Origin of the sequence: Streptosporangium saharense, assembly GCF_014203715.1 — a bacterium.
Lineage (GTDB): Bacteria > Actinomycetota > Actinomycetes > Streptosporangiales > Streptosporangiaceae > Streptosporangium > Streptosporangium saharense.
In genome coordinates this window covers 700,590-757,621 of the sequence record NZ_JACHJP010000003.1, presented here as the reverse complement: position 1 = coordinate 757,621, position 57,032 = coordinate 700,590, and the positions used below count along the sequence as shown (strand labels likewise).

Annotated in this window: 53 protein-coding genes and 1 pseudogene (2 of these 54 cut by a window edge); 12 read left to right on the top strand and 42 right to left on the bottom strand. The window is 70.5% G+C overall.

Annotation, left to right across the window (positions count from 1 at the left end; translation table 11 throughout):
• Positions 1-786 carry the 3' portion of a class I adenylate-forming enzyme family protein gene (locus FHS44_RS19475; RefSeq protein ID WP_184716527.1) on the top strand. Its footprint begins 876 nt before the window's first position, so 786 of the gene's 1,662 nt are visible here — the last part of the coding sequence; its start codon lies off the left edge, out of view; its stop codon occupies positions 784-786.
• A gap of 63 nt (positions 787-849) precedes the next feature.
• Positions 850-2,154, top strand: coding sequence for an MFS transporter (locus FHS44_RS19470; RefSeq protein WP_312863726.1), 1,305 nt, complete (start codon positions 850-852; stop codon positions 2,152-2,154).
• On the opposite strand, the gene FHS44_RS19465 is transcribed toward FHS44_RS19470, so the two are convergent.
• The 8 genes from FHS44_RS19465 to infC all read right to left on the bottom strand — a co-directional run bounded on the left by FHS44_RS19465 (position 2,155) and on the right by infC (position 9,714).
• Positions 2,155-2,400 carry a hypothetical protein gene (locus FHS44_RS19465; protein ID WP_184716525.1) on the bottom strand — a complete coding sequence of 82 codons (246 nt, stop codon included), beginning with the start codon at positions 2,398-2,400 and terminating at the stop codon, positions 2,155-2,157.
• Between the two features lie 66 nt (positions 2,401-2,466).
• A complete protein-coding gene (pheT, locus tag FHS44_RS19460) occupies positions 2,467-4,983 on the bottom strand; it encodes a phenylalanine--tRNA ligase subunit beta (protein WP_184716523.1) in 2,517 nt (838 codons plus the stop codon).
• On the bottom strand, positions 4,983-6,023 hold the full coding sequence (gene pheS / locus FHS44_RS19455) for a phenylalanine--tRNA ligase subunit alpha (RefSeq protein WP_246435735.1): 1,041 nt from the start codon (positions 6,021-6,023) through the stop codon (positions 4,983-4,985). The genes pheT and pheS overlap by 1 nt, the downstream gene beginning before the upstream one ends.
• Before the next feature lie 130 nt (positions 6,024-6,153).
• Positions 6,154-7,236, bottom strand: coding sequence for a sensor histidine kinase (locus FHS44_RS19450; RefSeq protein ID WP_184716520.1), 1,083 nt, complete (start codon positions 7,234-7,236; stop codon positions 6,154-6,156).
• Between the two features lie 77 nt (positions 7,237-7,313).
• Positions 7,314-8,129 carry a TrmH family RNA methyltransferase gene (locus tag FHS44_RS19445; RefSeq protein ID WP_184716518.1) on the bottom strand — a complete coding sequence of 272 codons (816 nt, stop codon included), beginning with the start codon at positions 8,127-8,129 and terminating at the stop codon, positions 7,314-7,316.
• Positions 8,130-8,225: 96 nt separating this feature from the next.
• Entirely contained in the window at positions 8,226-8,609 is a 384-nt protein-coding gene (gene rplT, locus FHS44_RS19440; protein WP_184716516.1) for a 50S ribosomal protein L20, read from the bottom strand.
• Between the two features lie 24 nt (positions 8,610-8,633).
• The gene (gene rpmI, locus FHS44_RS19435) at positions 8,634-8,828 is read right to left on the bottom strand and encodes a 50S ribosomal protein L35 (protein WP_184716514.1); all 195 of its coding nucleotides are present in this window, start codon (positions 8,826-8,828) and stop codon (positions 8,634-8,636) included.
• A 130-nt stretch (positions 8,829-8,958) separates the two neighbouring features.
• Positions 8,959-9,714, bottom strand: coding sequence for a translation initiation factor IF-3 (gene infC, locus FHS44_RS19430; protein WP_312863725.1), 756 nt, complete (start codon positions 9,712-9,714; stop codon positions 8,959-8,961).
• A 223-nt stretch (positions 9,715-9,937) separates the two neighbouring features.
• Here infC and FHS44_RS19425 point away from each other — a divergent pair, with 223 nt between their 5' ends.
• Both FHS44_RS19425 and FHS44_RS19420 read left to right on the top strand, forming a co-directional pair.
• Complete coding sequence (locus FHS44_RS19425) at positions 9,938-10,285, top strand: PadR family transcriptional regulator (RefSeq protein WP_246435625.1); 348 nt, start codon at positions 9,938-9,940, stop codon at positions 10,283-10,285.
• A complete protein-coding gene (locus FHS44_RS19420; RefSeq protein ID WP_184716512.1) occupies positions 10,282-11,217 on the top strand; it encodes a hypothetical protein in 936 nt (311 codons plus the stop codon). The genes FHS44_RS19425 and FHS44_RS19420 overlap by 4 nt, the downstream gene beginning before the upstream one ends.
• Here the strand turns inward: FHS44_RS19420 and FHS44_RS19415 are convergent.
• The 9 genes and pseudogenes from FHS44_RS19415 to FHS44_RS19375 all read right to left on the bottom strand — a co-directional run bounded on the left by FHS44_RS19415 (position 11,192) and on the right by FHS44_RS19375 (position 20,583).
• A complete protein-coding gene (locus tag FHS44_RS19415; protein WP_184716511.1) occupies positions 11,192-12,019 on the bottom strand; it encodes a shikimate dehydrogenase in 828 nt (275 codons plus the stop codon). The two genes, FHS44_RS19420 and FHS44_RS19415, sit on opposite strands and share 26 nt — an antisense overlap.
• Positions 12,016-13,152 (bottom strand): endolytic transglycosylase MltG, encoded by a 1,137-nt coding sequence (mltG, locus tag FHS44_RS19410; RefSeq protein ID WP_246435624.1) that lies wholly within the window; start codon positions 13,150-13,152, stop codon positions 12,016-12,018. The genes FHS44_RS19415 and mltG (FHS44_RS19410) overlap by 4 nt, the downstream gene beginning before the upstream one ends.
• Before the next feature lie 166 nt (positions 13,153-13,318).
• Positions 13,319-14,347 carry an endolytic transglycosylase MltG gene (gene mltG, locus FHS44_RS19405; protein WP_312863724.1) on the bottom strand — a complete coding sequence of 343 codons (1,029 nt, stop codon included), beginning with the start codon at positions 14,345-14,347 and terminating at the stop codon, positions 13,319-13,321.
• Positions 14,348-14,481: 134 nt separating this feature from the next.
• Positions 14,482-14,916: pseudogene (gene ruvX, locus FHS44_RS19400) on the bottom strand (Holliday junction resolvase RuvX); the annotation flags it as partial.
• A 53-nt stretch (positions 14,917-14,969) separates the two neighbouring features.
• Positions 14,970-17,642 carry an alanine--tRNA ligase gene (gene alaS, locus FHS44_RS19395; protein WP_184716506.1) on the bottom strand — a complete coding sequence of 891 codons (2,673 nt, stop codon included), beginning with the start codon at positions 17,640-17,642 and terminating at the stop codon, positions 14,970-14,972.
• A complete protein-coding gene (locus FHS44_RS19390) occupies positions 17,642-17,896 on the bottom strand; it encodes a hypothetical protein (protein WP_184716504.1) in 255 nt (84 codons plus the stop codon). The genes alaS and FHS44_RS19390 overlap by 1 nt, the downstream gene beginning before the upstream one ends.
• Positions 17,893-18,285 carry a DUF948 domain-containing protein gene (locus FHS44_RS19385; RefSeq protein WP_184716502.1) on the bottom strand — a complete coding sequence of 131 codons (393 nt, stop codon included), beginning with the start codon at positions 18,283-18,285 and terminating at the stop codon, positions 17,893-17,895. Before FHS44_RS19385 ends, FHS44_RS19390 begins: the two co-directional genes overlap by 4 nt.
• A 100-nt stretch (positions 18,286-18,385) precedes the next feature.
• Positions 18,386-19,672 carry a methyltransferase gene (locus FHS44_RS19380; protein WP_184716500.1) on the bottom strand — a complete coding sequence of 429 codons (1,287 nt, stop codon included), beginning with the start codon at positions 19,670-19,672 and terminating at the stop codon, positions 18,386-18,388.
• Positions 19,669-20,583: a hypothetical protein gene (locus FHS44_RS19375; RefSeq protein ID WP_246435623.1), complete on the bottom strand. Its 915-nt coding sequence runs from the start codon at positions 20,581-20,583 to the stop codon at positions 19,669-19,671. Before FHS44_RS19375 ends, FHS44_RS19380 begins: the two co-directional genes overlap by 4 nt.
• Positions 20,584-20,668: 85 nt before the next feature.
• Here FHS44_RS19375 and FHS44_RS19370 point away from each other — a divergent pair, with 85 nt between their 5' ends.
• Positions 20,669-21,307, top strand: coding sequence for a TetR/AcrR family transcriptional regulator (locus tag FHS44_RS19370; protein WP_184716498.1), 639 nt, complete (start codon positions 20,669-20,671; stop codon positions 21,305-21,307).
• A gap of 19 nt (positions 21,308-21,326) precedes the next feature.
• Here the strand turns inward: FHS44_RS19370 and FHS44_RS19365 are convergent, their stop codons facing one another.
• Together FHS44_RS19365 and FHS44_RS19360 are read right to left on the bottom strand one after the other, a co-directional pair.
• Complete coding sequence (locus FHS44_RS19365; protein WP_184716496.1) at positions 21,327-22,637, bottom strand: replication-associated recombination protein A; 1,311 nt, start codon at positions 22,635-22,637, stop codon at positions 21,327-21,329.
• 40 nt (positions 22,638-22,677) lie between these two features.
• Complete coding sequence (locus tag FHS44_RS19360; protein WP_184716494.1) at positions 22,678-23,139, bottom strand: DUF2231 domain-containing protein; 462 nt, start codon at positions 23,137-23,139, stop codon at positions 22,678-22,680.
• 209 nt (positions 23,140-23,348) lie between these two features.
• On the opposite strand from FHS44_RS19360, the gene FHS44_RS19355 reads away from it, so the two are divergent.
• Both FHS44_RS19355 and FHS44_RS19350 read left to right on the top strand, forming a co-directional pair.
• Entirely contained in the window at positions 23,349-24,254 is a 906-nt protein-coding gene (locus FHS44_RS19355) for a peptidylprolyl isomerase (protein WP_184716492.1), read from the top strand.
• Between the two features lie 143 nt (positions 24,255-24,397).
• Positions 24,398-25,594 carry a cytochrome P450 family protein gene (locus FHS44_RS19350; protein ID WP_184716490.1) on the top strand — a complete coding sequence of 399 codons (1,197 nt, stop codon included), beginning with the start codon at positions 24,398-24,400 and terminating at the stop codon, positions 25,592-25,594.
• Between the two features lie 125 nt (positions 25,595-25,719).
• On the opposite strand, the gene aspS is transcribed toward FHS44_RS19350, so the two are convergent.
• From aspS to FHS44_RS19335, 3 genes are read right to left on the bottom strand one after another with little or no spacing between them, the layout of a single operon-like run.
• Entirely contained in the window at positions 25,720-27,456 is a 1,737-nt protein-coding gene (gene aspS / locus FHS44_RS19345; RefSeq protein WP_184716488.1) for an aspartate--tRNA ligase, read from the bottom strand.
• Complete coding sequence (gene hisS / locus FHS44_RS19340) at positions 27,453-28,718, bottom strand: histidine--tRNA ligase (protein ID WP_184716486.1); 1,266 nt, start codon at positions 28,716-28,718, stop codon at positions 27,453-27,455. The genes aspS and hisS overlap by 4 nt, the downstream gene beginning before the upstream one ends.
• A gap of 3 nt (positions 28,719-28,721) precedes the next feature.
• Positions 28,722-29,417, bottom strand: coding sequence for an MBL fold metallo-hydrolase (locus FHS44_RS19335; RefSeq protein ID WP_184716484.1), 696 nt, complete (start codon positions 29,415-29,417; stop codon positions 28,722-28,724).
• Between the two features lie 148 nt (positions 29,418-29,565).
• Between FHS44_RS19335 and FHS44_RS19330 the strand changes: the two genes are divergently transcribed.
• Both FHS44_RS19330 and FHS44_RS19325 read left to right on the top strand, forming a co-directional pair.
• Positions 29,566-30,429, top strand: coding sequence for a peptidylprolyl isomerase (locus tag FHS44_RS19330; protein WP_184716482.1), 864 nt, complete (start codon positions 29,566-29,568; stop codon positions 30,427-30,429).
• 60 nt (positions 30,430-30,489) lie between these two features.
• On the top strand, positions 30,490-31,719 hold the full coding sequence (locus tag FHS44_RS19325) for a DUF349 domain-containing protein (protein ID WP_184716480.1): 1,230 nt from the start codon (positions 30,490-30,492) through the stop codon (positions 31,717-31,719).
• Between the two features lie 76 nt (positions 31,720-31,795).
• Here the strand turns inward: FHS44_RS19325 and FHS44_RS19320 are convergent, their stop codons facing one another.
• The 20 genes from FHS44_RS19320 to pgsA all read right to left on the bottom strand — a co-directional run bounded on the left by FHS44_RS19320 (position 31,796) and on the right by pgsA (position 52,311).
• On the bottom strand, positions 31,796-33,988 hold the full coding sequence (locus FHS44_RS19320) for a RelA/SpoT family protein (RefSeq protein WP_184716691.1): 2,193 nt from the start codon (positions 33,986-33,988) through the stop codon (positions 31,796-31,798).
• A gap of 239 nt (positions 33,989-34,227) precedes the next feature.
• Positions 34,228-34,746, bottom strand: a complete 519-nt coding sequence (locus FHS44_RS19315; protein ID WP_184716478.1) for an adenine phosphoribosyltransferase — start codon at positions 34,744-34,746, stop codon at positions 34,228-34,230.
• Positions 34,747-34,811: 65 nt separating this feature from the next.
• On the bottom strand, positions 34,812-35,867 hold the full coding sequence (gene secF, locus FHS44_RS19310) for a protein translocase subunit SecF (protein WP_246435622.1): 1,056 nt from the start codon (positions 35,865-35,867) through the stop codon (positions 34,812-34,814).
• Complete coding sequence (secD, locus tag FHS44_RS19305; RefSeq protein WP_246435621.1) at positions 35,864-37,618, bottom strand: protein translocase subunit SecD; 1,755 nt, start codon at positions 37,616-37,618, stop codon at positions 35,864-35,866. The genes secF and secD overlap by 4 nt, the downstream gene beginning before the upstream one ends.
• Positions 37,619-37,737: 119 nt before the next feature.
• Positions 37,738-38,106 carry a preprotein translocase subunit YajC gene (gene yajC, locus FHS44_RS19300; RefSeq protein ID WP_184716474.1) on the bottom strand — a complete coding sequence of 123 codons (369 nt, stop codon included), beginning with the start codon at positions 38,104-38,106 and terminating at the stop codon, positions 37,738-37,740.
• A 227-nt stretch (positions 38,107-38,333) separates the two neighbouring features.
• Positions 38,334-39,413, bottom strand: coding sequence for a Holliday junction branch migration DNA helicase RuvB (gene ruvB, locus FHS44_RS19295; RefSeq protein WP_184716472.1), 1,080 nt, complete (start codon positions 39,411-39,413; stop codon positions 38,334-38,336).
• Between the two features lie 28 nt (positions 39,414-39,441).
• Positions 39,442-40,062, bottom strand: a complete 621-nt coding sequence (gene ruvA, locus FHS44_RS19290) for a Holliday junction branch migration protein RuvA (protein ID WP_184716470.1) — start codon at positions 40,060-40,062, stop codon at positions 39,442-39,444.
• A complete protein-coding gene (gene ruvC / locus FHS44_RS19285) occupies positions 40,059-40,643 on the bottom strand; it encodes a crossover junction endodeoxyribonuclease RuvC (RefSeq protein WP_184716687.1) in 585 nt (194 codons plus the stop codon). The genes ruvA and ruvC overlap by 4 nt, the downstream gene beginning before the upstream one ends.
• Before the next feature lie 88 nt (positions 40,644-40,731).
• Complete coding sequence (locus FHS44_RS19280) at positions 40,732-41,889, bottom strand: GNAT family N-acetyltransferase (protein ID WP_184716468.1); 1,158 nt, start codon at positions 41,887-41,889, stop codon at positions 40,732-40,734.
• Between the two features lie 66 nt (positions 41,890-41,955).
• Positions 41,956-42,708, bottom strand: a complete 753-nt coding sequence (locus tag FHS44_RS19275; RefSeq protein WP_184716466.1) for a YebC/PmpR family DNA-binding transcriptional regulator — start codon at positions 42,706-42,708, stop codon at positions 41,956-41,958.
• 3 nt (positions 42,709-42,711) lie between these two features.
• Positions 42,712-43,302, bottom strand: coding sequence for a pyridoxal 5'-phosphate synthase glutaminase subunit PdxT (gene pdxT, locus FHS44_RS19270; RefSeq protein WP_184716464.1), 591 nt, complete (start codon positions 43,300-43,302; stop codon positions 42,712-42,714).
• 46 nt (positions 43,303-43,348) lie between these two features.
• On the bottom strand, positions 43,349-44,572 hold the full coding sequence (locus FHS44_RS19265; protein WP_184716462.1) for an MFS transporter: 1,224 nt from the start codon (positions 44,570-44,572) through the stop codon (positions 43,349-43,351).
• 29 nt (positions 44,573-44,601) lie between these two features.
• Positions 44,602-45,018 (bottom strand): MarR family winged helix-turn-helix transcriptional regulator, encoded by a 417-nt coding sequence (locus FHS44_RS19260; protein WP_184716460.1) that lies wholly within the window; start codon positions 45,016-45,018, stop codon positions 44,602-44,604.
• 82 nt (positions 45,019-45,100) lie between these two features.
• Positions 45,101-46,762 carry an alkaline phosphatase D family protein gene (locus FHS44_RS19255; protein WP_184716458.1) on the bottom strand — a complete coding sequence of 554 codons (1,662 nt, stop codon included), beginning with the start codon at positions 46,760-46,762 and terminating at the stop codon, positions 45,101-45,103.
• A 130-nt stretch (positions 46,763-46,892) separates the two neighbouring features.
• Entirely contained in the window at positions 46,893-47,807 is a 915-nt protein-coding gene (pdxS, locus tag FHS44_RS19250) for a pyridoxal 5'-phosphate synthase lyase subunit PdxS (RefSeq protein ID WP_184716456.1), read from the bottom strand.
• Positions 47,808-47,968: 161 nt separating this feature from the next.
• On the bottom strand, positions 47,969-48,982 hold the full coding sequence (locus tag FHS44_RS19245) for a DUF3048 domain-containing protein (protein WP_312863723.1): 1,014 nt from the start codon (positions 48,980-48,982) through the stop codon (positions 47,969-47,971).
• Between the two features lie 82 nt (positions 48,983-49,064).
• Positions 49,065-49,604 carry a LemA family protein gene (locus tag FHS44_RS19240; RefSeq protein ID WP_184716454.1) on the bottom strand — a complete coding sequence of 180 codons (540 nt, stop codon included), beginning with the start codon at positions 49,602-49,604 and terminating at the stop codon, positions 49,065-49,067.
• A gap of 3 nt (positions 49,605-49,607) precedes the next feature.
• Positions 49,608-50,729 carry a glycosyltransferase family 4 protein gene (locus FHS44_RS19235; protein ID WP_184716452.1) on the bottom strand — a complete coding sequence of 374 codons (1,122 nt, stop codon included), beginning with the start codon at positions 50,727-50,729 and terminating at the stop codon, positions 49,608-49,610.
• A 37-nt stretch (positions 50,730-50,766) separates the two neighbouring features.
• A complete protein-coding gene (locus FHS44_RS19230; protein ID WP_184716450.1) occupies positions 50,767-51,681 on the bottom strand; it encodes a phosphatidylinositol mannoside acyltransferase in 915 nt (304 codons plus the stop codon).
• Between the two features lie 12 nt (positions 51,682-51,693).
• On the bottom strand, positions 51,694-52,311 hold the full coding sequence (pgsA, locus tag FHS44_RS19225; protein WP_184716448.1) for a phosphatidylinositol phosphate synthase: 618 nt from the start codon (positions 52,309-52,311) through the stop codon (positions 51,694-51,696).
• Positions 52,312-52,510: 199 nt separating this feature from the next.
• On the opposite strand from pgsA, the gene FHS44_RS19220 reads away from it, so the two are divergent.
• The 3 genes from FHS44_RS19220 to FHS44_RS19210 form a co-directional block, all read left to right on the top strand.
• Positions 52,511-54,643 carry an elongation factor G-like protein EF-G2 gene (locus FHS44_RS19220; protein ID WP_184716446.1) on the top strand — a complete coding sequence of 711 codons (2,133 nt, stop codon included), beginning with the start codon at positions 52,511-52,513 and terminating at the stop codon, positions 54,641-54,643.
• 127 nt (positions 54,644-54,770) lie between these two features.
• Positions 54,771-56,405, top strand: coding sequence for a glycoside hydrolase family 10-like protein (locus tag FHS44_RS19215; protein WP_184716444.1), 1,635 nt, complete (start codon positions 54,771-54,773; stop codon positions 56,403-56,405).
• 104 nt (positions 56,406-56,509) lie between these two features.
• Positions 56,510-57,032, top strand: the start of a protein-coding gene (locus FHS44_RS19210; RefSeq protein WP_184716442.1) for a hypothetical protein. It continues 1,625 nt past the right edge of the window; the window shows 523 of its 2,148 coding nt (coding positions 1-523); it begins with the start codon at positions 56,510-56,512; the stop codon falls past the right edge of the window.

Sequence of the window (57,032 nt, the reverse complement as noted above, 5' to 3'; positions counted from 1 at the left end):
GAACGCGTCACCAACCTCAGCGGCGTGCCGACCAACGTCTGGCAGCTGCTGTCCCACCCGGGCCTGGCCGACGCCGACGTCTCAAGCCTCACCTCCCTCGGGTACGGCGGCGCCCCCGCCCCGCCGAGACTGCTCGAACGCCTCACCGAGCTGCTGCCGAGCCGCTCCCCCACCAACGGGTACGGCATGACGGAGACCACCGCGCTGGCCATCGGCAACAGCGGCCCCGACTATCTGGCCAGGCCCGACAGCGTCGGCCTTCCCATGCCGGTCGTTGACGTGCGCATCACCGGCCCCACGGGTGAGGAGCTGCCGGTCGGCGAGGTCGGCGAGCTGCGCCTGCGCGGCCCGAACGTGATCCTCGGCTACTGGAACAGGCCCCGGGAGACCGAGGAGGCCTTCGCGGACGGCTGGCTGCGCACCGGAGACCTGGCCAGGGTCGACGAGGAGGGCTTCGTCTACGTCGTCGACCGGGCCAAGGACATGGTCATCCGGGGTGGGGAGAACGTCTACTGCGCCGAGGTCGAGGCGGCGCTGTTCGAGCACCCCGCGGTCGAGGACGCCGCGGTGATCGGCATCCCGCACGAGGAGCTGGGCGAGGAGGTCGGCGCGGTCGTACGGCTCGCCTCCCCCGTGGCGGAGGAGGAGCTGCGGACCTTCCTGCGCGAGCGGATCGCGGCCTTCAAGATCCCCGTCCGGTTCTGGGTCCGTGAGGGTGAGCTGCCCCGCAACCCCGGCGGCAAGGTCCTCAAGACGGTCCTGCGCCGGGAGGTCATCGGCTCCTGACCCGCCTCCGACGGGTGAAAAACCGTTTGCGCCGGTGAGGGCCGGTGTCAAAACTAGCTCCTTGTGCCGAAGAATCCTGATCGCTCCTCGGGGAGCCTGCTGCGCAGGATCGGAATGGACCTGGGGCCGCTGCGCGACTCACGGGACTTCCGGCTGCTGTTCGCCTCGGGCGCGATCACGATGTTCGGCACCTTCCTCACCCTGGTCGCGCTCCCGCTGCAGATGAAGCAGCTCACCGACTCCTACGTGGCGGTCGGCCTGGTCAGCGCGGCCGAGTTCGTGCCGATGGTGCTGTGCGGCCTGTGGGGCGGCGCGATCGCCGACGCGCTGGACCGGCGCAAGATCATCCTCTACACGGAGGCCGGGCTCTGCGTCACGGTCGTCGCCCTGACGGTCAACGCGCTGCTGCCCGAGCCGCAGATCTGGGTGCTGTACGTGGTCGGGGCGCTCAGCGCGGGACTGGGCAGCCTGCAGCGGCCCAGCCTGGAGGCGCTGATGCCCCGGGTGGTCAGGCATGACCAGGTCGGCGCCGCCGCCGCGCTCTCCGGCTTCCGCTGGACCCTCGGCGCCATCGTCGGTCCCGCGCTCAGCGGCCTGATCGCCGCCGTGTTCGGCGTCGCGGCGGCCTACGGCCTCGACGTGGTCACCTTCCTGCTCTCCATGGTCCTGCTCTGGATGGTCAGGATGCCCGCGCAGTCCGAGGACGCTCCCCCGGCCTCGATCGCGGCGCTCGTCGAGGGCGTCCGCTACGCCGTACGGCGCCGCGACCTGATGGGCACCTACCTGGTGGACATCGCGGCGATGGTCTTCGCCTCCTGCGCCGCCCTGTATCCCTTCCTCGCCGGTGAACTGGGCTCCCCGCAGGCGATCGGCCTGCTCTTCTCCGCGACCGCCGTCGGCTCGCTGGTCGCCTCCGCCACCTCGGGCTGGACGGCCCGGGTCCACCGGCACGGCCTGGGCGTCATCGTCGCGGCGGCCGTCTGGGGGGTCGCGGTCGCGGCGGCGGCCCTCATGCCGACCGTCTGGGGCGTGTTCGCCTTCCTGGCGCTGGCCGGGGCCGCCGACATGATCAGCGGCATCTTCCGCTCGACCATCTGGAACCAGACCATCCCCGACGAGCTGCGGGGCCGCCTGGCCGGGATCGAACTGCTCTCCTACACCAGCGGCCCGATGCTGGGTAACGCGCGGGCGGGCCTGATGGCCCAGCTCGGTGGCACCCGCTTCTCCATGGGGATCGGCGGGCTGCTGTGCGTCGGCGCGGTCGCGGCGATGGCGGCGCTGCTGCCCGCCTTCCGGCACTACGACGCCCGCACCGACGAGCACGCCGTGCGCGAACGTGCCCGCCGTACGGCAGTCGCCGAGGCTTGATCAGTCCCGCTCGCGCCAGCCGTCGTACTCCTCGGCCAGCTCGTCGAGCCGGGCCACGGCCTCATCCCGCAGCGTGTTATCGGGGTCCTCGACAACCACGAGCCACTGGGCGTCCTCGGCGTCGTCCTCACCGGCCAGCGTCTCGCGCACCACGGAGGGCGTCCCCACCAGGGGGAACTCCTCCCCCACCAGGTCGGCGACCTCCTCGGCGTCCGCGCGCTCGGCGAACACCAGCAGATGCCTCATCCGTCCCTCCCATGGAAAGGCCCCGGCCGCCACGAACCTCCGTGGTGGCCGGGGCCGTACATCCGATCAGGCTCCGCGCAGCCGGGCGCCGGTCCGCTCACCCGCGAGGGCGACGGCGGCGTCACGGGCCGCGGTGGTCTCCTCGACGGTCAGCGTCCGGTCGGCCGCCCTGAACCGCAGGGAGTAGGCCAGGGACTTGCTGCCCTCGCCGACCTGGGCGCCGGTGTAGACGTCGAACAGCCGAATCGACTCCAGCAGCTCGCCCGCCCCCTCGCGCAGCGCCGCCTCGACCTCGGCCACCGGGGTGGCGGCCTCGACGATGAGCGCGACGTCCTGGGTGGCGATCGGGTAGGCGGAGATGGACGAGACCTGCACCGGCCCCGGCGTCAGCTCCTCAAGGCGGGTCAGCTCGATCTCCATCGCGCTGGTGCGCGGCGGCAGGCCGTAGGCCTCGATGACGCGCGGGTGCAGCTCACCGGCGTGGCCGACGAGGACGTCCCCCACGTACAGCGCGGCGCAGCGGCCAGGGTGCCAGGGCTCGTGCCGGTCGGCGCGGACATCGAGGACGACCCCCGCCTCGCGGGCCACCACGCGGGCGGCCTCGACGGCGTCGGCCCAGCTCGCCTGACGGCCCTTGCCCCACCAGCCCGAGCGTTCGGCCTCGCCCGCGAGCACGACCCCGGCCCACAGCGGCTGGGCGGGCAGCGCCGCCTCGATCGAGGCCAGCTCCCCGGCGTCGGGCCTGCGGTCCACGCCGAGCACCGGCGCGGTCGCGGGCGCGCCCTCCGACGGCCGGTAGACCAGTCCCGTCTCGAACAGCGCCACGTCGCCGAAGCCCCGGCCCACGTTGCGGACCAGCGTCTTGAACAGGCCGGGCAGCAGCGTGGTGCGCAGCAGCGGCTCGTCCTCGCTGAGCGGGTTCGCCAGCCGTACGGCCAGGCGACGGGGGTCGTCGGCGGGCAGCTGCAGGTTGTCGAGGTCGCGCTCACCGAAGAACGGGTAGGCGAGGATCTCGACGTGGCCCGAGGCCGCCAGCGCCCTTCCCGTACGGCGACGCAGCCGCTGGCCCGGGGTCAGGCCCGCGCCCGCGGGGGCACCGGGCAGGATCGAGGGCAGTTTGTCGTAGCCCTCGATCCTGATGACCTCCTCGGCGAGGTCGTTGGGGTCGGTCAGGTCGGGCCGCCACGAGGGCGGGGTGACGGTCAGCATGTCGTCGCCGGTGACGGCCAGCTTGGCGGCCAGTTCGTCGGCGGGCTCGACAGAGCCTTCCACGACCGTGCAGCCGACCTGCTCCAGGTTGCGGACCACCGTCTCACGGTCGTAGACGACACCCGCGACTCGGCCGGGGTAGCCGCTCGGGATGGAGATCTGGACCGGCTCGGTCTCGATCGCCGCGTGGGTCACGCCGGGCTGGATCACGCCGCCGCCCAGCTCGGCCAGCAGACTGACCGCGCGCCAGGAGGCGTACAGCGGAAGCTCCCGGTCCACACCCCGCTCGAAGCGCTTGGACGCCTCGCTGACCAGGTTGTGACGGCGGGACATCCGCGCGACGCCGCTGGCCGAGAAGTGCGCCGCCTCGATCACGATGTCGGTCGAGGTGCCGGAGATCTCGGTGTTCAGCCCGCCCATGGTGCCCGCCATCGAGATGGCGCCCGAGCTGTCGGTGATGAGGATGTCCTCGGGGTCGAGCGTGCGCACGGCGTGGTCGAGGGTCTCCAGCTTCTCGCCGGGCTCGGCGCGGCGCACGACGATCTCGCCGTCGAGCCGGGTCGCGTCGAAGGCGTGCAGGGGCTGGCCCAGCTCGAGCATCACGTAGTTGGTGACGTCGACGGCCAGCGAGACCGGCCGCATGCCCGCGCGCGACAGGCGCGTGCGCATCCACAGCGGGCTCGGCGTCGCCGGGTCGAAGCCCTGGATCTCCCGCAGCACGAACCGGTCGCACGCGCTCGCGTCGGCGATCGAGGCCGGGTAGGACGGGGCCGCCTCGGCGGGCGGGGAGACGTCGGCCGGGTCGAGGAAGGCTACCCCGAAGGCCGTGGCCGCCTCTCTGGCCACGCCGCGGATCGACAGCGCGTAGCCGATGTCCGGGGTGATCTCCAGCTCGATCACGTCGTCGCGCAGGCCGAGCAGCTCGGCCACGTCCGCGCCGATGGGCGTGCCCTCGGGCAGCACCATGATGCCGTTGTGCTCGTCGCTCAGCCCGAGCTCGCGCTCGGAGCAGATCATGCCCTCGGACATCCGCCCGTAGGTCTTGCGCGCGCCCACCTCGAAACCGCCGGGCAGCACACCACCGGGCAGCACGACCGGCACCCGGTCGCCGACGACGAAGTTGGTCGCGCCGCAGACGATCTCACGCGGGGCGGCCTCGCCGACCTCGACCTGGCAGTGCCGGATCGGCTTCTTGAAGCCCTGCAGCTCCTCGATGGCGAGCACCTCGCCGACCACGACGCTCTTGACGTCATGGCCGTAGGAGGTGGCGGCCTCCAGCTTGAGACCGGCGGCGGTGAGCCTGTCGGCGATCTCGTGCGCGGTCGCGGCGGGGAGATCGACGTACTCCCGCAGCCATGAAAGCGGGACCTTCATCAGACCTCCATCCCGAACGGAAGCGTGAAACGCACGTCTCCCTCGACCATGTCACGCATGTCCTCGACGTTGTGGCGGAACATCAGCGTGCGCTCGATGCCCATGCCGAAGGCGAACCCGCTGTAGCGGGACGGGTCGACGCCGCAGGCGACCAGCACCCGCGGGTTGACCATCCCGCAGCCGCCCCACTCGATCCAGCCCTCCGACTTGCACGTACGGCAGTGCGGGTTGCCCGGCACCGCGGAGGCGCCCCGGCACACGAAGCACCGCAGGTCCATCTCGGCCGAGGGCTCGGTGAAGGGGAAGTAGTTCGGCCTGAACCTGGTGGTGATGCCTTCGCCGAACATGACCTCGGCGAACCGGTCCAGGGTGCCCTTGAGGTGGGCCATGGTCAGGCCCTCGTCAACGGCGAGCCCCTCGACCTGGTGGAAGACCGGGGTGTGGGTGGCGTCCAGCTCGTCGGTGCGGAACACCTTGCCCGGCGAGATCACATAGACCGGCAGCGTACGGCTCAGCAGCGCCCTGATCTGCACGGGGGAGGTCTGGGTGCGCAGCACCTTGCCCGAGTCGACGGACTCGACGAAGAACGTGTCGTGCTCGGAGCGCGCCGGGTGGTCGGGCGAGATGTTCAGCGCGTCGAAGTTGAACCACTCGCCCTCCAGCTCGGGCCCCTCCGCGACCTCGTAGCCCATGCCGACGAAGGCGTCGGCGATGCGCTCCTGCAGGGTGGTCAGCGGGTGGCGGGCGCCGCGGGCCGTACGGTCCCAGGGCAGGGTGACGTCGACGGTCTCCTCGATGAGGACCCGCTCGTCACGCTCGGCCTCCAGCTGGGCCTGGCGCTCGGTGAGGGCGTCGGCGACGGCCTTGCGCGCGCCGCCGATGCGCTTGCCCGCCTCGGACCTGGCAGCGGGTGGAAGCGCGCCGATCTCGCGGTTGGCCAGGGCGATCGGCGAGCGGTCACCGGCGTGCGCGAGCCGTACCTGCTTGAGTTCGTCGAGGTCGCGCGCCGCCTTGACGGCGTCGAGCGCCTCCGCCTGCATGCGCGCCACCTCGTCGGCGTGCAGCGGGGTCACCTCGACCGGGTCGTAGTTAGACAAGAGAGAGCTCCGAATCCAGGGCTTGAGCGGCCATGAGTCTAGTCGGGGAAGCCCACCGGGCTGGCATCCGCGCTCAGGCGAAGTCAGGAGTGCCGGTGGGCACCATAAATCGGAACTCGGCCCCGCCCTCGGGCCCCCGCTGCACGGAGATGCTGCCGCCGTGGGCCTCGATGAGCCCCTTGACGATGAAGAGACCGAGACCGGTGCCGCCGCGGCGGCGGGCGTTCCCCCGCCAGAACTGCCGGAACACGCGCGTGGCCAGCTCGGGCGGGATGCCCTCTCCCTGGTCACGGACGGACACGGTCACTCCCCACTGGTTCGGTTCGACGACTATTGTCACCGTACCGCGTCCGTGACGCACGGCGTTTTCCATCAGGTTTGCCAGCACCTGGTCGATCTTGTCCTGGTCGAGCCAGGTCTCGGGGAGTTCGCCCAGCACCCGCAGCAGGAAGCGTCCTTCGGGCTCCCCCGCGGCGACCCTGCCGTCGATGATCTTCTGGACCCTGGCCGGGATGTCGACCACCTGGCGGTGGATCTCCAGGCGCCCCGACTCGATGCGGGACACGTCGAGCAACTCGGTGATCAGCCGGGTGACCCGGTCCGCGTCGGCGTTGACCGTCTCCAGCATGACCAGCTTCTGGTCGTCGGTGAAGCGGGTCCACTTGGCGAGCAGGGTCGCGGTGAACCCCTTGACGCTGGTCAGCGGGGAGCGCAGCTCATGGGCGACTGTCGAGACCAGGTCGGCGCGGCTGCGTTCGATCCTGGCCCTGGCGCCCGCGTCGCGCATCGTGATCACCACGCGGACGATCTCGCCGCCCCGCTCGGGCCTGCGCACCAGGCGGGCCGCGACGTGCATCTCCTGGCCGCCGGGGGTGCGCAGCGGCAGTTCGGGCTGGCGGGTGCGGGTCGAGAGACCGCCGTAGGTGTCGAGCCACTTCCACCAGTCGCGCCCGTCGTGGTCGCGGAAGGAGAACACGTCCCGCACGTGACGCCCGACCGCCTGGTCCCCGGCGATCCCGGTCAGGCGGGTCGCCGCCCGGTTGACGCTCAGCACGTGGCCGTCCCGGTCGGTCACCACGAGGCCGTCGGGAAGGTCGTCGACGTCGATCACACAGGCGGAATCAGCGCTCCGCTCGTCGGTGTGTTCGCCGTGCACGACCCCGCCTCCTCGACGCTACAACGCCGACAATAGCGGGTTTCGCGGGTCCTCCGGCAGCCTCGGGACGGGGGGCGTCACCCGCTCAGGGGACGTACACGCTGAGACCGGGCAGAGGCATACAGACACACCGCGGCGGCGGTCGCGAGGTTGAGGCTCTCCGCCCCGCCGTAGATCGGCACCCTGACCACCTCGTCGGCAAGCCCGAGGATCTCCTCCGGCAGTCCCCACGCCTCGTTGCCGAAGATCCAGGCGGCCGGTCCCGAGAGGTCCACGTCGTCGAGCGTCCGCGTCCCCGCGCCGTCGGCGGCGAACACCCGCAGGCCCACCCCCCTGAGCCTGTCCACGGCCTGCGCCACCGGGGCGCCGGTGACGACGGGCAGGTGGAACAGGCTTCCCGCGCTGGCGCGCACGCACTTGCCGTTGTAGGGATCGACGGAGGCGTCGGTGAAGACCACCGCGTCGGCCCCTGCCGCGTCGGCGGTGCGCAGCACGGTCCCGGCGTTGCCGGGGTCACGGACGTGGGCGAGCACGGCGACCAGCCGCGCCTGCTCGGTGACGGCGCTCTCCAGGGAGACGTGCACGAACCGGCACACCGCCAGGATGCCCTGCGGGGTGACGGTCTGGGCCAGCTCGGCCATCACCTCGCCGCTGGCCCGGTGCACGGGCACCCCGGCGGAGACGGCCGTGGCGACCAGGTCGGCGTGCCGGGTCCCGGCCTCGGCTGTGGTGAACAGCTCGGTCACGACGCCGTCGAGCGCCAGCGCCTCACGGACCGCCTGCGGCCCCTCCGCGAGAAAGGACCGGTCCCGGTCCCTGAAGGCCCGTTTGGTCAGCCGCTTGGCCGCCTTGACCCTCGGCGACTTGGTGTTGGTCAGCTCAGATCCCGCCATGCCCGTTCCCCACGAATGTCTCCAAGAATGCGAATGCGGCCCACAGCGTGATCGCTGTGGGCCGCGTGTTCTTCAGCGCGTTCGCCGATGCCGGACTCAGCCGGCGACCGGCGCGTTCACGTCGGCCGGAAGCGCCTTCCTGGCGGCTTCGACCAGGGTCGCGAACGTGGCGGCGTCGTTGACCGCGAGGTCGGCGAGGATCTTACGGTCGACCTCGATGGAGGCCAGCCGCAGTCCCTGGATGAGGCGGTTGTAGGTGATGCCGTTCTGACGGGCAGCGGCATTGATGCGCTGGATCCACAGACGACGGAAGGTGCCCTTGCGGTCCTTGCGGTCGCGGTAGGCGTAGGTCATCGAGTGGAGCATCTGCTCCTTGGCCTTGCGGTACAGCCTGGAGCGCTGCCCCCGGTAACCCTTCGCCCGCTCGAGAACGACCTTGCGCTTCTTCTTGGCGTTGATCGCCCGCTTCACGCGTGCCATGTGTATCTATCTCCCCGGGGGCCGTTACTTAGCGAGCAGCTTCTTGATCTTCTTGGCGTCGGCGTCAGAGAGCACGACCTCGGGCTTGAGACGACGCGTCAGCTTGGAGGACTTCCACTCGTTGTAGTGGGCGCGGTTGGCGCGGCGGCGCTTGATCTTGCCTGAGCCGGTGAGCCGGAACCGCTTCTTCGCACCACTGTGCGTCTTCATCTTCGGCATCTCAGCCGTCTCTCCCTCGATCGTGCCGATGGCCCGGGCCGGTAACCCGAGCCAAGGGCATGCCTGACTGTGAGACCGGACCCGGCCTCGGCTTCGTCTCGCGGCTGCCTGACGGTTCAGGCTATGCGAGTCACTCCTGCGGAGCGGACACCTGGTCGTCGCCCTGCGGGCTGTCCGCGGAATCCTCGTCACGCCGCGCCTTGGCCGCCGCCTTCTCGGCCTTGGCCTCGGCCTTCTTCTTGTGCGGCCCGATAACCATGATCATGTTACGGCCATCCTGCTTGGGCTGGGACTCGACGAAGCCGAGCTCCGTGACGTCCTCCGCCAGTCGCTGCAGGAGCCTGAACCCCAGCTCGGGCCGGGACTGCTCCCGCCCGCGGAACATGATCGTTACCTTGACCTTGTCTCCCGCCTTGAGGAACCGCACCACGTGACCCTTCTTGGTCTCGTAGTCGTGCGGGTCGATCTTCGGCCGGAGCTTGATCTCCTTGATGATCGTGTACGCCTGGTTACGCCGTGCCTCGCGTGCCTTCATCGCGGACTCGTACTTGAACTTGCCGTAGTCCATGAGCTTGCACACGGGCGGGCGAGCCGTGGCCGCGACCTCGACGAGGTCGAGGTCGGATTCCTGAGCCAGCTTCAGAGCATCGCCGATCGAGACGATGCCAACCTGTTCGCCGTTCGGGCCGACGAGGCGGACCTCGGGGACGCGAATACGGTCGTTGATGCGGGGCTCGGCGCTGATGAGGCCTCCTAGGTTGCGATCCGCCGCCGTCCTTGCAGGCGGCTTTGCACATACTCGATCGTGCCGGGGGGTCGCGGAACACAGGCCGTTTTCCAGGTCGGGAAGCGCGAAATGCCCCGCACGTCGCGCATGCGGGGCCACATGGACTCGCCGATCAGCAGACCGCGAGCCCGGCCGGTTACCCGGCTGTGATCCTTGACCTGCCGACCTCTCGGTCGACCAGGTGGGAGGTGAACCTCCGCTTGCGCGTCCAGCAGGCATGCCGGACCGATCGAGTAGTCACTCTACCACAACCCCCGATGCCCACCGAATCATTCCCGGTTCCGTCTCCCCAATATGCCGATGGTCGATATATAAAGACCATATGAGCCAAAGGTCCATGCAGGAACCGACGTTCCTGATCCTCACGGCCCTGGCCGCGGGGCCCCAGCACGGCTACGGAGTGATCACCGACGTCCAGGAGATCTCCGAGGGCCGGGTGCGCCTGCGGGCGGGCACCCTGTACGCCGCCCTCGACCGCCTCCAGTCGGAAGGCCTGATCACCACGGACCGCGAGGAGATCGTTGAGGGCCGGGTGCGGCGCTACTACCGGCTGACCGGCGAGGGCGGCACCCGCCTCGCCACCGAGGCGGAACGGCTGCGCAGGCACGCCGAGGCCGCCTCGGCCCGGCTGCGCGGCCTGCGCCCCAGCCTGGGCGGGGGTACGGCGTGAGCATCCTGGAGGAGCGTTACCGCAGGCTGCTGGCCCTCTACCCGGCCGAGCACCGGGCACGGCACGGGGAGGAGATGCTCGGGGTGATGCTGGCGCGGGCCGGGCGGGAGCGGCGTCATCCCGACCCGCGCGACGCGCTCGACCTGGTCAAGGGCGCCCTGCTGATCCGCGCGCGCCACGCCCTCGGCCCGGGCAGCGGCGGCTCCTGGCGCGACGCGCTGAACGTCGCCGCGATCGTCGCGCCGCTCCACCTGCTGGTCCTGGAGATGAGCACCTGGGCCATGGCGCTGTGGGTCCTCGACGGCACCCAGCCTCTCTTCTACGCCGTCACGCCCCTCGTCTTCGCCCTGCCGCGCCTGCTGATCGTCTGGCTCGCACTGCGCGGCCTTCGATGGGCGGCCGCGGCGTGCGCCTGGACCCTGGTGGCGGCCAGTACGACGCTCTCCGTGGTACTGCTCGACATGAACGCCTATCCGATCGCTCCCTTGGAGCTGGCGTTCTACGCCCTGCCCGGTGTGATCGTCGCGCTGCTGCTGACGCTCGTCCCCGATCCCGCGGCGGGGGCGGAGTTGATCGGTCGCCGTCCACTCCTGCGCTGGACCGCCGTGTCGGTCCTGACGATGAACGGCGTCTCCATCCTCGAACACTTCCTGGCCCCCGAGTACTCGCTCGGCTCTCTGGCCTTGACGACACTGGTGTGCATGGCCTGCGGGGCGGCCAGCCGTACGCCGGTGGGCCGCAGGGCCGTCGCACTACTGGTGCCGCTGCTCCTGGTGGTCTACGGCGGCGTGCCGTGGTTCGGGACGCCGCATGACGAATGGCTCCCCGTTCTCGTGCAGGTCCTGGTGGGGGCCACCGCGTTCGTCGTGGCCAGGAGGGGTTTCCGGCCCTACGGCTCGGGGACGGTCAGCTCCCCGGAGCCGCTCGCCTGACGATCTCGGCCTTGCCCGCCGCGCGCATCGCCTCGACCGGGACGTCGGTCCGGCCGGTCATCATCTCGACCTGCCGGACCGCCTGGTGCAGCAGCATCGGGAAGCCGCCGACCACGATGCCGCCCGCGGCCTCGACGGCCGAGGCCAGCCTGGTCGGCCACGGCGCGTAGACCACGTCGAAGAGCGCGGGCACCCCGGCCAGCCGGCCGGCGAAGCCGTCGGCGGCGCCGGAGGGCAGGGTGGAGACGACCAGGTCGACGTCCAGGACGCTCTCCAGCTCCTCGAAGGTGCGCACCGACAGGGCGGTGCCGAGCCGTTCGGCCACCCGCGCCGTCTCGCCCGCCCTGGCCGGGTCGCGGACCACCAGGGTCGCCTGGGACAGGCCCAGCTCGCGCAGGGCCGCCAGCGTCGAGGCGGCCGTCGCCCCGCCGCCGAGGATCGTGGCGCCGCGCGGCGGCCGGATCCCGGCCTCGGTGAGCGCCGCGACGATGCCGTACACGTCGGTGTTGTCCCCGTGGCGACCGCCCTCGGAGAAGATCACGGTGTTCGCCCCGCCGACCTCGACCGCCAGGTCGGAGACCGTGTCGAGCAGCGGCAGCACGGCGCGCTTGAGCGGCATGGTCAGCGACAGGCCCGCCCAGCCGGGGCCGAGCCCGTCGAGCAGGCCGGGCAGCGCCGCCTCGTCGCACTCGAAGGACTCGTACTTCCAGTCGTACAGGCCGAGGGCCTCGTAGGCGGCCCGGTGCAGGTGGGGCGAGAGCGAGTGGGCGATGGGTGAACCGAGGACCGCCGCCCGCGTCATCCGCCCGCCCTGTTCTTCTCGAACTCCGACTTCAGCTGGAAGAACTCGGCCTCCGTGGAGGCGAACTTGGTGATGCCGCGCTTGGGGTCGGTGGTGACGAACCAGACCCAGTCGCCCTTGGCCGGGTCGAGCGCCGCCTGAATGGCGTGGTCGCCCGGGTTGGCGATGGGACCCGGCGGCAGGCCGAGCCGCGCGTAGGTGTTGTAGGGCGACTTGCTCTGCAGGTCGGCGTTGGTGGCGGAGATGCCGTACTTGTTCAGCCCGTACATCACCGTGCTGTCCATCTCCAGCTTGCGGTTGCCGTCGAGACGGTTGTAGATGACCCTGGCCACCTTGGGCATGTCCTCGACCTTGCCCGACTCGGCCTGGACGATGCTGGCGATCGTCATGATCTCGTGCGGGGTGTGGCCGAGGTTCTTGGCCGCGGAGACCAGCCCGTCCTTGTCGGCGGTCTGGTTGAAGCGGTCGACCATCGCGGTGAGGATGTCCGCCGGGGTCATCTTGGGGGTGATGTCGTAGGTCGCGGGGAAGGCGTAGCCCTCAAGGCGTCCCTTGGCGTAGCCGGGCAGGCCGAGCGCCTTGACATTCTTCGCGGCCTGCTGGAACTCCTTGAGCGGCTTGCCGGTCTCCTTGGCGAGCGTCGCCAGGGTGTCGGACAGGCGCAGGCCCTCCTTCAGCGTCACCCTTTCGAGCAGCCGCAGGGACGGGTCGAGCAGCTTGACGGCCGAGGCGGCGGACATCTGCTTGCGCATCCGGTACTCGCCGGGCTGCAGGGAGGAGCTCTTGCCCGCGTCGGCGACGGCGCCGGTGAACGTCCTGGCGCTCTTGACGACGTCCTGCTTCTCCAGGGTCTGGGCGACGTCGGAGGCGGTCTGGCCGTCCTTGATCTCGATGACGACCTCGCCGCTGCCCTCCCCCGCGTAGTCCTGGGGGGTCGTCACCTCACGCAGCCAGGTGTAGCCGTAGTAACCCCCGGCTCCGAGACCGCCGATCAGGACGATGACCGCGAGCATTGGGGCGAGGAAGCCTCCCCGGTTGCGGCGGCGCCTTCTCCGGCGGCCGCGCCGCCCTGAGGACGCGCGGGAACCACGCCGTGACCCGTCGTCGTCCTCGGCGCCGACCAGAAAGTCCATATCGAGCCCGTTCATAGATGCGCTGGCCAATCTCCCGGCAGGGACAGCCTGGCGTCAAGCGGGTCCGCCAAACCGAGGAGGAGCCCCGGACCGGACATCTCGGACCGCCGTGTGCCGTCGGAGTGGATCGCCGCGCGCGGCGGAACGGGGGGTGTTCCGCCGGACATCAGTGCGTCCCGAGATATCTGTTCAGCTGTTCCCGGTATCTCACAAACTCACTCTCTTTGTCAGTGAATTTCGTGATTCTATGCGCCGGATCCGTGGTGACGAACCAGAACCACCTGCCCTGACCCGGCCGGAGCGCCGCTCTCAGTGCCCTCTCTCCGGGACTGGCGACGGGACCCGGCGGCAGGCCAGGCCTCAGATAGGTGTTGTACGGCGAGCGCACCGTGGTGTCTTTCTCCGAAACCATGAGGCTTCTGCGCCTTTGGGCGTAGAGCACCGTGGTGTCGAGTTGGAGGGGAGTACCGGCTTTGATCCGGTTGTAGATCACTCTAGCGATCTTCGGATAGTCCGAGTATCTCCCACCTTCGGCCTGGACGATGCTGGCCACCGTGACGGCCTCAAGCGGGGTCAGGTCCCTGTCGGCGGCCCGCCGTTCCAGGTCCAGCTCGGCGGCGGCGTCCTTGAAACGTTCCACCATGGCGCCGAGCAGCTCGGCCGGGGTCGTGTCCGGCTCCACCTCGTAGGTCGCCGGAAACAGGAAACCCTCCGGTCCCCCGGCGTACCCGGGCAGGTCCAGCGCCCGGACGTCCCTGGCGGCCTCGGCGAGGTCGGCCCTGCGCATCCCGGTGCCCTCGGCGAGCCGGTCGAGCAGTTCGGGCAGCCGCAGCCCCTCGGGAACGACGACGCGCCGCACCATCCGGGCCTGGGGCGTGGTCAGCAGGTCGAGGGCGGAGGCGGCCGACATGCCCTTGCGCATCCGGTAGTGCCCGGGGAGCAGGCTGCCCGCCTTCTCCCGCTCCTCGGCGACCGTGACGAACGAGCGGGCGCTCGCCACGACCCCCGCGGCGGCCAGGGTCGCGGCGATCTCTCCCGCGCTCGCGCCCTGGGTGATCCGTACGGTGACCGCCCCCGTGCCCGGCCCCTCGAAGTCGGCGGGGGCGAGGTACGGCCTGGCCATGACGTAGCCGCCCGCCCCGAGCAGCGCGACGCCCGCGCCGCAGGCCAGCAGCCAGGTCAGCCGCCCGCTCACCGCCCTGTCCCGCCGCTCGGCCTCTCCTCGCCGGGTCTGACGCCCGGTGACTCGCCGGGTCTGGCGCCCGATGAACCGGCAGAAGGACCGGCCTGTGAACCGGCCGGGGAGCCAGCCGGTGGACCGGCCGCCACGCCCGGCGGCCTGCCGGTCGCCCGTTCGTTGTCCAGGGCGGCCTGGAGCAGCACCACCGCCGCCGCCTGGTCGACCACGCCGCGCTGGTCCCTGGCCCTGACGCCGCTCGCGCGCAGCCCCTGCTGCGCGGTGACCGTGGTGAGCCGCTCGTCGAACAGCCTCACGGGCACGGGGGCGAGGCGCGAGGCGATCCTGGCCGCGAACTCGCGGGCCACCCCCGCCGCCTGTCCCTCACGGCCGGACAGCGAGGTCGGCAGGCCGACGACGATCTCGACCGCCTCGTACTCGGCCGCGATCGCCGCGAGCCGGTCGAGGTCGCCTCTGCCGCGCCGTACGGTCTCGACCGGTGTGGCCAGCAGTCCGGAAGGATCGCTGCGGGCCACGCCGATGCGGACCGAGCCGACGTCGACACCCAGCCGGATGCCAGTTCTCATCATGTTCTCCGCCTCCGCCTCAGAGCCGCGCGCGGCTCACCGGCGTCGGCTGTTCAGGCGAGCGTCTGGGCGATCGCCTGCTCGACGGCGCTCAGCGCGTCACCGATCGCTTCGGGCCGGGTTCCGCCGCCCTGGGCGACGTCGTCCTTGCCGCCGCCGCCACCGCCGAGCGCCTTGGCCGCGACGCCGACGAGCCTGCCCGCCTTGAGACCGCGCTCGCGGCCCGCGTCGTTGACCGTGGCCACGACGACCGGCCGGTCGGCGGGGACCGCCGCGACGACGATGGCCGCCGCCCGGTCCCCAGGGAACCGTCCGCGCACGTCAAGGGCGAGTTTACGCAGATCATCCGCAGAGGTGCCATCAGGCGCGCGGTGTGTCACGACGGACACTCCACCCAGATCACGTGCTCCCGCCGCCATCTCCCCCGCAAGGGCGAGAACCTGGGCGGAACGGAGCTTGTCCAGCTCCTTCTCCGCGGTGCGCAGCCGGGTGACGATGCCCTCGATCCGCTCGGGCAGCTCCTCCCTGCGGGCCTTGAGCTGCTCGGAGAGCTGGGCGACGAGCACGCTCTCACGGGCCAGGAAGCGGAAGGCGTCCAGGCCGACCAGGGCCTCGACCCGTCGCACCCCGGCGCCGATCGAGGCCTCGCCGAGCACCTTGACCAGGCCGAGCTGTCCCGAGCTGGCCACGTGGGTGCCGCCGCAGAGCTCGCGGGAGTAGTCGCCGACCTCGACGATGCGGACGGTCTCGCCGTACTTCTCGCCGAACAGCGCGAGCGCGCCCATCGCCCTGGCCTCGGCCTGGGAGGTGTGGAAGGCGTTGACCTTGAGGTCGCCGATCAGGACGGCGTTGACCTCGTCCTCGACGTCGCGGAGCACGCTGGGTGGCACGGCGCCCGCGGCGGTGAAGTCGAAGCGGAAGCGGCCGGGCGAGTTCTCCGAGCCCGCCTGCGCGGCCGTCTCGCCGAGCGCGTTGCGGAAGCCCCTGTGCACCAGGTGGGTCGCGGTGTGGCTGCGGGAGATGGCGCGACGGCGCTCGACGTCGATCTCGGCCTGGGCCTGGTCGCCGACCCTGACCTCGCCGGTCCTGACCTTGCCCCGGTGCACGATGACGCCGGAGACCGGGGACTGCGTGTCGACGATCTCAACCTCGGCCCCGTCGGTGCGGATGAGTCCCTGGTCGGCGAGCTGGCCACCGCCCTCGGCGTAGAAGGGGGTACGGCTGAGCACGACCTCGACGGTCGTGCCCGCGCCCGCGGCGGGGACCGGGAGGCCGTCGACGAGCAGGCCGATGATCGTGGACTCGGCGGTCACGTTGTCGTAGCCGAGAAACTCGACCTTGCCGGTCTTCTCCAGGATCTGGCCGAACACCGAGATGTCGGCGTTGCCGGTCTTCTTGGCGGCGGCGTCGGCCTTGGCGCGGTCGCGCTGCTCCTTCATCAGCCTGCGGAAGCCCTCCTCGTCGACCTTGAGGCCCTGCTCGGAGGCCATCTCCAGGGTCAGGTCGATCGGGAAGCCGTAGGTGTCGTGCAACTGGAAGGCCTGGTCACCGCCGAGGGTGCCCTGTCCCTTGCGCTTGGTCTCCTCGACGGCCGCGTCGAAGATCGCGGTGCCGGTGCGCAGGGTGCCGAGGAAGGAGGTCTCCTCCGCGTCGATGACGCCGTGGATCTGCGGGGCGTCGGCCTTGAGGTCGGGGTAGAGCTCGCCCATCACGTCGATGGTCACCGCGGTCAGCTCGTGCATGTAGCGCTGCTCGCCCGCGCCCAGCAGGCGCAGGTTGCGGATGGCGCGGCGCAGGATGCGCCGCAGCACGTAGCCCCGGCCCTCGTTGGAGGGCAGCACACCGTCGGCGACGAGCATCACGCCGGTGCGGACGTGGTCGGCGACCACGCGCAGCGAGACGTCGGCGCGCTCGTCGCGGCCGTAGCGGGTCCTGGTCAGCTCCGCGGCCCTGTCGAGGATCTTGTAGGTGGTGTCGATCTCGTAGATGTTGTCGACGCCCTGCAGGATGGCGGCCATCCGCTCAAGGCCCATGCCGGTGTCGACGCTCTTGGCGGGCAGTTCGCCCACGACGTCGAAGTCGGTCTTGCTGCGCACCGCGCCGAGCTGGAACTGCATGAAGACGTTGTTCCAGACCTCCAGGTAGCGGTTCTCGTCGGCGACGGGACCGCCTTCCCTGCCGTACTCGGGGCCGCGGTCGTAGTAGATCTCGGTGCAGGGGCCGCCGGGGCCGGGGACGCCCATGTGCCAGTAGTTGTCGGCCAGGCCGCGACGCTGGATGCGCTCGGCGGGGACGCCGACCTCGCGGTTCCAGATGTCGTAGGACTCGTCGTCGTCGTGGTAGACGGTGACCCAGAGCCGGTCCTCGGGGAAGCCGAAGCCACCCTCGGACTCGGGCTTGGTCAGCAGCTCCCAGGCCAGCGGGATCGCCCGCTCCTTGAAGTAGTCGCCGAAGGAGAAGTTGCCGAGCATCTGGAAGAAGGTGGCGTGCCTGGTGGTCTTGCCGACCTCGTCGATGTCGGGGGTGCGCACGCACTTCTGGACGCTCGCGGCCCTGGGGTAGGGCGGCTTGCGCTGGCCCAGGAAGTAGGGCTTGAACGGCACCATGCCCGCGGGGACGAGAAGCAGCGTCGGGTCCTCGGCGATGAGGCTGGCCGAGGGCACGACGGTGTGCCCACGCTCCTCGAAGAAGCGCAGGAAGCGGCGGGCGATCTCTGCCGACTCCATCAGCGGCCATCCTTTACGTCGTAGGTGTGGGTGTTCTCAACACTGTCGAGGCCGAACCGGGTGCGCAACTCGGTTTCCCGCCGCGCGGCGCCGTCCAGTGCCTCGGCCGCGAAGTCCCGTGCCTGGTCCAGAACGCCGGAGGCGCCGCGTACCGCGCGGCGGGCCAGGTGGTTCGGGTGCAGTGACTGCAGCTTACGCATCACCCACACCGCGCCGAACGCGCCCAGGGAGATGTAGAAGAGCCTGCGGATCATCGCCGCCGCCCTTCGAGGACCCGGGCGCCGGGCCTGCCGTTCCTGCGGGCCGACAGGGCGCGCCTGACACCGTGGGTCAGCGCGGCGAGCTTGATCAACGGCCCGGTGACCAGGGTCTGGGTGACGTCGCTGATCTTGGCGGCGTGTCCGCTGACCTGCTTGACGTCCCTGGCGATGGCCTCGACGGCGACGAGCTGGCGGTTGGTCTCGCTGACGGTGACGGTGACGTCCTCCAGCAGCGGCACCACGCGTTCGCCCAGTTCGGAGACCATCTTGGTGGTCTCGGTGAGCAGCCGGGCCAGCTTGACCAGTGCCACGGCCAGGAAGCTGACCAGGATCGCCCAGGCCATCGCGACGATCAGCCCGGCGACCTCTCCTGCGGTAAGCATGCGCCGATCTCCTTGGTTGACCCGGCTGGAACAGGCAAGACCTTACCGCGTCCCGCACCGCTTCCCCGGCATACCGTGACACGACGCCCAGGCGGGCCGCTCATGCCTCCTCCCCCGCCGACACCGGCGACGTGCTCCCGTTCCGTACGGCCAGCGTCCTGGGGCCGCCCCCGAAGGCGTCCACGCAGAGCTGGGCGAACCAGCCGACTCCCGGGATCATGAGGGCCCACCCGGCCAGGGCCCAGCCGAGGTGGATGTGGGTCAGCACGTGGGCGACCGCCGCCACTCCCTGGGCGCGCCGCCCGTCCGCCGACTCGTAGGTGATCCTGCGCAGCCGGTCGGGGTGTTCCTCCGCCGCGAGCACCCGCAGCCCCACCGGGTGGCGCGCGAGGATCCACGCGCCGACCCGCGAGCAGGCCCCGCAGGTGCTCGCCACGTACACGGACGCGGTATCCCCCGCGTCCTCCGCGAAGGAGGCGGGCCGCCACCGGGGCACCCACGCCCGTACGGCGCGCCGGTAGGCGGCCCATTCCTGCCCGAAGCGGGCGGTGAGTCCCTCCCCCTCGTGCCAGGCCGCCAGCCCGGCCCCGTAGGCGAAGGCGATAAGCGCCGCGGCCAGGAACACCGGGTCGAGCAGGGCGAGCAGGAGGTAGCCGCCCGTCATCGCGGCCTGCATCGGGTTGCGGACGTAGGCGTAGGGCCCGGTGACCACCAGCCGCCCCGGCGGATCGTACGGCAGCGGCGTCCCCCGGCCCACGAGCGCGAACTCCCGCACCGCGGCCAGGCCGAGCAGCCCCGGCACGGCCAGTGCCTGCGTCATGAGACCGAGCACCCACGTCGGCTGCCGCCACACCCCGGTCAGCACGATGGGCAGCGCCATGCCCCCGCCCATCGCCAGGACTACCTGGGCCGTGGCCCTGAGCGGCAGACGGCTTCCCCTGGCCGTCCAGCCCGCGACCAGCAGCCCGGGGACCAGGGAGACGGCGATCGCGACCGTCTCCCCGGCGAGCCAGTGTTCGCCGAGCACGACGACGGGCTCGGCCAGCGGCATCACCGCCAGGTCCAGCCAGCCGAGGAGCGCGGCGACCAGCGGGACCGGCGCCCGGCGGGCCGCCAGGCTGGGCACTGCGCCCCAGAGCAGTGCCCAGCCCAGCAGCAGGTCCACCGGGATGCCCCGGTAGACGGCCTCCCTGGCGGTGAAGTGCCACCAGCCGAGGTCCTGGGCGAGGAGGTTCACCGCGATGAGTGCCTCCAGGTTCCACAGCGTGGCCAGGATCGCCGCGGCCACGTCCCGCTCCCCCGGCCTGCGGCGGGCCGTGGCGACGATCATCGCGGCGACCGGCACCGCGATGGCCAGGCCGCGTACCAGCGCGGGGTCGCCCGTCATCGTGCGAAGGTCCCGGCGAGGTAGTCGGCGGCCTGGCCGACGGCGTAGCGCTGCAGGGGGCCGAAGTACCAGCCGGGGTCGAAGGTGCGGCGGTAGCGCAACGTCACCGCGAGCTTCCCGCTCCCCCAGGAGAACTCCGCCTCACGCAGGTCGAGCCAGCGAGCCAGCGTGGTGTCGCGGACCACGGAGAAGGTCACCCGCCCGGGACCGCGTTCCTTCACCCTGAGGGTCATCGAGCGCGGCTCGGGAACGGCGCCGATGCCGAGGGAGCGGCGCGGGTTGAAGGTGATCTCGCGCACGGCGCCGACCTCAAGTCCGGTTCCGGTGGCCGCGAGCGGCCGGGGGAAACCCATCCTCAGGAACACCGACTCGAACGGCCCGAAGACGGGGACGGCGGCCAGTGCCTGTTCCGTCCCGGTCGCGGTGGCCGCGCGCACCACGGTGACCTCGGTCTCGCGGGCCGGTCCCGCCAGTTCCGCGCCCACGGTGACGAGCGTGAGCAGCACCAGCGGGGCGACGACCGCGTGGGGTCCCCGCCGGCTGAAGTAGTCGATGACGGACCCGATCAGCAGGGCGACAAGGAGGAAGAGCGGCGCGGCGAACAGCACACAGACGATCCCCTCGCCGAGCAGCGGCCCCGCGAAGGCGAGGGCCACGGTGACCGTCGCCACGACCGAGCCGGTCGCGGACCTCGGCTTGCTCGCCAGCACGACCGTGATGGCGATGACGGCGGGAAGACCGACGTAGAAGAGCGTCGTCTCCTCCAGATGACCCGCGTGCAGCACCCGGTAGAGCAGGAGCGCCACGAACAGGGCCAGGAGCAGACCGGCGAGGTTCCAGCGCGCCCTGCGCTCCTGCCGCTCCTCGGGAAGCGGCCCGGGGTCCGGGGGTTGTCCGGAGCTGTCGTCCATGCGGCGCCCTCTTCATCAGTCGGTTTAATCAAGTGATTAAACCGTATGATCGAAGAGATCGTCATGGCAAGAGGGGACGGCGAAGTTGAACAAGCAGGCGGGTGCGGAGACCCGTGAGCGGCTGATCGAGGCCGCGGCCGAGACCGTGCGGACCGAGGGATACGCCGGGGCGAGCGCCCGGGCCATCGCCAAGGCGGCCGGGGTCAACTCGGCGCTGGTCTTCTACCACTTCGGAGGGGTCGATCCGCTGCTGCTCGCCGCGCTCGACCGCGCCTCGGAGCAGCGGATGACCGACTACGGCAGGGCGGTCGCACAGGCACGCACGCTGGAGGAGCTGGCCGAGACCGCGACCGCGATCTACCAGGCCGACCTGGAGGCCGGGCACATCACGCTCCTGTCGGAGCTGGTCGGCGCGAGCATCGCCAGGCCGGAGCTCAGGGCGGAGATCGTCAAGCGCTCCGACCCGTGGATCGACTTCGTCGAGCAGACACTTGAGCGGGTCATCGGCGGCTCACCCCTGGCCAGGCTCATGCCGCCCCGCGACCTCGCCTACGCCGCGATCACCTTCTACCTGGGCGTCAACCTGTTCACCCACCTCGACGCCGACCGCTCCCGCACCGACGCCCTTTTCACGCTGGCCCGCCGCCTCGCCCCCCGCGCCAGGCTGCTGACCATGCGCTTCCCCCGCCGCAGGCCCCGCGTCCCGAAGGAGCCTCCCGCCTGAGAGCCTGAGAGCCTGGGGGCTACTGGCCGCGCAGGAAGGCGCGGATCCTGCTCCAGCGGTCGGCGAAGGCCGCCTCGGCGCCGTGCTTGGTGGGCCGGTAGTAGCGGCGGTCCCTCAGCTCGGCCGGGGCGTAGTCCTGGCGGACGAGGCCGTGCTCGAAGTCGTGCGGGTAGCGGTAGCCCTCGCCGTGGCCAAGGCCCCGGGCACCCGGATAGTGCGCGTCACGCAGGTGGGCGGGGACCTGGCCGATGTCGCCCCGCCGTACGTCCTGGGCGGCGGCGTCGATCGCGGTGATCACCGCGTTGGACTTGGGGGCGAGCGCGCAGTGGACGACGGCCTGGGCCAGGTTCAGGCGCCCCTCGGGCAGGCCGATGAACTCGACGGCCTGCGCCGCGGCCACCGCCACCTGCAGACAGGTGGGATCGGCCATGCCGACGTCCTCCGAGGCGAAGATGACGATCCTGCGGGCGATGAACCTGGGGTCCTCCCCCGCCTCGACCATCCTGGCCAGATAGTGCAGCGCGGCGTCGGCGTCGGAGCCCCGCATGCTCTTGATGAAGGCGCTGACCACGTCGTAGTGCTGGTCACCCTGGCGGTCGTAGCGCACGGCCGCCTTGTCCACCGCCCGCTCGACCACCTCGACGGTGATCTCGTCCTCGGCGATCAGCGCGGCGGCCTCAAGGTAGGTGAGGGACCTGCGGGCGTCTCCCCCCGCCAGCCGTACCAGATGGTCGGTGGCCTCCGGCGCGAGCCGCAGCCGCCCGTCCAGGCCGCGCGGGTCGGCGACGGCGCGTTCGAGCACGCCGCGGATGTCCTCCTCGGACAGCGACTCCAGGGTCAGCAGCAGCGAGCGGGACAGCAGCGGTGAGATGACCGAGAAGAACGGGTTCTCCGTGGTCGCGCCGATGAAGGTGACCCAGCGGTTCTCGACGGCGGGCAGCAGCGCGTCCTGCTGGGCCTTGTTGAAGCGGTGCACCTCGTCGACGAACAGCACGGTCTGGCGCCCCGACATGCCCAGCTCACGACGGGCCTGCTCGATGGCGGCGCGGACCTCCTTGACCCCGGCGGAGACCGCGGAGACCTCGACGAAGCGGCGCTTGGTCACCCCGGCGACCACGTAGGCGAGGGTGGTCTTGCCCGTGCCCGGCGGGCCCCACAGGAACAGCGACATCGGGGCCTCGGCCTCGACGAGCCTGCGCAGCGGGGTGCCGGGGCCGAGCAGGTGCCGCTGGCCGATCACCTCGTCCAGGCCGCGCGGGCGCATCCGCACCGCCAGCGGTTCATGGCCGCGCTGGGCCTCCTCTGCCGCCGCGTCGAACAGGCTGTCCACGCTCAGACAGTACCGTCAGCGCGTGGGCTCCTGATCCGCGTCAGCTTCCCCAGACCGCGACGGCGCCGCTGTGGCCCGCGCGCAGCACGTAGTAGCCGGACACCACGGCCAGGACCACCGTCAGCGCGCGCAGCACCGTCTCAGCGGCCCTGGGCGTGTTCCCCGAACGCGCCAGATAGACCAGGACGAGGGAGACCACCCCGAGGGCCAGGACGGCCAGCAGCAGCGGGGTCGCGAAGCTCTCGTGCTCGGCGATGCGCAGCCCGAGCTGCCCGCTCACCGAGGAGAAGTCGCCGCCCCTGAGCGCCTGACCGCTCTGCCTGGCCGCCAGGACCGCCACCGGCGCGGCGACCGCGAGCCCGGCGACCGCCCAGGCCAGTACGGCACGCGTGCGTGTGACCAGGGCGTACACGACGGACAGCACCACGAGCAGCGGTGTCAGGACCACGGCGGCGTGCACGATCAGCGGGTGGGCGGGCAGTCCCAGGATCTCGTCGAACATAGGGGGGCTCCGGTCGTGGGTGGCGTTTCCGCAGGCGCTGGCAGGTGGGCGATCCCACCGTGAACGCTACCTGGAACGCGGCACTTCACCCGCGTCTTCCTCTCCTACCCCATCTGACGGATTCTGTCACTTACATCCATCACACGCTGAGGCGGGTACGCTTTCGCCCAGTCAATAGTCATGGATCGGCAATTCTGGAGGACGAAGCGGTGAGCGGCGAAGACCGCCAGAGCCAGCTGGCGCGGGAGCACAAGGAGCGGCAGGCCCGGCGGGCCGAGCAGGCTCAGCAGCCGTCAGCTGCCAAGGCGAGGCGGAACACCTTCATCGGAGCCGGCGTCGCGGTCGTCGTCGTGGCCGGGGGCCTGTTCGCCGCGACGAACCTCCTCGGCGGTGGCGACGACAACAAGCGCAACGCCTCCGTGAACAAGAACGTGGAGGCGGACCCGAGTCAGGTCCCGGCCCTGCAGCCGACGCCGACCCCCTCGGCGGAGCTGGCCAAGCTGACCTGCTCCTACCGCAAGGACACCAGCGGCAGCCCGGCCAAGTACGTGGGCATGCCCCCGGCCAAGCCCAACCTGAACCTGAAGACCATGACGATCACCACCAACCTCGGCGACGTCGTGATCAACCTGGTGACGGACCGGGCCCCCTGCTCGGTCAACTCCTTCGCCTTCCTCGCGAAGAAGAACTTCTTCGACAACACCAGGTGCCACCGCCTTGCCACCCCGGAGAACTCCGGGCTCGGCCTGCTGCAGTGCGGCGACCCGCAGGCCAAGGCCGACGGCAAGAACCCCACCGACGGGCAGGGCAGCTCAGGATACGTCTTCAACGACGAGAACCTCGGCGGGCTCCCCTACACCAAGGGAACGGTCGCGCTGGCCCAGGCGGCCGAGGCGTCCAACCAGAACGGCAGCCAGTTCTGGATCTCCCTGTCGGACGAGACCGCCCAGCTCCAGCCCGACTACACGCCCATCGGCACGGTCTCCAAGGGCATGGACATCCTTGAGAAGGTCTACCAGGGCGGCTGGATCGAGAACCCCAACGACATCACCGGCGACGGCGGCTCGAACGCCCCCAAGATCCCGGTGATCATCAAGGACGTCCGGCTCGCCTAGAGTCCACGGCAGCCGCCGCAGGCTCGCCCGCACGGACATACCGGTCATGACGGCCGCCATCTCCCGCACGGCGGGCGAGCCGCGATCTCCCGGGTCAGACTGGAGGGGAAACAGGACCCGATCCATCTCCCCGGGGGGCGCCGATGCCGGAGAAGTTACCTTTCGAGTTCATACTGAGCCCCGATCCCCATGCCGCCTGCGCCGCGCTCAGGGAGAAGGGCCCCGTCCATCCTGTCGACTTCCCTCCCGGCATGGGCGCCTTCCTGGTCCTCGACTACGAGCACGGCCGCCCCGCCCTCAACGACCCCCGCCTCGCCAAGAGCGTCGCCTGGGTGCCGGAGCCGTTCCGCGCACGCTTCGACGCCGACAACCGGATCCTCGCCGGCAACATGCTCGACAGCGACCCTCCCGACCACACCCGGCTGCGCCGCCTGGTCTCCAAGGCCTTCACGCCCCGCAGGATCGAGTCCCTGCGCCCCAGAATCCAGGCGATCGCCGACGACCTGATCGACGCGATGCTTCCCAGGGGCGAGGCGGACCTGCTCGACGACTTCGCCTTCCCCCTGCCGATCACGGTGATCTGCGAGCTGCTCGGCGTGCCGGTGCGGGACCAGGCAGCCTTCCGCGACTGGTCGAGCACGCTGGTCGGCCCCGCGCTCGACGAGGCGCAGGTCAGGCACCGCGAGGAGGTGAACACCGCGGTCGGCGACTACTTCACCGCGATCATCGCCGAACGGCGGGCCGCCCCGCGCGACGACCTGATCAGCGCGATGGTCCTCGCCCGCGACGACGACGAACTGCTCGACGACCAGGAGCTCCTGGCCGGCCTGACGCTGCTGCTCATCGCCGGGCACGAGACCACGGTCAACCTCATCGGCAACGGCATGCTGGCCCTGCTGACCGCCCCCGAGCAGCTGAAGACGCTGCGGGAGCGGCCGGAACTGCTGCCGTCGGCGGTCGAGGAGTTCCTCCGCCACGACGGCCCCGTCGGTCGCGCCACCTTCCGCTTCGCCACCGAGGACCTGGAGCTCGGGGGCGTCCACATCCCGAAGGGCAGCGTGGTCCACATCCTGCTCGGCGCGGTCAACCGCGACCCCCAGGTCTTCGGTTGCCCCGACGTCCTGGACATCACCCGCGCGGACAACCGGCACGTCGCCTTCGGCCACGGCATCCACTTCTGCCTGGGCGCGCCACTGGCCAGGCTTGAGGCGCTGGTCGCCTTCGGGACCCTGCTGGAACGCCTGCCGGGCATCGAACTCGACTGCGACCCCGGCGCCATCCGGTGGAACCGCAGCGGATCCCTCATCCGCGGGCTGCGCGCCCTGCCCGTCCGCTTCTGAGTCACTTTCCGGCCCGCTTTCCGGCCCGCCGCGCCGTACGGTCCCCAGCCGGTACGGCGCGGCCCCGGGACTCCTCATCCCGGGGCCGTGCCTCCGTCGGTGCCCCCGTCGCTCTCAGGGGCGTCTCAGGCGTCGGCCTTGGGCTTGGCGTCGACGCCCGCCTCCTTGCGCTGCTCACCCGTGATCGGGGTCGGCGCGCCCGTCAGCGGGTCGAAGCCGGAGGCCGTCTTCGGGAACGCGATGACGTCGCGGATCGAGTCGCCGCCCGACAGCAGCATGCAGACCCGGTCCCAGCCGTAGGCGATGCCGCCGTGCGGCGGCGGGCCGTACTTGAACGCCTCAAGCAGGAAGCCGAACTTGCTCTCCGCCTCCTCCTTGGAGATGCCCAGCACCTCGAAGACACGCTGCTGCATCTCGGCGCGGTGGATACGGATCGAGCCGCCGCCGATCTCCATGCCGTTGCAGACCATGTCGTAGGCGTAGGCGAGGGCCTCGCCAGGGTGGTCCTGGAAGTTGTCGGCCCACTCGGGCTTGGGCCCGGTGAAGGGGTGGTGGACCGCCGTCCAGCCGCCCTCACCGTCCTCCTCGAACATGGGAGCGTCCACGACCCACAGGAAGCTCCACGCCGACTCGTCGATCAGGCCGCAGCGACGACCGATCTCCAGGCGGGCCGCGCCGAGCAGGTCACGGGAGGCGGCAGCCGTACCGGCCGCGAAGAAGATCGCGTCACCGGGAGCGGCGCCCGCCTTCGCGGCCAGACCGGCGGTCTCGGTCTCCGACAGGTTCTTGGCGACCGGGCCGCCCAGCGTGCCGTCCTCGCCGACCAGGACGTAGGCAAGCCCCTTGGCGCCGCGCGACCTGGCCCACTCCTGCCAGCCGTCCAGCTCCTTGCGGGTCTGCGAGGCGCCACCCGGCATCACCACGGCGCCGACGTAGGGCGCCTGGAAGACCCGGAAGGTCGTCTCGGCGAAGAACTCCGTCATCTCGACGAGCTCCTGGCCGAAACGCAGGTCGGGCTTGTCAGAGCCGAAGCGGGACATGGCCTCGGCGTAGGTCATCCTGGGCAGCGGCGTCGGCAGCTCGTAGCCGATCGTCTCCTTCCAGACCCGGCCGATCAGCGCCTCGCCGAGCGCGATGACGTCGTCCTGGTCCACGAAGGACATCTCAACGTCGATCTGGGTGAACTCCGGCTGCCGGTCGGCGCGCAGGTCCTCGTCGCGGAAGCAGCGGGCGAGCTGGTAGTAGCGCTCCAGGCCGCCGACCATGAGCAGCTGCTTGAACAGCTGGGGCGACTGCGGCAGGGCGTACCAGTTGCCCGGCTGGAGCCGGACCGGCACCAGGAAGTCACGGGCGCCCTCGGGGGTGGAGCGGGTGAGCGTGGGGGTCTCGACGTAGACGAACCCGTGCTCGTCCATCACCTGGTGGGCCAGGTAGGTGGCCTTGGAGCGCGCCCGCATGGCGTTGGCGACCTGCTGGCGGCGGATGTCGAGGTAGCGGTACTTCAGCCGGGCCTCCTCGGAGATCCCGGCGCCGCCCTCGATCGGGAAGGGCAGCGGCGCGGACTCGCTGAGCACCTCGACCTCGGAGGCGACGACCTCGACGGCACCGGTCGGCAGCTCGGGGTTCTCGTTGCCCTCGGGGCGGACCCGCACCTGCCCGACGACCTTGACGCAGTACTCGGCGCGCAGGCCGTGCGCGTCGTCCTCCTCGCGGAAGACCACCTGACAGGAGCCTGAGGCGTCGCGCAGGTCGATGAAGACCACGCCACCGTGGTCACGGCGGCGCCCCACCCACCCGGCCAGCGTCACCTGCTGCCCGGCGTGTTCCTTGCGCAGTGATCCCGCTTCGTGCGTGCGGATCATTTCTCCAGTCTCTCCTTCAGGGTCGTGACGATCTCGGCGAGCGGTACGGCGCTCTGGTCGCCGCTGACCAGGTCCTTGACCTGGGCGGTCCCGGCGGCGATGTCGCGCTCGCCGAGGATGACGGCGTAGCCCGCGCCCGACCGGTCGGCACCCTTCATGGCGGCCTTGACGCCCCTGCCTCCGAACGACATGTCGGCGTCGAGGCCCGCCCGGCGCAGCTCGGTGATGAGCTGGAACATCCGGCGGCGTGCCTCCTCGCCCAGCGGCACACCGTACACCTGGACGTGCGGGCCGTCCGCCTCGTCGTCCAGCAGCCCCTCGGCCTCCATGGCCAGCAGTGTCCTGTCGACGCCGAGCGCCCAGCCGACGCTGGGCAGCGGCGGGCCGCCGAGCATCTCGCTCAGCCCGTCGTAGCGTCCCCCGCCGCCGACCGCCGACTGCGAGCCGAGGCCGTCGTGGACGAACTCGAACGTGGTGCGCGTGTAGTAGTCGAGCCCGCGCACCAGCCTGGGGTCGTCGGTGTAGGCGACCCCGGAGGCCGTCAGCAGCGAGCGGACCTCCTCGTGGTAGGCCTTGCACGCCTCGCACAGGTGGTCGACGACCAGCGGGGCGCCCGCGAGCTGGGCCTGCACCTCGGGACGCTTGTCGTCGAGCACCCGCAACGGGTTGATCTCGATCCTGTCCCTGGTCGGCTCGTCGAGGTCGAGACCCCGCAGGAAGTCCTGCAGCGCGGCGCGGTAGGCGGGCCTGCAGGTGCGGTCGCCCAGCGTGTTGATCAGCAGCCTGACCCCGGTGAGGCCGAGCCCGGCGTAGCCGTCGGCGGCCAGCAGGATCAGCTCGGCGTCAAGGGCCGGGTCCTCCGCCCCCAGCGCCTCGGCCCCGACCTGCCAGAAGTGACGGTAGCGGCCCTTCTGGGCGCGTTCGTAGCGGAACTGGCTGCCGGAGTACCACAGCTTCACCGGGAGCCTGCCGTTGTGCAGGCCGTGCTGCAGGACCGCCCGCACGACCGAGGCGGTGCCCTCGGGACGCAGCGTGATCGAACGCCCGCCCTTGTCGGTGAAGGTGTACATCTCCTTGGAGACGATGTCGGTCGACTCGCCGACGCCGCGCACGAACAGCGCGGTGTCCTCGAAGACCGGCGTCTCGATGTAGCCGTAGCCCGCCCTCCTGGCAGGGGCGGTCAGCGCCTCCCTGACGGCCAGCGCGCGCTCTGACCGTGGTGGGAGCAGGTCGAAGGTGCCCTTGGGCGCCTGCAGAGTCATTGTCTAAAGTCCCCTGGTGGGACCGGCGTACGGCGCCGCCTCCGCCATGTACGGATTGGTGGCGCGCTCGTGGCCGATCGTGGTCTGTGGTCCGTGCCCCGGCAGGACCACCGTGTCCTCCGGCAGCGGCAGGCACTTGGCCGCCAGGCTGCGCAGGATGGTCGGATAGTCACCGCCGGGAAGGTCTGTGCGGCCGATGGAGCCGGCGAACAGCAGGTCGCCCGAGAACATCACGTCGGGGATCTCCCCGCTCCTGGGCAGCCTGAACGTCACCGACCCCCTGGTATGGCCGGGGGCGTGGTCAACGGTCAGCTCCATCCCCGCCAGGCTCAGCACCTCGCCGTCGGCCAGCTCGCGCACGTCGTCCGGCTCGGAGAAGGTCAGCCCGCCGAACAGCTCCTGCCCGCCCGCCAGGGAGAGGGCCTTGCCCGGGTCGGACAGCAGCTCACGGTCCTCGGGGTGGATCCACGCGGGAATGTCACGCGCCCCGCAGACCGGGGCGACCGACCACATGTGATCGATGTGACCATGGGTGACCAGCACGGCGACCGGCTTGAGGCGATGCTCGCGCAGCACGTCGTCCAGGTCACCGACGGCGTCCTGACCGGGATCGACGATGACGCACTCCTCGCCCGCGGCGGGAGCTACGACGTAGCAGTTGGTCTGAAACGACCCTGCGGGAAAGCCGGCGATGAGCATCTGCCTCAGCTGATCTCGTCAAGAAAACGGATGGGAATGTAACCGAAGGGTACCGGTGCGGGTCGGCGGGCTGCGAACCATTACCCATTGGCCGATACGATTCGCCCACCTCAATAAGTGATACTCCGGCACTCGGGAGGGCGAAGTGGTGAGCGGCAAGGACCGCCAGAAGCAACTGGCCCGCGAGCACTACGAACGGCAGACACAGCGGCGCGCCGAACGTGAGGCACGTACGAAGCGCAACGCGATCATCGGCACGAGTGTGGCCGTCGTGGTGGTCGTGGGCGGTGTGATCGCCGCGACGACCCTGCTGGGAGGCGGTGGGACGTCCTCGGCGACGACCGCCTCCGAGAACCCGTCAGCGCCCGCGAGCCCGGCGGAGACGGACACCGGCGCCAACCCGGCGGCCTTCGACCCCGCGACCGGCACCTGCGGCTACGTCCCCGACACCAAGGGCGGCGCGGCCAAGGACGTCGGCCTGCCCCCGGCGAAGGTGGACACCACGCCGAAGACGATGACCCTGAAGACCAACCGGGGTGACATCGTCATCGAGGTCTCCGCGGAGAAGACGCCCTGCACGGTCAACTCCTTCGCGTTCCTGGCCTCGAAGAAGTACTTCAACGGTTCCAAGTGTCACCGTCTCGGCTCCGAGCAGTTCCCCGTGCTCCAGTGCGGTGACCCGCTCGCCAAGGCCGACGGCAAGAACGAGACCGACGGCCAGGGCGGCCCGGGGTACCGTTTCGTCAACGAGAACCTTGAGGGCGCGAAGTACACCCGTGGTGTGGTGGCCATGGCCAACAGCGGCCCCGACACCAACGGCAGCCAGTTCTTCATCGTGTACGGCGACGCCCAGCTGCCCCCGGACTACACCCCGTTCGGCACGGTCACGAAGGGGTTGGAGATCATCGACAGGGTGAACCAGGCGGGTGTCATCACACCGGGCCCGGACGGCACCGGCGCCCCGAAGGAAACCGTGGAAATCAAAGACGTGACAATGTCCGGCAAGAGCTGACGTAATACATCCAAGAGGCGGATAGCCTCGAAAGGCTGATGAAAGTTGCGGGAGGACACGGTGAGCACCGACCCGTGGGGCCGGGTAGACGACGACGGCACCGTCTACGTACGTACGGCTGAGGGAGAGCGGGCCGTCGGGTCCTGGCAGGCCGGCGAACCGGAAGAGGCCCTGGCCTACTTCCACCGCAAGTTCGACGAGCTGGCCGGACAGGTCACGCTGCTCGAACAGCGGGTCCGCGGCACGGACCTGCCGCCCGCCCAGGCGGAGGCGACGATCGTCAAGCTCCGCGAGGCGATTGTCGACGCGCACGCGGTCGGCGACCTCGACGGACTGCTGGGCCGGCTGAACAGCCTCACGGAGCTGGTCGCCCAGCGCCGCGAGGAGGTCAAGGCCGCCCGTGACGTGGCTCGCGCCGAGGCCAGAGGCGTCAAGGAGCGCATCGTCGCCGAGGCCGAGCGCATCGCCGACGACACCACCCACTGGAAGACCGGTGGGGAGCGGCTGCGCCAGCTCGTCGAGGAGTGGAAGGCCGCCGAGCGCATCGACAGGGTGACCGAGGCGGCGCTGTGGAAGCGCCTGTCCGCGGCCCGTACGGCCTTCGCCAAGCGGCGCAAGGCCTACTTCGCCGGGCTCGACGAGCAGCGTGAGAGCGTGCGCTCGGCCAAGGAGCGCATCGTCGCCGAGGCGGAGGCGCTGGCCTCCTCGACCGACTGGGGCGCGACGGCCTCGGCCTACCGCGAGCTGATGCAGCAGTGGAAGTCGGCGGGCCGGGCCTCACGCGAGGTCGAGGACGAGCTGTGGGGCCGTTTCAAGGGCGCCCAGGACCAGTTCTTCCAGGCCCGCTCCGCGGTCTTCGCCGAGCGTGACGCCTCCCTGGCGGCCAACGCCGAGGTCAAGGAGCAGCTGCTGGCCGAGGCCGAGAAGATCCTTCCCGTCTCCGACGCCCGCTCCGCCAGGGGCGCCCTGCGCGGCATCCTGGAGCGCTGGGAGGAGGCGGGCCCGGTCCCGCGCGAGCAGCGCGACCGGCTCGAAGGTGGTCTTCGCAAGATCGACGAGGCGGTCCGCAAGGCCGAGGAGGCCGAGTGGAAGCGCTCCAACCCCGAGGCCCGCGCCCGCGCGCAGAACACGGTCGACCAGCTGCGCAAGTCGATCGGCCAGCTTGAGACCCGCCTGGCCAAGGCCCAGGCGGCCGGCAGGGACAAGGAGGCCAAGGACGCCGAGGAGGCTTTGACCGCCCGCCGTTCCTGGCTTGAGGAGGCAGAGCGCACGCTCGCCGAGTTCTCCTGACCCTCCGACACCCTCCGACCCTCAGGGCTCCGCGTCGCCGTACGGCACGCGGGGCCCTGAGGGCCTTTCAGGGCTCTCAGGAGGCGCCGCTCACCCGGTAGACGTCGTAGACGCCCTGGATGTTGCGCACGGCCTTCAGCACGTGTCCCAGGTGCTTGGGGTCGCCCATCTCGAAGGTGAACCTGCTGATCGCCACGCGGTCCTTGGAGGTCGTCACCGACGCGGACAGTATGTTGACGTGCTGGTCGGACAGTGTCCGGGTCACGTCCGACAGCAGGCGCGGGCGGTCGAGCGCCTCGACCTGGAGGGCCACGAGGAACACCGAGTCCTCGGCCGCCGACCAGGAGACCTCGACGAGACGGTCGGGCTCCGTCCTCAGCTGGTGCACGTTGGGGCAGTTGGTGCGGTGCACGGAGACGCCGTGGCCACGGGTGACGAAGCCGATGATCTCGTCCCCGGGGACGGGGGTGCAACATCGCGACAGCCGTACCCAGACGTCGGAGTCGCCCGCGACGACCACGCCCGCGCCACCGCGGCCACGGGGGCGGCCACGCAGCTTCGTCGGCACCGAGACCTCGGCGATGTCCTCCTCGGCGCCCTCGACCCCGCCGATGGAGTGCACGAGCTTCTGCACGACCGCCTGGGCGGCCACGTGGCCCTCTCCCACGGCCGCGTAGAGCGCGGAGACGTCGGCGTAGTGCAGGTCCCTGGCGAGCGCCAGGAGGGACTCTCCGGACATCAGGCGCTGCAGCGGCAGGCCCTGCTTGCGCATCGCCCTGCCGATGGCCTCCTTGCCCGCCTCGATCGCGGTCTCGCGGCGCTCCTTGGAGAACCACTGCCGGATCTTGTTGCGGGCGCGGCCCGACTTGACGAACTTGAGCCAGTCACGGGAGGGACCGGCGTCCGGCGACTTGGAGGTGAAGATCTCCACGGTGTCGCCGTTGCCGAGACGCGACTCCAGCGGCACGAGACGGCCGTTGACCCGGGCCCCGATGCAGCGGTGACCGACCTCGGTGTGCACCGCGTAGGCGAAGTCGACCGGGGTGCCGCCCTCGGGGAGCGCGATCACCTGGCCCCTGGGGGTGAAGACGTAGACCTCGGAGACCGACAGGTCGAACCTCAGCGACTCCAGGAACTCGCCGGGGTCGGCGGTCTCCTTCTGCCAGTCGAGGAGCTGCCTGAGCCAGGCCATGTCGCTGGCCGGCTTGAGCTTCGCACCGGGAGGACCGGAGGTGGTCATGTCCTCCTTGTACTTCCAGTGCGCCGCCACGCCGTACTCGGCCCTGTGGTGCATGCCGTGGGTGCGGATCTGCAGCTCCACAGGCTTGCCCTCGGGGCCGATGACCGTGGTGTGCAGCGACTGGTACATGTTGAACTTGGGCATCGCGATGTAGTCCTTGAACCGGCCGGGCACCGGGTTCCATCGCGCGTGAATCGTTCCCAGGGCGGCGTAGCAGTCGCGGACCGTGTCGACCAGCACCCGGATGCCGACCAGGTCGTAGATGTCGTCGAAGGCGACGTCCCTGGCGATCATCTTCTGGTAGACCGAGTAGTAGTGCTTGGGGCGTCCCTTGACCACCGCGCGGATCTTGGCCTCGCGCAGGTCGCCGGAGACCTTCTCGATGACCTCCTGCAGGAACAGGTCCCTGCGCGGGGCCCGCTCGGAGACCATGCGGGCGATCTCGTCGTAGCGCTTGGGGTAGAGCATCGCGAACGCGAGGTCCTCAAGCTCCCACTTGATGGTGTTCATGCCCAGGCGGTGGGCGAGCGGCGCGAAGATCTCCAGCGTCTCGCGGGACTTCTGCTGCCGCTTGTGCTCGGGCAGGTAGCGCATGGTGCGCATGTTGTGCAGCCGGTCGGCGAGCTTGATCACCAGCACCCGGATGTCGCGGGACATCGCCACGACCATCTTGCGGACGGTCTCGGCCTGGGCGGCGTCGCCGTACTTGACCTTGTCGAGCTTGGTGACGCCGTCCACCAGCAGGGCGATGTTGTCGCCGAAGTCCTTGCGCAGCTCGTCGAGGCCGTAGGCGGTGTCCTCGACGGTGTCGTGCAGCAGCGCGGCGCACAGTGTCTCGTCGTCGGTGCCCAGCTCGGCCAGGATCGTCGCCACCGCGAGCGGGTGGGTGATGTAGGGGTCCCCGCTCTTGCGCTTCTGATCACGGTGGTGGTAGGCGGCCACGTCGTAGGCACGCTCGATGAGCCGCAGGTCGGCCTTCGGATGTGTCGCGCGGACCGTCCGGAACAGCGGCTCAAGCACCGGGTTCATGGCGCCACCCCATTGTCCCCCAAAGCGGGCGAGCCTGCGCCTGACCGCAGGCCTGTCTTCGGCGGCTCCGGACATGGCGGAACCGGCATCGCCTGCCGGGACGGCCGTCTCGGGACCGCCACCGTCGGCGGTCACGTCGGGAACGACCACATCACGGGGCACTCAGACTCCTCACGTTCGAGTCCAGATCCCCCCAGTGTATCCAGACTGGTTAGGGTGCCTTCCCCGGCGGGGTGGGATCAGACAATCACCAGGGAGTGCACCTTGACGCCGTCCAGCCGTTCCCGTCCTTTGAGGAAGGCCAGTTCCATGAGCACGGCGATGGCGACGACGTCGGCACCCGCCCTGCGGACCAGCTCCACCGCCGCACGCGCCGTGCCGCCGGTGGCGAGCACGTCGTCGACGATCAGGACGCGCTCTCCAGGGGTGAAGGCGTCTCGATGGACCTCGATGGTGGCGGAGCCGTACTCCAGATCGTAGGACGCCTCAAGCGTCTCCGCTGGCAGTTTGCCTTTCTTGCGCACCGGAACGAAGCCCGCGCCCAGCCGGTAGGCCGTGGGGGCGGCCAGGATGAAGCCTCTGGCCTCGATTCCCACGACCTTGTCGACCTGGTGGAGCCCGGCGAAGCCGTCCACCACGGCGGCCAGGGCCTCGGGGTCGGCGAGCAGGGGGGTGATGTCCTTGAAGAGGACTCCTGGCTGGGGGTAGTCGCGGATGTCCCGGACGTGGTCCAGGATCAGGCGGCTCAGGTCACTCATCGTCACTTCCCTCAAGGAAAAGCCTCCGTCCCCTCTACGGGGACGGAGGCCTTGCTGACTTCCCGCTATTTCTTCTTGCGCTTGTCGCCGTCGGGCGCCGAGCCGTTGGCGGCCCCCGCGGGGACCGGTTGCCTGGTGCTCTTGGCCGTCTGGCCGCCCTTGCCCCCGCCGCCCTGGGAGGAGAGCCTGCGGGCGATGGCCTGGTAACGCGGCTCGCGCTCCTTCAGCGTGACCAGCATCGGCGTGGCCACGCACAGCGACGAGTACGTACCGACGATCATGCCGACGAACAGGGCGAGCGACAGGTCCTTCAGCGTGCCCGCGCCGAACAGCGTGGTGCCGATGAACAGGATCGCGGCCACCGGCAGGATCGCGACCAGGGTGGTGTTCAGCGACCGGATCAGCGTGTGGTTCAGCGCGTTGTTGGCCGCCTGCGTGTAGGTCATCTTGGAGGTCGTGCCGAGCTTGGCCGTGACCTCCTTGATCATGTCGAACACGACGACCGCGTCGTACAGGGAGTATCCGAGGATCGTCAGGAAGCCCAGCAGGGTCGCCGGGGTGACCTCGAACTGGGTCCACGCGTAGACGCCCGCGGTGATCACCAGGTCGTGCAGGAGCGCGACGACGGCCGACAGCGCCATCTTCCACTCGAAGGCGACCGTGAGGTACAGGATGATCGCCAGCATGAAGACGATCAGACCGGTGACCGCCTTGTCGGCCACCTGACCGCCCCACGAGGCGCCGATCACCTGGAGGGTGACCTGGTTCTGCGGCAGCCTGTACTTCTCGGCGACCGCCTTCTGGACCGTGGTCACCTGCTCGGCGGGCATGCTGTCGGTGGTGACCCGCCAGCCGTTGTTGGTCGTCTGCACGATGACCTGGTGGGCGCCCGCGTCGGCGAAGGTGTCGCGGACCTCCTCGATGTGGGCGCTGGGCGCCTTGAAGGAGAAGACCGAGCCGCCCCTGAACTCCACGCCCAGGTTGAGGCCACCGTTGAAGATCAGACCGGCGATGGAGATCAGCAGCAGCACGGCGGACAGGCCGTACCAGAGCTTCCTGCGGCCGACGAAGTCGACGTCGATCTCGCCGCGGTACAACCGCCTCGCGATGCCGGACATCATGCCTCCTGCGGAACGGTCTTGGCGCCGGTGACCGTCGTGCTGCTCATCCGCTCGGCGTCGAGACCGGAGAGCTTGTGTCCCTTGGCGAAGAACTTCAGCCTGGCCAGCAGGGTGACGAACGGCTTGGTGAACAGGAAGACCACGACGATGTCGATGAGCGTGGTCAGGCCCATCGCGAAGGCGAACCCTGCCACACCACCGACGGCCAGGAAGTACAGCACGACGGCGGCGATGAACATGACCGCGTCGGCGATCAGGATCGTACGGCGGGCACGGACCCAGGCCACCTCGACGGCCGTCCGCAGCGAGCGGCGGCCCTCCTTCATCTCGTCTCGGATGCGTTCGAAGTAGACGATGAAGGAGTCGGCTGTGATACCGATCGAGACGATGAGGCCGATGATGTGCGGCAGTGAGAGGCGGAAGCCCGCGAAGGCACCGAGGATCACGACCGCCTGGTAGGTCAGGATCGAGGCGGTCGCCAGGCTCAGCACCGAGACGACGCCAAGGCCGCGGTAGTACAGCATGGAGTAGATGACCACCAGGGCCAGGCCGATGCCACCGGCGATCATGCCGCCGCGCAGCTGGTCGGCGCCCAGGGTTGAGGAGACCTCGTCGATCGAGCTCTTCTCGAACTTCAGCGGCAGCGCGCCGAACTTGAGCTGGCCGGCCAGCTCGTTGGCCGTCACCTGGTTGAAGTTGCCGGAGATCTGCGCCCGGCCGCCGGTGATGGGCTCCTGGATGACCGGCGCGGAGATGATCACACCGTCCAGGACCATGGCGACCTGGTTGCGCGGGGGCTGGGAGTTGAACGCGGTCGTGGTCACCTTGGACCACTGGTCGGGACCCTGCCCCTTGAAGGCGAGCTGGACGAGCCACTCACCGGTGGTCTGGTCGACGCCCGCGTTGGCGCTGGCGATCGCGCTTCCGGTGACGGCGGCCTTGTCGAGGACGTACTTGGCGCTGCCGTCCTGGCTACAGCCCGCGTACTGCTTGTTCGGGTCGTCCTGGGCGCCCTGGCCCTTGTTCTTGGAACAGTCGAGGGCCTCGAACTGCTTGAGCACCGCCGGGTCGATGCCGGTGGTGTCCACGTCGGCCAGCGGGTTGTCCGCGGGAGAGGAGGGCTGGGGCGAGGGGTCGCCGGGCTTGGCCGACGGGGAGGCCTCGGCCTTCTCGCCCTTCTTGCCGCTCTCCTGCTTGCCCGTGGCGGACGGGGTCGCCTCGGGGCTGGGGTTGAGGAGCGCCGCCGACAGGGCGCGGCCCGCGGGCGAGCCACTCGGGCTCGCGGCGGCCGTCGCGGTCGGCTCCGGCGTCTTCGCACCCTGCTCGGCCGCGGGCGAGGCGGACGGGGCGGGCGACTTGTCGCCCTTGGCGGGGGCCGTCGAAGAGGGGGAACCCGACGGCGTCGGTGCCTGCGTGGGCATCTGCCCCGGCGGCTGGGGCGCCCCGGCCGCGACCGCCATCACCTGACGGAAACGCAGTTCCGCGGTGGTGCCGACCAGCTTGACGACTTCCTCCTGGCCAACTCCGGGGACGGAGATGACGATGTTGTCACCGGATTTGGCGACCTCGGCGTCGGAGATGCCACTGCCGTTCACCCTGTTCCGGATGATGCCGACGGCGAGATCCAGGCTCTCCTCGGTGGGGGCCGTGCCGTTCGGGGTGACGGGCCGCAGCGTCACTGTCGTGCCGCCGGCGAGGTCGAGGCCATATTCGGGGGTGTATGCCCTGTTCAGGAACATCACCCCAGCCATGGCGAGAATAATCGCCAGAAGCAGGAGGAGCACGCGCCCCGGTCTGCTCTGGCCGCTGGTCGGTCGGGCCACTGGTCGTCAGTTCTTTCGGCTATAGGGATTGTTGGCGAGCCTACTCATCACTTCTTGGTCGGCGAGTCATGGTCGTCACCGTGCGGCTGCGCGGTCTCCACATTGTCATCCACGGTGTCGACATTCTTGACATCGTCGTCCTGCGCGTCGTCGACCGGGACCACCACGCGTCCGATCGCGGCCTTGACCCAGCGGGTCTCGACGCCGGGGGCGATCTCCAGGATCACGTCGTCGGCGTCGATCGCGATCACCGTCGCGAAAAGCCCGGTTGTGGTCATGATGCGGGTCCCCGGAGTGAGGGAGTTCTGCATCTGGGACTGCTCCTGCTGACGCTTGCGCTGCGGCCTGATCAGCAGGAAGTAGAACACCACGACCATCAGCGCGATCATGATAAGGCTGGAGTAATTGCCGCCCATTGGGCCGCTCCTTCGGTTAAGGATGACCGGCCAGGGGCCGGACGTCATATGAGGCCACGCCGCGCTCAGCACGTCAGCCTACACAGCCAGCCAAGCCACGGAGTTTAGGCGAGCTGTTAGGAGCGCGGCAACGAGGTCACGTTCTGGCGCGCGGGGAAGTTCCCATTTTGATACGGTTGTCACCTTTTTGTGATCAACCCCGTGCGTTTTCTCACCGTAACTCAACGTCAGGAAGCCGCCGGGTCATCCCCAAGATCGGGCAGGTCAGGGCGCTGATCGGCCACGACCGCCGCGCCGAAGGCCCCGGGAGGCGGTGTCAGGCCCAGGTGGACCCACGCCGCCGCGGTCGCGACGCGCCCGCGCGGGGTGCGGGCGAGCAGGCCCTGCCGTACCAGAAAAGGCTCGGCGACCACCTCGACGGTCTCCGGCTCCTCCCCCACCGCGACCGCCAGGGTGGACAGGCCGACGGGACCGCCGCCGAACTTGCCCAGCAGGGCACCCAGGACCGCGCGGTCGAGACGGTCGAGCCCCTCGGCGTCCACCTCGTAGAGGTTCAGCGCCGCCGCGGCGACGTCCCTGCTGATCGCCCCGTCCGCCCTGACCTCGGCGAAGTCGCGCACCCGGCGCAGCAGCCGGTTGGCGATGCGGGGCGTGCCCCGGGAGCGTCCGGCGATCTCCCGCGCGGCCTCCTCGGGAAGCCGCAGGCCGAGCAGCCGCGCCGAGCGGTGCAGCACCTGCTCAAGCTCGGCGGCCTCGTAGAAGTCCATGTGCGCGACGAAGCCGAACCTGTCACGCAGCGGCGCGGGCAGCAGACCCGCCCTGGTGGTGGCCCCGACCAGGGTGAAGGGCGCCACCTCAAGCGGGATCGCGGTCGCGCCCGGCCCCTTGCCGACCACGATGTCCACCCGGAAGTCCTCCATCGCGAGGTAGAGCATCTCCTCCGCGGGCCTGGCCATCCGGTGGATCTCGTCGATGAAGAGGACCTCTCCCTCGGAGAGGGTGGACAGGATCGCCGCGAGGTCGCCCGCCCGTTCCAGGGCCGGTCCAGAGGTGATCCTGAGCGGCACGGACAGCTCGGCCGCGATGATCATGGAAAGGGTCGTCTTGCCCAGCCCTGGCGCGCCGCTCATCAGCACGTGGTCGGGGGGACGGTTGCGCCGCAGCGCGCTGTGCAGCACCAGGGAGAGCTGCTCGCGCACCCGCGCCTGGCCGATGAACTCCTCAAGGCGCTTGGGGCGCAGCGCGGCCTCGATCAGGCGCTCGTCGCCCTCGGCCTCGGACGAGACCAGATCCCGTTCCGCGCTCACGCCGTCTCCGCCTTCCCCATGTCCTGTCTCACCGGACGCTCAGCATGCGCAGCGCCGCCTTGAGCAGCACCGCCACCTGGGGAGCCCGGCCCTGCGCGACCTCGGCGTCGGCCTGGACGGCCACCGCGGAGACCGCCTCGTCTGCGTCCCTGGCCGAGTATCCGAGCCCGACCAGGCCCGAGTGGACCTGGTCGCGCCAGGGCGGGACGGCCACGGCGCCGTCGAGCGCGGCGTTGACCGCCTCCTCGGGTGTGCCGAGCCTGTCCTTGAGATCGACGATGATGCGCTGGGCGCCCTTGGGGCCGACCCCGGGAACCCTGGTCAGCGCCTTGACGTCGGCGCTCGCGACCGCGATCCGCAGGGCGTTCGGCGTGTGCACGGCGAGCATGGCGAGGGCGACCTTGGGGCCGACGCCGTTGGCCGTCTGCAGCATCTCGAAGACCGAGCGCTCGTCGTCGGTGCCGAAGCCGAACAGCGTCAGGGAGTCTTCCCTGACCACGAGCGAGGTGGCCAGCCTGGCCTCCTCCCCCACCCGCAGCGCCGCCAGCGTGCCGGGCGTGCAGTGGACGAGCACGCCGATCCCGCCGACCTCGACCACGGCCCCCTCGGGCGCGATCACGGCCACCCGTCCCCGCACCGAGGCGATCACTTCGTGTTTCCCTTCGAATATCCGGCCCTGCCCCTGCCGCGGAAGTAGGCGGCCGGGGTGGTGGTCGCGTCGTTCGCCCTGGCCAGCGCCTCGGCCAGCCTGTTGTGCACCCCGCCCCGCCACACGTGGCAGATCGCGAGCGCGAGGGCGTCGGCGGCGTCGGCGGGCTTGGGCATCTCGTCGAGGCGCAGGAGCCTGGTCACCATGGTGCCCACCTGCCGTTTGTCGGCGGTGCCGCTGCCGGTGATCGCGGCCTTGACCTCGGAGGGCGTGTGCAGCGCCACCGGCAGACCCCGGCGCGAGGCGCACAGGATCGCCACCGCGGAGGCCTGGGCGGTGCCCATCACGGTCCTGAGGTTGTGCTGGGCGAAGACCCGCTCGACGGCGACCGCGTCCGGCCTGACCTCGTCGAGCCAGCTCTCGATGCCCTCCTCGATCGCCACGAGCCTCGGGCCGATCTCCTCGTCGGCAGGGGTGCGCACGACCCCCACCTTGACCAGGCTCAGCGGCGCTCCCGGCCGCCCCTCGACCGCACCCAGCCCGCACCGGGTCAGCCCCGGATCGACCCCCATCACCCGCAGCTCGGGCAACCGCACCGGCACGCCTCCACTCGCCGAACATCTGTTCGGTGCCAGACTCTACCGCCTGCGCGCACCCGACGCACGGCTATCAGAAGTGGTCCAGCATGTACGGCCTGGCCTGGAAGGCCGCGTCCAGGGCGGCGTCGCCGTCCTCGGGGCCGGTCAGCCCACCGGTCCTGCGCAGGGTCGTGGCCGGGACCCCGCAGAACAGGGCGGAGAACGCCCCGGCCGTCAGGACGGGCATGGCCGGGGGGAGCGTTCCCGCGGGCTCGGCCGTCGCCGCCCCTCCCGAGACGGACAGGTGCCAGGGTCCCGAGTTCCCCGGCCGCTGGGGGTCGTCGACCTGGACCACGACGTCGAGGGTGACGCCGGGCGGAAAGCCCCGCGCGCGAATCGCGGCGGCCAGGTCGACGACGCGGAACATCCAGCGGGTCTGGCCGACCCGGTCCTCGGAACGGTCACCGACCAGCCAGAAGACGGGGTCGTCGGGGGTCACGACCGCGTGGACCGACCTGGCGATCGAGGCGGAGGAGCCGAGCAGGGACCACAGTGTCCTCGCGGTCGCCTCCGAGGCCGCCACGAGGACGGGAACCTCCAGGTCCTCGCCCTGCCAGCGGTAGACGAGGAGGCCGTCGTGCGCGAGATAGGCGAAGTCGTCCTCGTTCCCCAGCCGCGCCCGCCACACCGCGGCGTCCCAGCAGACGGGCCCGCACGCGCGGGTGGCGAGGTGTACGGCGCGCAGGACGGAGACCACCTGCTCGGCGTCGTCGGGTCCGACCCTTCTGACCTGGACGTCCTCGGTCCGTCTGATGGTTCGCAGCGCCTCCGCCGCGAGCACGGCCCGGTGCATGGCCCCGGCGTGCTCCCAGCCCAGTGAGCGGTAGATGTGGGTGGTGGCCGGATAGAGGGCCGAGACCGGGTGCCCCAGACGGGCGCAGCGGTCGAGGGTGGCCAGCATGAGGGTCCTGCCGACGCCCCTGCCCCTGTCCTCGGGGGCGACGGTCACCGAGGCGACGCCGCCCAGGGAGATCGGCCTGCCGTGCCAGTACTGGGTGAAGTCGTTGATCCTGCTCGTCGCGACCAGGCGGGGGCCGTCGAAGAGGCCGAGGTATCTCCCGGCGTCGAGCGCGGGGGTCACCATCTCGACCCAGCGCCGCTGGAACGCCTCCGAAACCGGCCCGAAGGCCCGCCTGCGATTGTCCGTCACCGCGTCGAGGTCGTCCGCGGTCAGATCACGTAGCTCCACAGCCACCCAACCTAGGCGGCACGAACCGGGCGGGGCGAATCGGGCCGTCCCGCCCGGAACCGGCGCTCAGACGTCGAGCTTCTCCAGGACCTCGTCCGAGACGTCGAAGTTCGCCCACACGTTCTGGACGTCGTCGCTGTCCTCAAGGGCGTCGATCAGCCTGAAGACCTTGCGGGCGCCGTCCTCGTCGAGCGGGACGTTCATCGTCGGCACGAAGCTGGACTCGGCGGAGTCGTAGTCGATGTCGGCTTCCTGCAGGGCCTTGCGGACCGGGACGAGGTCGGTGGCCTCGGAGACGACCTCGAACTGGTCGCCGAGGTCGTTGACCTCCTCGGCACCGGCGTCGAGGACCGCGGTCAGCACGTCGTCCTCGCTCAGGGAGCCCTTGGGCACCAGCACGACGCCCTTGCGGTTGAACATGTAGGACACCGAGCCGGGGTCGGCCAGGGAGCCGCCGTTGCGGGTCAGCGCGACGCGGACCTCGGAGGCGGCGCGGTTGCGGTTGTCGGTGAGGCACTCGATCAGCACCGCGACCCCGCCGGGGGCGTAGCCCTCGTACATGATGGTCTGCCAGTCGGCGCCACCGGCCTCAAGGCCGCCGCCGCGCTTGCGGGCGCGCTCGATGTTGTCGATCGGGACCGAGCTCTTGCGCGCCTTGGTGATGGCGTCGTACAGAGTCGGGTTGCCGTCCGGGTCGGGGCCGCCGGTTCGGGCCGCGACCTCGATGTTCTTGATGAGCTTGGCGAACAGCTTGCCCCGCTTGGAGTCAAGCGCGGCCTTCTTGTGCTTCGTCGTCGCCCATTTGGAGTGGCCGGACATCGGCTAGAGCTCCCTCACCATGTCAACAAAATATGAATGCACACCGACATCCCCGGTAAGTTCCGGGTGGAAGGACGTGGCGAGCAGCGGTCCTTGGCGGACCGCGACGATCCTATCCCCAGCTTCGGCCCGAGCCAGCACTTCGACATCGGAACCGACAGATTCCACCCACGGGGCGCGGATGAAGATCGCCCGGATCGCGCCCCGGCCCGCGAAGTCGAGGTCGGCCTCGAAGGAGTCCACCTGACGGCCGAAGGCGTTGCGGCGGACCACCATGTCGATGCCGCCGACGGTCTGCTGGCCCTCGATGCCGCCCTCGATCCGGTCGGCCAGCATGATCATGCCCGCGCAGGAGCCGTACGCGGGCATGCCGCCCTTGATCCGCTGCCTGAGGGGTTCGAGGAGCTCGAAGATCTCGGCGAGTTTCCACATCGTGGTCGATTCCCCACCGGGGATGACCAGGCCGTCGACCTTCTCCAGCTCGCCGGGGCGCCGTACGGCGACGGCTCTGGCACCCGCCTCCTCCAGGGCGCGCGTGTGCTCGCGCACGTCTCCCTGCAGGGCGAACACTCCGATGGTCGGGGCGATGCTCACAGTGGTCCTCTCCAAGGGCTCGGAACGCCCCCTCAGCGTATGGCCACTACGCGTACCGCCCCAAACCGGTCTCAGGCCGAGGTGTCCTGTACGGCAGGCTCCTCATGTGGTGGCGCCTGCCGTACAGGACGGTCATGCCGGCGAGGCAGCAGGCCGCGCCCAGGAGGTACGGCACGGCGGGGCCGACCTCCTCGCCCAGTTTGGTGACGACGTAGGGGGCGAGGGCGCCGCCCATCCAGCGCACGAAGTTGTATCCGGCCGAGGCGACGGGCCTGGGCGCGTCGGAGACCTCCATGGCCGCCTCGGTGAACACGGTGTTGTTCAGGCCGATCGGGATGCCGGACAGGACGACGAAGGCGACGACGCCCGCCTGGCTTCCCGCGTGCTGTGACAGCGCGATGCCCACCTGCAGCAGGGCGAGCGCGCCCAGCGCGAGGTGGAGCGCGTTGACCGAGCCGACCGCGCGCCGCAGGGCGGGGGCGCCGAAGACCGAGGCCAGGGCCACGCAGACGCCCCAGCCGAAGAAGACCGCGCCGATGCCGTACGGCGACATGCCGAGGACGAAGGGGGTGAAGGCCAGGACGGTGAAGAAGGCGAAGTTGTAGAAGAACGCGGTGAAGGCCGTGGTGGACAGGCCACCGTGGGCCAGGGCGCGCAGCGGGTCGGACAGGCGGGTGCGCGTCGCGGGCTTCGGCGTGGCCCTCAGCAGGGTCGCGACGAGGACGAACCCGACGGCCATGAGGGTCGCGGTGCCGAAGAAGGGGGCGCGCCAGTTCCAGTCGCCGAGGGCGGCGCCGACCAGCGGCCCCATGGAGATGCCGAGGCCGAGGGCCGCCTCGTACAGGACGATGGCGGCCTCGGCGCCTCCGCTGGCCGCGCCGACGATCACCGCGAGGGCGGTCGCGACGAACAGGGAGTTGCCCAGGCCCCATCCGGCGCGAAAGCCGACGAGTTCCGCCACGCTGCCCGAGGTGCCGGACAGGGCGGCGAAGACGACGACCAGGGCCAGGCCGAGCAGCAGGGTGCGCTTGCCGCCGATCCTGCTGGAGACCCAGCCGGTGACGAGCATGGCCACCGCGGTGACCAGGAAGTAGCTGGTGAACAGCAGGGACACCTGGCTCGGGCCTGCGTTCAGGCCCTTGGCGATGGAGGGCAGGATCGGGTCGACGAGGCCGATGCCCATGAAGGCGACGACCGCGGCGAACGCGGTGGCCCACACGGACATCGGCTGGCGGAGGATTCCGTCACCCTTCTGCGCGGACGAGGACATGGCAGGCACTCCTTGGGAGGAAGGGGGATTCAGGGGCGGCCCAGTTTGGCCAGGGCGGGCAGCGCGGCGGCGACGGCCTCGCGTTCCGCCGGGGTGAGGGCGTCGAGCCGGTCGCCGAGATAGGCGATCCTGGCGCGCCGTACGGCCACCAGCCGGGCGCGGCCCTCGTCGGTGAGCTCGACGGTGCGGACCCTGGCGTCGGCGGGGTCGGCGCCCCGCGCGACCAGGCCGGGCTCCTCAAGGCGGTTGATCTGCACGGTCATGGTCGGCAGCTGGACGCCGTGTTCCTCGGCCAGCTCGGTCATCCTGCGCGGGCCGTCCTCCAGCGAGCCGAGCACGGCGTACTGCTGGCTGGTGACCGGCTGGCCGGCGACCGCGCGGCGCAGCAGCAGCACCAGGTGGCGCAGCTCCTTGGAGAGGCTCTCCGCGAGTTCATCCGTTGTCATAGTTAGTCAGTCTAACTTAGCCTGACTAACCATTATTCCGGAAAAAACGGGACGACGCGGGATATGCGTCGTCCCGTTGGGGTCAGGGGCGGTTGGTCTCCAGGTCGATGACCTCCCTGATGAGGTCGGCCTCCGGCTCCATGGGCATCCTGCTCGCCGCGGGGGCGACCGGGCGCAGGTAGGTCTGCCGCACTCCGGGCACCCGGTCCTCGACCACGAAGGTCGCCTTCACGTGCGCCTGGGCGCCGCCCTGCCGTACCTGCGGCAGGACCGTGAAGTCGGCGGTCAGCAGGTCCGGCTCGAACCGGGTGAGCACGTAGCCGCGCTGGTTGTTGTAGAAGCGCAGGTGCGGGTTGATCCTGAGGAACGGCTGCGTGCGCGGGTCGGAGTCGGCGCCGTCGCCACCGGTGGTCACGGAGGTCGTGACCAGCTCGGAGCCGACCGTCGGCGTGGTCGGGTCGTCGTAGTCGAGCTTGAGGTCGGCGGCCCAGTGGGCGTGCACGTCGCCGGTGAGCACGACCAGGTTGCGCACCCCCGCGTCCACCCACCCCTGGGTGATCCGCCGCCGCGAGGCGACGTAGCCGTCCCAGGCGTCCTGGCTGGTGATCTTGGCGGGTCCCTCGTCACTGTCGCGCTGGGCGAAGAAGACCTGCTGGCCGATGACGTCCCACCTCGCCCGCGACCTGCGGAAACCGTCCAGCAGCCAGCGCTCCTGGGCCTCCCCCGTGATCGAGCGCGCCGGGTCCGTAGCGGCCGGGCAGTCGCGGTAGCCGTCGCCGCAGCCCTGGTCGTCGCGGTACTGCCGGGTGTCGAGCATGTGGAAGGTGGCCAGGGTTCCCCAGTGGACGCGCCGGTAGAGCTGCGTGTCGATACCCTGGGGGACGGAGGTGCGCCGCAGCGGCATGTTCTCGTAGTAGGCGCGGAAGGCCGCGGCGCGCCGGGCGAGGAAGCCTGGCTGCGGGACCTCGGGGCGTTCCGGCACCTCGTCCGCCCAGTTGTTGTCCAGTTCGTGGTCGTCCCAGACGACCAGCCAGGGCGCTGCCGCGTGCGCCGCCCGCAGGTCGGGGTCGGTCTTGTACTGCGCGTGCCGCTGCCGGTAGTTCGCCAGCGTCTCGGTCTCGGGCCCCTCGTGGTCGCGGACGTTGCCGCCGGGGATGGTGTAGGTGTCGCGGGCGTACTCGTACTGGTAGTCGCCCAGATGCAGGACCAGGTCGGGCTCGTCCTCGGCCAGGCGCCGGTAGGCGGTGAAGTGGCCGTGCTCGTACTGGGCGCACGAGACGAAGGCCATCGTCAGGCCGGTGCCGAGGGCCAGCGGGTGCGGGGCGGTCCTGGCCCTGCCGACCGGCGACAGGTACGGCCCGGCCCTGAAGCGGTACCAGTACTCCCTGCCCGGGTCGAGGCCGTCGATCTCGACGTGGACTGAGTGTCCCCACTGCCTGTCCGCGACAGCCGTACCCCGCCTGACCAGTCTTCGGCCCGCCACGTCGGCGTAGACCTGCCACTGGACCGGGAAGGGGAGGTCGGGCATGCCGCCGAGGCCGTCCTCGGCCAGCGGCTGGGGGGCGAGCCTGGTCCAGATCACGAACCCGCCGGGGCTCGGATCACCGGAGGCGACGCCGAGGGTGAAGGGGTCGGAACGCGGTTGACGGGCGGAGGCGGCGGGAGTGGCCGGGGCGCCAAGGCGCGCCGCCGCGAGGCCGGTGACGCCGGTGACGAGGAAGGAGCGTCGGCTGAGCCGGGACATGGGGGCCCTTCTTGGGTCGTCGGACGTGGACGACCGCCAGCCTTACCCACGATCATGACTCAGCCGTTAACGTTCCCGGTCATGAAAAAGGCGGCGTCCCGCAAAGACGCCGCCTTCCCGTGGTCCAGCCCTACCAGCCGCGCTCCGCGAGGCGGTGCGGGGCCGGGATGTCGTCGACGTTGATGCCGACCATGGCCTCGCCCAGGCCCCGGGAGACCTTGGCGATGACGTCCGGGTCGTCGTAGAAGGTGGTGGCCTTGACGATCGCCGCGGCGCGCTGGGCCGGGTTGCCCGACTTGAAGATGCCGGAGCCGACGAACACGCCCTCCGCGCCGAGCTGCATCATCATCGCGGCGTCGGCCGGGGTCGCGATGCCGCCCGCGGTGAAGAGCACGACGGGCAGCTTGCCCGCCTTCGCGACCTCGGCCACCAGCTCGTACGGCGCCTGCAGCTCCTTGGCCGCGACGAACAGCTCGTCCTCGGGCAGCGAGGACAGCCGCTTGAGCTCACCGCGGATCTTGCGCATGTGCATGGTGGCGTTCGAGACGTCGCCGGTACCCGCCTCACCCTTGGAGCGGATCATCGCCGCGCCCTCGGTGATGCGGCGCAGCGCCTCGCCCAGGTTGGTCGCGCCACAGACGAAGGGCACGGTGAAGCGCCACTTGTCGATGTGGTTGGCGTAGTCGGCCGGGGTCAGCACCTCCGACTCGTCGATGTAGTCGACGCCGAGCGACTGGAGCACCTGCGCCTCGACGAAGTGGCCGATACGGGCCTTGGCCATGACCGGGATGGAGACGGCGGAGATGATGCCGTCGATCATGTCGGGGTCGCTCATCCGCGAGACGCCACCCTGGGCGCGGATGTCGGCGGGGACCCGCTCAAGGGCCATGACGGCGACGGCACCGGCGTCCTCTGCGATCTTGGCCTGCTCCGGGGTGACGACGTCCATGATGACGCCGCCCTTGAGCATCTCTGCCATGCCGCGCTTCACCCGGGCGGTTCCGGTGACGGCGGTCTCGGTGACTTCGGGCGTGCTGCTGGACACGGTCTCTACCTCACGACGGGTGGGATGCGGATCACGGTCCGCCTCCCTGGGCGGTTTCCGGCGTTCTCTATCGTAGGCGCTGGGTGGCATGTGCCCTTACACACCATCTTGTCGCGCTTACGCGATCTCCTTGGACATGATGGTAAGGACCGTAGCGGGTTTCAGGGAATGACAGGCTTGGGTGCGGCAAGCACGACCCACACCTGGCCGGGGGCGAAGTTCATCGGCTCACCCGCCTCGGTGCTGAAGACCGTGCCGTCCTCCTCGGTCTTGCGCGACCAGGTGGCCTTGAACGCCTTGCCGTCCCTGAGCACGACCGCCCTGCCCTTGCCGACGCTGTGCACCAGGGGCGTGTAGCTCTGGTTCAGGTCGTGATACTCCGAGCGTTCGGTCTTGGCGTACTGCACGACGATCGTGGGGGCGCCGAGCTGGCCGCCCTCGGCCGCCATGTCCTTCTTACCGTCCTGCCAGACCAGCCACCTGCCCGCCTGCTGCGACCAGGCGAAGGTGAAGCGCGCCGCCGGATACTTGACCGTGAACGCCTTCCTGTCCACGCCTCCCTCGGGGGCGTCGCCGAAGGTGAAGCCGATGTCCTTGGCCTTGGAGGCTCCCGGCGCCTTGGCCAGCAGTTGCTTGGTGGTGGCGAACAGGTTGTAGGGCGCGTAGCGGCCGGGCTCACGGTAGTAGGCGCCGGGGGCCCTGCTGTCGGAGACGTCCACCAGGGACGCCTCCTGGACCCTGGGGATCATCTTGGTCTGGACGCCCGAGTAGGCCAGGGCGGGCTTGCCGAACTGCGGAAGGATGTGCAGGTCGGAGATCCTGGCGCTGCGGACCGGGCCGATCTTGGGCGGCAGCTTCGAGGAGAAGATGGCCATCAACCGGGTCAGCCCCGCCTCGACCTGCTCGACGTAGACGATGTCGGCGCTCCTGAGACCGAGCTGGGGCTTGCCCGCCGAGGTGTTCTCGATCTTCGCGGCGAGCACGGGCCTGCGGGCGGCGCCGGGAAGCCCGGTGAAGGGATGGGTCGGCGGGGGCTCGGGGGTCGGCGTCTCCGACGCGGAGGGAGCGGCCTGCGGACTGCCTCCGGCTGCGGGCTCGTTCGAGGAACAGGCCGCCACGGGCCCGAGAACAGCCACTCCCGCCAGCGCGACGGCGATCATCCGGGGCACCCGCACGGTCTCATCTCCTCAAATCGGCCACGAAACGCCCAAGAGCTTACCTGTGACCGACTTGCCGGATATCCGAGTTCCGTCCGCCCTATTCGATGGCGAGCGCCTTCGGGGGGGTGTCGTCGATCTCGAAGAAGGCGGGATAGGCGGTGTGCCCGGCCAGCCTGAGGGTCCTGGCCAGCCACCGGCGCTGGGCGGTGCGCGTCACGTCCACGGCGTTGTTGTAGAAGCGGCGGGAGTAGATCACCTTGGCCACCGCGGCGTCCAGCTCCTCAAGCAACGGACCCCCCTCGGGAACGTCGGCCAGGCGGTCGCGGAAACGCTCCTGGTCCACGACCGCCCGCAGCGCGCGCGACAGGTCGCTCTCGGCGTGCTCACGCTCCTCGGGACCCGCGGTGCGGGCCTCGTGCGCCGCGGTGGCGAGCACCAGGCTCGTCGCCGGGTCGAGGAGCCGGGAGGCGGCCAGTTCGAGGGCCACGGCCGCCCGCCGTACCAGAGCGGCGTCCAGAGACTCGCGGGCCAGCTCAAGACGGATGTGCAGGCGGTCCAGGCGCCCGGCCCGCCAGGAGACGTAGACGGCGGTGAGCAGCACGATCGCGCCCACGACCAGGATCAGGGTGGTCGTCACCTATTAGTCGTCCTCCTCGACGCCCGTGGTGCCGGCGACGGTCTCGTAGACCCGCAGCACGTCGCGGGCGACCGTCGACCAGTCGTACTTCCACACCGCCTGCCGCGCCCCCTCGGACAGCTTGGCCCTGCGCACCGGGTCGTCGAGCAGCGCCGCGGCCTCACGGGCGAGCGAGGCGGCGTCGCCGGTCTCGAACAGCGCCCCCGCCTGGCCGTCGTCGAGCACCTTGCGGAAGGCGGGGATGTCACTGGCCAGGATCGCGGCACCGGCGGACATCGCCTCGGTGAGCACGATGCCGAAGCTCTCTCCGCCCAGGTTCGGCGCGCAGAACACGTCGACCGAGTGGTAGGCGCGGACCTTGTCCTCCTCGCTGACCATGCCGAGCAGGCCGACGCGGTCGCGGAAGGGGGCCGGGACCCGCGCCAGGGCCTCCTGCGCGTCCCCGGGACCGGCGACCAGCAGGCGCAGCCCGGGGCGTTTCTCGGCGAGCATGGCGAAGGCGTCGAGCAGCACGGGCAGCCCCTTGCGCGGCTCGTCCATCCGCCCGAGGAAGCCGATCACCTCGCCCTCGTCCCAGCCGGGCAGCGGCTCGGCGTCGGCGTAACGGCCGACCGCGACCCCGTTGGGGATGAGCACCGCGTCACCGCCGATGAACTCGACCAGGGTCTTCCTCGCGGCGTCGGAGACCGCGATCCGGCCGCTGATCTTCTCCAGCGCGCTCATGAGCACCGGCGTCGTGACCGACAGCGAGCGGTAACGCTCGTGGGAGGTGTGGAAGGTCGCCACGATCGGTCCCCTGGCCACCCAGCAGGCCAGCAGCCCGACGGACGGTACGGCGGGCTCGTGCACGTGCAGCACGTCGAACCGGCCCTCGCGCACCCAGCGCCGCACCCGGTTGGCCGACAGGAAGCCGAACGACAGCCTGGCGACCGAGCCGTTGAAGGGCACCGGGACCGCCCTGCCGACCGAGGTCACGTAGGCGGGAAGGGGGGCGTTCTCCGAGGCGGGGGCGATGACCGAGACCTGGTGCCCCTCCTCGATGAGGGCCTCGGCCAGGTCGCGGATGTGCGCCTGGACACCGCCGGGCACGTCCCAGGTGTAGGGGCAGACGATGCCGATCCTCACCGCCGCGCCGCCTTCCTGTCGTTCTCCGTGACGGTGGTCATGTCCGGGGCTCCAGGTCCTCCAGCCAGAGGCGCTGGAGCATGTGCCAGTCCTGCGGGTGCTCCGCGATGCCCTTCTCGAAGACGCAGGCCAGGGCCTGGGAGACGACCGCCACCTTCTCCGCGCGGGTGCCCTCCGCCGGGACGGTGATCTCGTCGTGGAACTGCAGGCCCCAGTCGTCTCCCTCGAACCACAGGATCGCCGGGATCAGCGCCGCCCCCGTGTGCACGGCCAGCAGGGCGGGCCCGGCCGGCATGCGCGTGGCCGAGCCGAAGAACTGGACCTCGACGCCCTTGGCCGTGAGGTCGCGCTCGGCGGGCAGCGCGACCGCGCCCCCCGCCCTCAGCCGCTGCGACAGGGTGCCGAAGGTGTGCCCGTCCCCCCCGGTCAGCGGCAGCACCTCCATGCCCAGCCCCTCCCTGAAGGCCGTGTAGCGCAGGAACAGCGACTCGGGCCGCAGCCGTTCGGCGACCGTGGTGAACGGGTGCCCCTCCGCGGTGAACCAGGCGCCCGCCATGTCCCAGTTGCCCATGTGCGGCAACGCCAGGACGACCCCTCGGCCCGCGTCGAGGTTGTCGTAGACCTGCTGGACGCCGGTGGCGCGCATGCGGGAGACGATCTCCTGCTTCGGCATGGAGGGCAGGCGGAAGACCTCGTGGAAGTAGCGGAAGTAGGAGCGCATGCCCTCGCGGCTCAGCTCCCTGATCGCCGGGTCGTCCTTCGAGGTGCCCTTCACCCGGGCGAGGTTGGCCTCAAGACGCAGGACGGAGGAGCCACGGCGCCTCCACAGCCGGTCGGCGGCCGTCCTGAAGGCCCAGGCCGTGAGGCGTTTCGGCAGGTGGGGGACGATCGCCCAGCCCGCGCCGAACCCCGCGGCGACGAGACGATCCTGGAGGGAGGGCTTGCCTGTCATCGCTTTTCCCGATCAGCGGAGGGGGCGTGACGCCGGGGAGGACGCCTGGCGGTAGACGTGCAGGAGACGCTGGACGACCGTGACTGCGCTTCCCACGGCGAGCAGCCAGAGCCCGACCGCCAGCACGTACGGCACGCCGAGCCCGCCGATCCCCGCGGCGACCAGTCCGACGACCAGCCGCTCCGGCCGTTCGACGAGACCGACGTCGCACGTCAGGCCGAGCCCCTCGGCCCTGGCCTTGACGTAGGAGACCACGGCCCCGGCGACCAGGCAGAACAACGCGACCATCGCCAGCACCCGCTGCCCGTCCAGCATGAGCCAGATCACCAGGCCGGAGAAGATGCCGGCGTCGCCGACGCGGTCGAGGGTCGAGTCGAGGAAGGCGCCCCACAGGCTGCCCGGGCCCGTCATCCTGGCCATGACCCCGTCGAGCAGGTCGGCCAGCACGAAAATAGTGATCACGACGCTGCCGGGGAACAACTGCCCACGGGGATAGAAGAAAAGAGCCGCGGCCACGGTGCCGATCGTGCCGACCGCGGTGACCATGTTGGGGCTGATCCCCCGGCGGGCGAGCGCCCTGCCAAGGGGGGTCAGGATTCGGGTCACGGCGGGGCGCAGAAGTTTCAGCATCGCGCTCCGATCGTAGGCCACACAACCTGTGAGCGCGCATCCAACGCTCCGCGACCGGATCACCTCGGCCCTCTTGTGATATTCGCCACATGGGTATTTGGTGAACACACCGCGTCCTTGCGGTGTACGGACGCGGCGGCGGACCCCGGGGTGTGGCCGCACGCGGCCGCGCTCCTTCGGCAACGACGCGGGAGGCGACGTGGCAGAGAAGGCAACCGGCGGGACAACGGGAGCCGCGGGTAGGGCGCCCGCGGCCGACCGGCCGGACATGATTCGCAATGTCGTGCTGGTCGGCCATTCCGGCTCGGGCAAGACGACCCTGGTGGAGACGCTGCTGGCCGCGACCAGGACCGTGCAGCGCGCGGGCCGGGTCGAGGACGGCGGCACGGTCAGCGACTTCGACGAGGTCGAGGTGCGCCAGCAGCGTTCGGTGAACCTGACCCTGGCCCCGCTGGTCCACAACGGCGTCAAGATCAACCTGCTGGACACCCCCGGTTACGCCGACTTCGTCGGTGACCTGCGTGCCGGGCTGCGCGCGGCGGACGCGGCGCTCTTCGTGGTCTCCGCCTCGGAGGGGATCGACGGCCTGACCCGGATGCTCTGGGAGGAGTGCGCGGCCGTCGGGATGCCCCGGGCCGTGGTGATCACGAAGCTCGACCACCAGCGGGCCGAGTTCGACGAGGTGCTGGCCGCCTGCCAGGACGCCTTCGGCGACGGCGTGGCCCCGCTGTACCTCCCGGTCACCGAGGGCGGCGAGCTGAAGGGCCTCGTCGGGCTGCTGACCCAGCGGTTCTACGGCTACGGCGGCGGCACGCGCTCTGAGAGCGACCCCGGCCCCGCGCAGCGGGACGGGATCGACGCCTACCGCCCCTCCCTGATCGAGGGGATCATCCAGGAGAGCGAGGACGAGTCCCTGATGGACCGTTACCTCTCGGGTGAGGAGATCGGCACCGAGACCCTCATCGGCGACCTGGAGAAAGCCGTGGCCCGCGGAGGCTTCTACCCGGTGCTCGCCACCGGGGGCGGCGTCGGTGCCTTCGAGGTCCTCGAACTCATCACCCAGGGCTTCCCCTCCCCGCTCGAACACCCGCTGCCCGAGATCACCACGATCGACGGCAAGCCGGTCACCGACATCGCCTGCGACCCGGACGGCCCGCTCGTGGCCGAGGTCGTCAAGACCACCAGCGACCCCTACGTCGGCCGCATCAGCCTGGTCAGGGTGTTCTCCGGGACACTGCGCCCCGACATGACCGTGCACGTCTCCGGCCACGGGCTGGCCGAGCGGGGGCACGAGGACCACGACGTGGACGAGCGCATCGGCACGCTCTCCTCTCCCCTGGGCAAACTCCAGCGCACGACCGGCAAGTGCGTGGCGGGCGACATCGCCGCGGTGGCGAAGCTGTCGCGCGCCGAGACCGGCGACACCCTGTCCGACAAGGAACAGCCGCTGCTGATGACCGCCTGGAGCATGCCCGACCCGCTGCTGCCGGTGGCGATCCAGGCGAGGTCGAAGGCCGACGACGACAAGCTCGGGCAGGCGCTGCAACGCCTGGTCGCCGAGGACCCGACGCTCAGGCTGGAGAACAACCCGGAGACCAGGCAGCTGGTGCTGTGGTGCATGGGCGAGGCCCACGCCGACGTCCTGCTGGACCGCCTGAGCAGGCGGCACGGCGTCGAGGTCGAGAAGATCGGGCTCCGGGTGCCGCTCAGGGAGACCTTCGGCGGCAGCTGCCAGGCCCTGGGCCGCAACGTCAAGCAGACCGGCGGGCACGGCCAGTACGCCATCTGCCACCTGGAGATCGAGCCGCTGCCCTCCGGCGGGGGGTTCGAGTTCGTCGACAAGATCGTCGGCGGCGTGGTGCCGCGTCAGTTCATCCCCTCCGTGGAGAAGGGGGTACGCACCCAGATGCAGCGCGGTGTGCTCGCCGGTTACCCGCTGGTCGACGTGCGGGTGACGCTGTACGACGGCAAGGCCCACTCCGTGGACTCCTCGGACATGGCCTTCCAGATCGCCGGGGCCCTCGCGCTGAAGGAGGCCGCCGCCAAGGTCCCCACGCTGCTGCTCGAACCTGTCGACGAGGTCACGGTGCTGGTCCCCGACGACCACGTCGGCTCGGTGATGTCCGACCTGTCCTCCCGGCGCGGGCGCGTGCTCGGCACCGAGCCGGTCGGCACCGGGCGCACGCTCGTCCGCGCGGAGGTGCCCGAGCTTGAGATCACCCGCTACGCGATCGACCTGAGGTCCATGTCGCACGGCACGGGGACGTTCAGGCGCGTCTTCCTGCGCTACGAGCCTTTGCCCGCCCACCTGGCGGACAAGGTCGCGAGCTGACCGGCACGGGGGCGTGGGCGTGGCCGCTCACGCCCCCCAAAGACTTGGCCACATAACAGTAACGTCACAGAACGATTTCTTTTTTTATGGCCAAAGCACCTCGGGCCCGATGACAGACTGATGAACCATGCGAACCGGACGTCCTTTGCTCGCCGCAACCGCCCTCGCTGTCGTCACGACCGGCGCGGCCTACACCTTCGGCCCGGACGCCCCTCCGGCCAAGCCGGCCAAGCACGCCAAGGTCTCCAAGACCAAGGCCGCCGACCCCGCCACGCAGGCCGGGACCAAGTCGGCCTCGGGCACGCTCGCGGCGGACAGCGTGACGGCGGCCTGCCCGACCGACGCGAAGTACCCCAAGCGGGAGATGCGCGGCATCTGGATCGCGACGGTGAAGAACATCGACTGGCCCTCGCGCACCGGCCTGACGCCCGCCCGGCAGCGCGCCGAGTACGTCAGGATCCTCGACGAGGCGGTCAAGCACCGCTTCAACGCGGTCTTCTTCCAGGTCCGCCCCGCCTCCGACGCGCTCTACAAGTCCTCTCTCGAACCCTGGTCCGAATATCTGACCGGTACGGCGGGCAAGGACCCGGGCTGGGACCCGCTGCCGTTCCTGATCGCCGAGGCCCACCGGCGCGGGCTTGAGTTCCACGCCTGGTTCAACCCCTACCGCGCCGCGTTCGAGGGGGGCATGGAAGGGCTGCCCGCCAACCACCCGGCCCGCAAGCACCCGGAGTGGATCGTCAAGCACGAGGGCAAGATCTACTACAACCCCGGTCTTCCCGCGGTCCGCGACCACGTCACCGCGGTCGTCAAGGACGTGGCGCAGCGCTACGACGTGGACGGCATCCACTTCGACGACTACTTCTACCCCTATCCCGGCGCGGGCGCCCCGTTCAACGACGACGCGGCCTTCAGGAAGTACGGCAAGGGCGCCAAGCGGGCCGACTGGCGGCGTGACAACGTCAACACGCTGATCTCCCAGGTCGACACGACGGTCCACCAGGTGAAGCCGTACCTCAAGTTCGGCGTGAGCCCCTTCGGGATCTGGCGCAACAAGGCGCAGGACCCGTCGGGCTCGGCCACCGGCGGCATGTCCGCCTACGACTCCATCTACGCCGACGCCCGCCACTGGATCAGGAAGGGCACGGTCGACTACGTCATCCCGCAGCTGTACTGGCCGCGTGGCTTCAAGGCCGCCGACTACGACGTGCTGGTGCCGTGGTGGGCCGCGCAGGTCAAGGGCACCGACGTGGACCTGTACATCGGGCAGGGCCTCTACCGGGTCGGGGCGACCGACAGCGCGGCCTGGAGGAAGGCGGGCGAGCTGGCCTCGCACCTGGCCCTGAACCGTAAGTACAAGGAGGTCAACGGCGACGTCTACTTCAGCGCCAAGCAGCTGCTGACCAACCCGCTCGGCGCGCTCGACCAGGTCGTCGCGAAGTACTACACCCGTCCCGCGCTGCTGCCGCTGATCAAGGGGCTCGGCGGCAAGGCCCCGGCGACGCCCGCGGACCTGAAGGCCCAGGACGGCGCGATCAGCTGGAACCCCTCCCCCGACGCCCGCTCCTACGCCGTCTACCGGGTGACCTCCGGCGACGCCGGTGAGTGCGCGACCGCGGACGCCCGCAACCTCGTCGCCGTCGTGCCCGCCTCCGGCCAGGGACGGCAGAGCTTCACCACGCGCGGGAGCGGGACCTACCTCGTCACCGCGCTCGACCGGCTGCAGAACGAGAGTCCAACTGCAAAGATCGTCATACCTTGACCCGATTCATACCGGTGAATCTGTTCTTCCGGTAGACCGCGGGTGGGCTCTTCCCCTACCTTCCCCTACGTCGCCGACGCACGGCGAAATCAGGGAGGTCTCTGGTGAGGCGAACGCTTGCCGCGTTTGCGCTGGTCCTGGGGGTGCTGTGGCCTGGGGCCGCGCACGCGGCGGCGCAACCGGCGGTCCGGGTCACGGCCCATGAGAACGGCCCCGCGCGGGTGGTGCTGATCGGGGTCCCCGGCCTGCTGTGGAGCGACCTGAGCCCCGGGGACACGCCGAACCTGTGGGCCCTGGCGGGCCAGAGCGCGAACGGATCGCTCTCGGTCCGCACGGTCGGCAGGGTGACCTGCTCCTACGACGGCTGGCTCACGGTCTCCGCCGGTGTCAGGTCGGCCGTCGGGTACGGCTGCGGCCTGCCGCCGGAGCCGACTCCCGAGGGTCAGGGCGCCGTCATCCCCGGCTACGACTACCTGTACCGGGTCGCGGGACAGCGCGGCACCGGGACGCTCGGCGAGGCCGTACACGCCGCGGGCGGATGCACGCTCGCGGTCGGGCCGGGGGCGGCGATCGCCCTGGCCGACCGGTCGGGCCGGGTCGACCGCTACGCCGCCTCGCCCGAGCAGC

What these genes read in the sequence shown, in the direction of transcription:
- pheS (WP_246435735.1), bottom strand. Translation starts at nt 6,023, where the DNA reads ATGCAGGCGGAGGCGCTCGACGCCGTCAAGGCGGCGCGCGACCTCGAC.
- FHS44_RS19215 (WP_184716444.1), top strand. Translation starts at nt 54,771, where the DNA reads ATGCGAACCGGACGTCCTTTGCTCGCCGCAACCGCCCTCGCTGTCGTC.
- FHS44_RS19415 (WP_184716511.1), bottom strand. Translation starts at nt 12,019, where the DNA reads ATGACGCGGGCGGCGGTCCTCGGTTCACCCATCGCCCACTCGCTCTCG.
- FHS44_RS19260 (WP_184716460.1), bottom strand. Translation starts at nt 45,018, where the DNA reads ATGACAACGGATGAACTCGCGGAGAGCCTCTCCAAGGAGCTGCGCCAC.
- FHS44_RS19335 (WP_184716484.1), bottom strand. Translation starts at nt 29,417, where the DNA reads ATGCTCATCGCCGGCTTTCCCGCAGGGTCGTTTCAGACCAACTGCTAC.
- FHS44_RS19275 (WP_184716466.1), bottom strand. Translation starts at nt 42,708, where the DNA reads ATGTCCGGCCACTCCAAATGGGCGACGACGAAGCACAAGAAGGCCGCG.
- rpmI (WP_184716514.1), bottom strand. Translation starts at nt 8,828, where the DNA reads ATGCCGAAGATGAAGACGCACAGTGGTGCGAAGAAGCGGTTCCGGCTC.
- FHS44_RS19255 (WP_184716458.1), bottom strand. Translation starts at nt 46,762, where the DNA reads ATGTCCCGGCTCAGCCGACGCTCCTTCCTCGTCACCGGCGTCACCGGC.
- rplT (WP_184716516.1), bottom strand. Translation starts at nt 8,609, where the DNA reads ATGGCACGCGTGAAGCGGGCGATCAACGCCAAGAAGAAGCGCAAGGTC.
- pheT (WP_184716523.1), bottom strand. Translation starts at nt 4,983, where the DNA reads ATGAAGGTCCCGCTTTCATGGCTGCGGGAGTACGTCGATCTCCCCGCC.
- secF (WP_246435622.1), bottom strand. Translation starts at nt 35,867, where the DNA reads ATGATGTCCGGCATCGCGAGGCGGTTGTACCGCGGCGAGATCGACGTC.
- mltG (WP_246435624.1), bottom strand. Translation starts at nt 13,152, where the DNA reads ATGGACTTTCTGGTCGGCGCCGAGGACGACGACGGGTCACGGCGTGGT.
- FHS44_RS19375 (WP_246435623.1), bottom strand. Translation starts at nt 20,583, where the DNA reads ATGGACGACAGCTCCGGACAACCCCCGGACCCCGGGCCGCTTCCCGAG.
- alaS (WP_184716506.1), bottom strand. Translation starts at nt 17,642, where the DNA reads ATGGAGTCGGCAGAGATCGCCCGCCGCTTCCTGCGCTTCTTCGAGGAG.
- FHS44_RS19350 (WP_184716490.1), top strand. Translation starts at nt 24,398, where the DNA reads ATGCCGGAGAAGTTACCTTTCGAGTTCATACTGAGCCCCGATCCCCAT.
- FHS44_RS19380 (WP_184716500.1), bottom strand. Translation starts at nt 19,672, where the DNA reads ATGACGGGCGACCCCGCGCTGGTACGCGGCCTGGCCATCGCGGTGCCG.
- hisS (WP_184716486.1), bottom strand. Translation starts at nt 28,718, where the DNA reads ATGACTCTGCAGGCGCCCAAGGGCACCTTCGACCTGCTCCCACCACGG.
- FHS44_RS19230 (WP_184716450.1), bottom strand. Translation starts at nt 51,681, where the DNA reads ATGACAGGCAAGCCCTCCCTCCAGGATCGTCTCGTCGCCGCGGGGTTC.
- aspS (WP_184716488.1), bottom strand. Translation starts at nt 27,456, where the DNA reads ATGATCCGCACGCACGAAGCGGGATCACTGCGCAAGGAACACGCCGGG.
- pgsA (WP_184716448.1), bottom strand. Translation starts at nt 52,311, where the DNA reads ATGCTGAAACTTCTGCGCCCCGCCGTGACCCGAATCCTGACCCCCCTT.
- FHS44_RS19425 (WP_246435625.1), top strand. Translation starts at nt 9,938, where the DNA reads ATGAGCCAAAGGTCCATGCAGGAACCGACGTTCCTGATCCTCACGGCC.
- FHS44_RS19445 (WP_184716518.1), bottom strand. Translation starts at nt 8,129, where the DNA reads ATGGCGGGATCTGAGCTGACCAACACCAAGTCGCCGAGGGTCAAGGCG.
- FHS44_RS19320 (WP_184716691.1), bottom strand. Translation starts at nt 33,988, where the DNA reads ATGAACCCGGTGCTTGAGCCGCTGTTCCGGACGGTCCGCGCGACACAT.
- yajC (WP_184716474.1), bottom strand. Translation starts at nt 38,106, where the DNA reads ATGGGCGGCAATTACTCCAGCCTTATCATGATCGCGCTGATGGTCGTG.
- FHS44_RS19465 (WP_184716525.1), bottom strand. Translation starts at nt 2,400, where the DNA reads ATGAGGCATCTGCTGGTGTTCGCCGAGCGCGCGGACGCCGAGGAGGTC.
- FHS44_RS19385 (WP_184716502.1), bottom strand. Translation starts at nt 18,285, where the DNA reads ATGCTTACCGCAGGAGAGGTCGCCGGGCTGATCGTCGCGATGGCCTGG.
- FHS44_RS19315 (WP_184716478.1), bottom strand. Translation starts at nt 34,746, where the DNA reads ATGAGTGACCTGAGCCGCCTGATCCTGGACCACGTCCGGGACATCCGC.
- FHS44_RS19265 (WP_184716462.1), bottom strand. Translation starts at nt 44,572, where the DNA reads ATGTCCTCGTCCGCGCAGAAGGGTGACGGAATCCTCCGCCAGCCGATG.
- FHS44_RS19360 (WP_184716494.1), bottom strand. Translation starts at nt 23,139, where the DNA reads ATGTTCGACGAGATCCTGGGACTGCCCGCCCACCCGCTGATCGTGCAC.
- secD (WP_246435621.1), bottom strand. Translation starts at nt 37,618, where the DNA reads ATGGCTGGGGTGATGTTCCTGAACAGGGCATACACCCCCGAATATGGC.
- FHS44_RS19390 (WP_184716504.1), bottom strand. Translation starts at nt 17,896, where the DNA reads ATGATCCGCAGGCTCTTCTACATCTCCCTGGGCGCGTTCGGCGCGGTG.